This is a genomic window from Kitasatospora sp. NPDC097691 (assembly GCF_040302665.1).
Lineage (GTDB): Bacteria > Actinomycetota > Actinomycetes > Streptomycetales > Streptomycetaceae > Kitasatospora.
The window spans coordinates 57,672-98,545 of sequence record NZ_JBEORY010000027.1 but is presented as its reverse complement, the minus strand read 5'-3'; the positions used below and the strand labels follow the sequence as shown (position 1 = coordinate 98,545).

Genomic DNA, 40,874 nt, shown 5'->3' with positions numbered 1-40,874 from the left:
TCGTCGTCCCGCACACCCGCACCATGGCCGACCTGTTCGAACTGCTCGACGTCATCGTCGCCGACGACCCGGACACCCGCGGCGACCTGTGGCGCGCCCAGCCCTGGGTGCCGATCCCCGCGCCGTCCCGGGTGCGCCCTGCGTCGTACCCTGCGCTGGCCCCCGCGGACGCGGCAGAGGCCCGCTCCACGCTCGCCGGAAAGCGCGTCGGCGTCCCCCGGATGTACATCAACGCCGACCCCGACGCCGGCACCAACCCCGACGGCGGCATCGGCGGATCGACCGGGCAGCGGATCGACACGCGCGCCTCGGTCATCGACCTGTGGGAGGCCGCCCGCCGCGACCTGGAGGCCGCCGGGGCCGAGGTTGTCGAGGTCGACTTCCCCGTCGTGACCAACTACGAATCCGACCGCCCCGGCGCGCCCTCCCTCCTCACCCGGGGCCTCGTCAGCCGCGAGTTCCTCGCCCATGAGTACCTCGACCTGTCGGCTTGGTCCTGGGACGACTTCCTGCGCGCCAACGGGGACCCCGCGCTCGCGAGCCTCGCCGACGTCGACGGCGCACGGATCTGGCCCAAGCACCCCGGCGAACTCCCGGACCGCTACGCCGGCTTCGACGACGTGCTCGCCGACTACCCGCGCCTCGTGCGCGAGCACCCGTACGCGTCGTTCACCGAGATCCCGCACCTGAGGGACGGTCTGCGCGGGCTGGAGGAGACCCGCCGGGTCGACCTGGAGTCGTGGATGGACGAACTGCGCCTGGACGCCGTGGTGTTCCCCGCGGTCGCCGACGTCGGTCCGGCCGACACGGACGTGAACGAGGCCTCCGCCGAGCTCGGCTGGCGCAACGGCGTCTGGGTCGCGAACGGCAACCTCGTGCCGCGCCACCTCGGCATCCCGACCGTGACCGTGCCCATGGGCACCATGACCGACACTGGCATGCCCGTCGGACTGACCTTCGCCGGACGCGCCTACGACGACAACGTGCTCCTCCGGCTCGCCGCCGCCTTCCACGCGACCGGGCACCGCCGCACCGAGCCGCCGCGCACCCCGCGGCTCCCGGCCGTCTGACAGATCACCGGCACACCCGGAGTCAGGCCCCGGGTGTCCTGCGGACGCCGCACGGCTCTCGCAGCTCCCACCGCTCCCACCGCTCTCGCGGCGGACGGTGGGAGCTGCGGCGGCGCTCGGCCTGCGGGCGGTAGCGGTCGCGGTCGTTCGAAAGGCCGATGACCTGCTAATGTTCTTCTCGTCGCGAGGGAGATCCTTCCTCGTCAGGCGTCAGCGGTGCTACCAGAGCACGTCCTACTTTCAGTAGGAAGAGTCCGTGCAACCCGGGCCTGGCGCTCCACAGTCGGACGAGGTCCGGTGCCCCCACGGGTGCCGGGCCTCGTCCGCGTTGTGCCGACCGTTCGCCCGCCCGAGGACGGCGGGCGACGGACGGCGCGTGGCGCGTGGCTACCTGGGACCGAAGGTGTTGAGGAAGACCACGGGCTCCCCGCCGAACCGCCCGGCGGCGTCCAGTTCCAGGAGCGCCGCCAGCGCCTTGGCGGTGTACGTCTGCTCCAGTTCCAGGCCCGCCCCGGACGCCGCCCGGTCGAGCGCCGCCGCCCCCGGTGCGGTGGGGTGCGCGTAGCCGTCGCCGAGCCAGCCGTACTCCGCGACCACGTCCGACGGGCCGGGCTCCACCCGCGGCAGGCGGGCACCCCGATCCCGGAGCAGCGCCAGCGACTTGCGCGCCAGACCGGTGAGCGTCGGCCCGTCCAGCCGGAGGGTGTCGTTGACCACGACGCCCAGCACCCGGGTGCGCAGACCGGCCAGCCGCAACCCCAGCGCCAGACCGGCCGCGGTACCGCCCGAGCCGACCGCCGTCACGATCCACCCGGGCTCCGGCAGCAGGCCGTCCGCCACCTGCCCTGCCAGTTCGAGCGCGCACTCGACGTACCCGAGCGCCCCGAGCGGCGAGGACCCGCCCGCCGGAAGGAAGAAGGGCGGGGTGAAACCGTGCGCGTGCCGGACGAACAGCCACGGTGCGGCGAGGATCAGCCGGGTCCTGCTGTGCAGGAAGTGCAGTGTCGCGCCGCTGGCGCGCAGCCGTCGGAGCTGCGCACGGACGTGGTCGTCGACCGGATGGTCGATCAGTCCGAGGGCGACGTCGAGACCCAGCTCACGGGCGTAGAGGGCGGCTGCGAGGCCCCAGTTGGTGCCGATCCCGCCGACGGTGAGGATCGTCCGGGCTCCCCGACGGCGGGCCTCGGGCAGCAGCCACTCCAGCTTGCGGACCTTGTTCCCGCCCCAACCGCCGTGCCCGTAGCCGCTCTCGTCCTTCAGCCACACCGCGGACCGGCTACCGAGCCCGGCCAACGGGCGCACCGGCGTCGGCGCGTCGCCCAGCGGGAGGTACGGCAGCGACTCGGTCAGCTCCGGCCAGCGCTGGTGCAGCAGGGAACGCGTCATACCGCCGACGGTAGGGCAGCACCGAGCGCTTGCCCAGGGGCAGGGAGGGCCTGCTTCGGCGTCCGGCACCGACGGCGGCCGGTGACGACGGCGGCCGGTGACGACGGCGGTCGGTGACGACCGGGCGGCTACGGCCCGCTTCCGCTCACCCTCCGGCCGTGCGCTGCACCGGCCAGGTGCGGGCGACCGAGGCGGCGAGGGCCGCGCCTTGCCGGTGCCCGGCCCGGGCGGCGGCCGGGCGGCGGGCGTTGGCCGTCAGGTTGCGTCCCATCGCCCGGCGGGCGTCGGCATCCGGGGTGATCAGGGTGACGTGGGTGCCGGCGGCGCGGAGCTCCGCTGCCTGCTGTCGGGCACTGGGGTGCGGCCCGACGGCGGTGGGCACGGGCGAGACGGCCAGCACCTGCCGGTGTCCGGCGGCCAGTTGAAGGTTGCCGGTGGAGCGGGTGCCGCCGTCGATCCACCGCCGCCCGAGGGCGGCTGCGGGCGGCCAGACCAGGGGGACCGCACAGCTGGCGGCGACCGCGTCCGCGAGGTCGAGTCCGGAGCCCGCGTCGAAGGCCTCGACGCCGCCGGTCTCCGCGTCCACGGCGGTGACCCGCAGCAGCTGCGCGGGCCAGGCGGTGGCCTCGCGCAGCAGGGTGCGAACGGTGTCGTGCAGGTCGTGGGCGGGGGCCGGGCGCGCGTTCAGGGCGGCGCGTCCGAGACGCCGGACGGAGCGGTCCGGGTTGCGGGTGGCGAGGGCCGCCCAGAGGAAGCGCAGGGTCTGCGCGGCGGTGACGCCCATCTCGACCCGGTCGAGGTCGGCCAGTTGACGTTCGTACAGCTCGCGCGCGGGTTCGCCGCTCGCGAGGCGGGCGCCGAAGACGGCTCCCGCCGAGGTGCCGATGACGGTGTCGGCAGCCGTCAGGTCGATCCCGCCGTCAGCCAGGCCCGCGAGGACGCCGGTCAGCCACGCACCGCCGACCGGTCCGCCGCCGCCCAGTACCAGTGCCGTCCCGCTCATGGCGCTCCTCTCCCCGGCCACCCGACCCACCCGACCCACCCGACCACAATAAATGGGGAACACTCCCCGCTTCTCCCTCGGGTGAGGGTACACCGGTCGAGGGCGACACGGCACGGGCCGTACGGCGCATCCGGGAAGGGCACGGGCGGGCAGGGCACGGGCGGGCACGCCCCCCGGCCGTACCCACAGCCTGGCCGGCCGCTGGACCCCGCTACGGTCTGTCAGGGAAGGCCAGGCTGTTCCCCCGGACGAGCCTACGCACAGTCACCGACATTGATGCGTGGTCGAACCGGGAATAGTCTGGGAGGACCGAGGGCCGGCGGTTGCCGCAAGGTTCGGCACCCCCCGACCGTCGCCGGTCGGATGCTGGGGGCACCCCATGCGAGATCAGTCGGCGCGGGCCCTGGCCCTGTGTTCCCCGGGGCACGGCCACCTGCACCTCTTCGTCGGCGCGCGGAACGGCGTCGTGCGGCACCGGACGTTCGACGGCACATGGAGCGCGTGGCGCAATCTCGGCAGTCCCTGGTCCTCGCCCGTACCCGGGTTCGGGCGGTTGGCCGCGACGGCGGTCGAGGGCGGCGCGGTCGAGGTCTTCGCCCTCAGCGCCGACGGCGACCTCCGACGCCTGCGCCTGCACGGCGAGGACCGGGGCGAGGAGCGGCCGGAGTGGACGTCATGCGGCCTGCTCCCCCACGGTGTACTCCCCCGCGGCTTCGCCGCGACCGGCTTCACCGTCGTGGCGACGGAGAGCGGCGACATCCGCCTCCTCCTGAGGACGGACGCAGCGGACCGGGAGATCGTGCACTGGCGTCCGGCCGGCCGGCCGATCGTGCTCCCCACCGGCGGCCGGGCCTCCGGACTGGTGGCCGCGGTGGCGGGGGCCGCGCAGGGAGTGCTCCTGGTCGCGGACACCCGAGAAGGGCGGCTGGTCCGCGGCCACTTCGCGGTCACCGAACCACCGACGGACGGACCACCCACCGACGAAGCCCCGACCTGGGAGGACCTCGGGGAGCTGCCCGACGGACCCGACCGGTCCCTCACCTGCATCGCCGCGACGGAGCACGACGTCTTCCTCGGCGGCGACCGCGGCCTGTGGCACTCCGCCCTGGACCCGTGGCTCGGCTGGGAGCACCTCGGCGGCGACCTCTCCGCCCACGACACCGACCGCCCCTTACTGGCCGCCGTCGGGTCCGGGGGCGGCCGGGTCGACGTGCTCGCCGTCTGGGCCGGGGTCGCCCTCATGCACCGGCGGTTCGACACCGCGTGGTCCGCCTGGCACCTGCTCGACCTGCCGACCGCGGCCCCGAGCACGACACCGAGCGCGGCCCCGAGCGCATCGCCGAGCAGCTACGCCGTGCTGCGCCCGGACGACCTCGTCACCCTGACCCTCCGGAGCCGGCACCTGCACGAGCAGACCCGGCCCGACGGCACGGTCCAGCTGGTGGCCGACGCGGGCGCGGGCGGCGGACGCCTGATCGTGGAGGTGCCGCCGCAGCACCTGGCCGAGACCTTGGCGGAGTCCGGTCTGCCGCCCCAGGGCTACCTCGCGGGACCGTCCACCCTGTGCTTCGCCGTCGGCGCGGACCCGGTCGTCCTCACCGTGGAGGGTCTGCTCGACGCGATGGACCACCTCCCCCTGGTCACCACCGCCGCCTCGGCGGGGGACGAGGTGACCCGGCTCGAACTCCCCTGGCGCCTCGTCCTCGCCCTGCAGCAGCAGCCGCGCTGCACCCACCGCAGCCTGCCCGCCACGGGCGCCGGCGGCGGCACCGAGCTCTGGCACAGCCGGGTCCACGACACGGACGGCCGGCTGACGGCGCGCCCGGTCCGCGCCGTCCCCGGCGGTACGAACCTGGGGACGCCCCTGGACGCCTGGCTGGACCAGATCGTCGCGGCCGCGGCCCAGAACCCGGGCGTCCCGGTGGCGGTCGACCGGCTGATCCTGAGCACCTACGGTGCCCGGTTCTCCGCCTCCGCCCACTGGCCCCATCTGGAGTGGGCCCACGACGCCGCGCTGGGCCGGGACTTCCACGTCAAGGTCGCGGCCACCGGCGCACTGTTCCCGTTCGGCCACCGGGCGGTCTACGTGGAGGTGACCGACCGGCGGTTCGACGGCACCGATCCCGCCGTGGCCGCGCTGCACCGGCAGAGCTTCCTGATCGTCACCGAGCCCGTCCGCGACGACTACGGCATCGGCGCGGGCGGCGGGCACGAGCGGCGGTTCCCCTTCCAGCGGGTGGCGATCGACCCCGGACAGGCCTCGGAGCTGGACGACGCGTCCTGGATCCCACTGGGCTCGGCGCCCGGCGACCCGAGGTGCTTCTGGCCGAGGCGCAGCGGTGTGCCCGTGGTCTTCACCCTCCGGGCCGGCGCGGGGCAGCGGGAGGTGGAGCTGCACCTGCCGCTGCTGTTCGTCGAGGACGCGGCGGCCGACGCCGCGCACGCCGCGGCCCTCGACGGGATCTACGGCGGCGGCGCCGGCACGGGCGCCTTCGCGGGCCCGGGGCGGCCGGTCTCGGGCGTCGGCAGCCGGATCCCGCTCGCGATGGTGTCGCCGACCCAGGCGGCGCCGGGCGCGGTGCAGGAAGTGCAGTCGATGACCTTCGGCGGGCTCGGAGCGGGGCACCCCGCCGGCGGCGTGGGCTTCTACCCGCAGGTGACCCAGCTGACGGTGGGACTGCCGGCGGCCCGCCAGCTGCTGGGCCCGTTTCCGACACTGCCCGCGACGCTCGCGAAGGCGCTCGTCAACACCCCGCCGGGCCAACCACCGGCGGACGCGCTGCTGGACCTGGTGACCCCGAGGGCGCTCGACTTCGGTGCCGCCGGGGCCCGCGCGGGGTCGCTGGCCGCCCCCGACATGACCGTGACGCAGATCTCGCGCACGCTGGGACCGGCCGTCGGTGACACGCTCCCGACGGATCCCGCGAAGCTGTTCGCCCCGGACGCGACGCTGTTCGGCGTCGTCCCGCTGCGCGACCTGATCTCCGTCGTCAAGGACCAGCCGAAGCTGCTGTGGCTGGGCGAGGGGACCGACACCCCGTCCGCGAAGCTCACCTGGCAGCAGCCGCTGGACAAGGCCGTCGCGCCGTTCTACCCGAGCGCCGGGTCGTCGGTGCGCATCGAGGCGCTGGCCCGACTGGTCGGCGGGAAGCCGCAGATGCACGCGACCGGGGAGATCGACAAGTTCGAGCTGGTGATCCCCGCGAAGGGCCCGGGCGCGCTCGTCACGCTCACCTTCGCGTCCGTCGTCTTCACCGCCGATGCCGGCCGGAGCCTGCACCTCGACGTCACCCTGTCGAACGTCGAGCTCGACGGGACGCTGAAGTTCCTGCGCACCCTGCAGGACCTGATCCCGCAGGCGGGGCGCGGCGGCCCGCGGATCGACGTGTCGGCCGCGGCGATCACGGCCTCGTACACCCTCGCCGTCCCGACCGCCGGCCTGATGGTGTTCAGTCTGCAGAACCTCACCATCCGGATCGCGGTCACGCTGTCGCTGACGAACCGGCCCATCGCCGTGGACTTCGCCTTCGGCACCCGGGAACGGCCGTTCCTGGTCACGGTCTCCGGCTTCGGCGGCGGCGGGTACCTGGAACTCGGGCTCGGCGCCGGGGCCCCGGACAGCGGCCTGCAGCGGCTGACCGGCGGGATCGAGTTCGGGGCCGCCGTCGTCATGGACTTCACCATCGCGTCGGCGGAGGTGCACGTCTTCGGCGGCGTCGTCTTCGCCAAGAACGGCCACGACACCGAGATCACCGGCTATCTGCGGATCGGCGGCAGCGTCTCCGTGCTGGGGCTGATCAGCGTCTCGATCGAGCTGACGCTCAGCCTGACGTACGAGACCACGACCAACGTGCTGAGCGGCTCGGCCAGGCTCGTCATCACGGTGGACCTGACGTTCTTCTCCAAGACCGTGACGCTGGAGTGCCACAAGAGCTTCGGCGGCTCCTCCCACCTCGCGGCCGCCGCGGCCCACGCCGATCCGGCCCTGGCGGCCGGCCCGGACCCGTCCTCGGTGGAGGCGGCGCTCGGGCCGCAGGGGCAGTCGTTCCCCTGGCAGACGTACTGCCAGGCGTTCGCAGGGGAGTAGCCCATGTCGACCGGCCTGGAGCGGCAGTTCGTCTGGACGGTGATCCCGGCCGGCCGGGTGAGACCGGCGGCCGACGGATCCCAGCCGACGGCGGTGTTCTCGGTGCTGCTGACGCCGCGTCTGATCGGCCCGGGAGCCGGGCGGCTCACGGTGGCGGACTTCGGGATGCAGCGCTGGCCGGAGCGGTTCGCCGCCCTGCACTTCGACGTCTTCCGCGCCGGGACGGCCGTCCCGGCGTCGCCGGTCCCGTACACGGCGCTGGACGGGACGATCGTCCGGTTCACGCCCGCCGAGCAACTCGCCGCCTGGCAGGCGCTGTTCGCCGGCGGCATGCTGGTCGAGCCCTACCAGGCCGCCTTCTACGACGGACGGGACACCAGGGCGTTCCCGACCGGCGAGGCCGGCGCGGAGGTCCGCGGCATCTACACCGCCACCGCCCGGGCCCACGCCGCGCACCAGGGAACCGTGCCGGAGAACGATGCCCGGCTCCGGGCCGCCCTGCGGGAGATCACCGACCAGTGGCAGACCGGTCTGCTGCCGCCCGGGGCCGGGCCGGCACGCGCCGCCGAGGACCGGCCGGCCCTCGCCCGGGCGTACGCCTTCTACCGGCGCAGCGAGGCTGAGTTCAGTCCGCCGGAACGCTTCGCGGCGCCGCCCGAACGCGAGTTCCACGACACCGTCGCGCACCTCGCCGACCACCCCGTCGTGCTGCGCGCGCTCGGCCTGCTGACGGACCTCGGCGTCGCGGCCTCGCAGCTGGGCGGGTCCGCCCCGGCCGAGTTGCGGGTGGTGCCGCGGTGGCCGAGCCCGGACCCGAACCCGCCGCCGGGCTGGACCGGTGCCGCCCAGACCGATCTGTCGCCGCGCACGGCGTACACGCTGAACGGGACGCGCTTCCTGCCGGCCTCCGTCGACGGGGCGACCTCCACCGGCTTCAGCCAGGGGATGCTCCCCCTGGCCGGAGCCAGCATCGGGACCGGCGGCGGGAGCGGCGGGACCGGCGCCGCGCCCGCCGGGAACGCCCGCTTCGAGGTCGTGCCCTTCGACGTGGACGGCGCAGCCCTGCGCCTGGTGAGCGCCGCCCGCTCGGACGCGGCGTCCGCGACGCCGTCCGTCGCCGACCCCACCCCGCCCGGCGCGCTGCCCGCCCTGCACTCGATGGGGTTCGCGCTCGTCGACCGGAGCCGGGAGACGGAGCACGGCAAGCAGCTCCAGCGGGCACGGCAGCGCGCGACGCCCTCCGGCCTGCTCGCGTCCGCCCTGCCGGCGGACTCCCTCCTGGGCGGCTACCGGCTCGACGTGTACGACGGCACCAGCAGGACGTGGCACTCGCTGTGCCGCCGCCGGGTGCACTACACCGTCGGCGGCGTGCCGCTCGGGCCGGCCACAACGGCCGGGCTGCCGGACGAGGGGTACCTCAGGCCCGGCGGGGCGGCCACCGGCGTCGGCCCGGCCGACGTGCTGTACCTCCACCAGACGGTGGCCCGCTGGGACGGCTGGAGCCTGGTGGCCCAGCGGCCCGAGCGGATCGTGACCACCGGGGACACCCAGCCGGTGGCCGTCACCCCGGCCCTCGACGCGACCGTGGCGTGCGACCTCGGCTCGCTGCCGCGGCTGCGCTTCGGCCGCGCCTACCGGCTGCGGGTCAGGCTCGCCGACCTGGCCGGGGGCGGCCTGCGCGCCGAGGAGGTCGGCACCGTCGAGGAGCAGAGCGACGATCTCGTCTACCGGCGCTTCGAGCCGCTGCCACCGCCGGAACTCGTGCCCACCCGGGCGTTCGACGACGGCGACGGCCAGGACCGCATGGTCATCCGCAGCGACCGCGGCGTGTCGGTGGCCGACTACGCCGCCCACCACGGGTACCGCGCCCACGACCTGCGTCACCTCCTGCCCCCGAAGTGCTCGCTCGCCCTGGCCCTGCAGTACGAGGGCGCCTTCGACCAGGCCCTCGGCCCCACCGCGTCCGCCGCCGACGTGGCCCGGCTCTTCGAGACCGCCAAGCGGGCGGACCGCGAGCTCACCGACGTGCCGGGAGCGCAGACCGTCGGCACCGACCCGGCATCCGGCGCTCCGTCACCGTACGTCACCCTCCCCGAGACGGACGCGGTACTGCCCTGGCTGGCCGACCCGAGCGGGGCCTTCATCGCCATGAACGCGCGGCCCCGGCCGACGGGCCCCAACGGGCAGCCCGGGCCGATCGTCCCGTCCGACCGGTCGGTGCTCGCCGTCTGGCAGGGCGACTGGCCCGACCGCCAGACCGCGACCGTGAAGCTGGAGGCCGCCGCGAGCGGCTGCACGGTGCGGAACCTGGACCGCCGCCACCTCTCGGTCGGGCTCGGCCCCGCGGAACAGGTGACCTTCGACATCCCGTCCTGCATGCCGTACGAGCACGTCGACTACCTCGGCATCGCGCTCTGGCTGGGCGTCGACCCGCAGAACCCGGCGACCTTCCAGGACGTCGTCCACGGGAAGAACCGCCTGATCACCCCGCCGCGGACGGTCACCATGGTCCACGCGGTGCAGCGGCCGCTGACCGACCCGGGCGGGCAGCTGACCGTCCAGCGCAAGCCCGGCGACAACGACGCCGTCCTCGGCACGGACGGCCTCGCGATCGACATCCCCAGTACCGGGCGGATCGACCTCCACGCCGAGTGGTCCGACCACGACGACACGCCGCCCACCCCGCCCGCCGTGCACAAGCGGACGGCGCACGTCGGCTCGTACGAGGTCCAGCACCTGCCGCCGAAGGACGCGCTCCCGCTGATCCGCCAGGAGTTCGGCGACACCCGCCACCGCCGGGTGAGCTACACCGTCACGGCCGTGTCGCGCTTCGAGGACTGCTTCGGGCGCGCGCTCGCCGCCGACCCCGGCGCCTGCCTCGCCACCGGAGCGCTCGCGGACACCGACGTGCCGAGCTCGGCCCGGCCCCCCGCCCCCCGACTCCTCTACGGCATGCCGACGTTCCGCTGGACCCGGACGGTCGACGGACAGCGCTCGCTCACCCGGCTGCGCCGCGGCGGCGGCCTACGGGTCTACCTCGAACGCCCCTGGTTCGTGACGGGCGACGACGAGGTGCTGGCCCTGCTCGCCTACCCCACCGCGCCGGCCCCCGCCGAGGCCCTGCGCTACGTCGGGGTCGCCGGACGCGACCCGATCCGCACCACCGGGGCGCCGCCCGGCACGCTCACCCGCGCCCAGGTCAACGCACCGCAGTGGGCGCAGGTGACGCTCCCCGAACTGCAGCGACTGCTGGACGCCGGGCTGTACCAGGTCGAGTTCGACGACCAGGCGGACCGCTGGTACGCCGACCTCGACCTGGCACCGGTGGTCTCCTCGTCCTACTTCCCGTTCGTCCGGCTCGCCCTGGCCCGCTACCAGCCGCACACCGTCACCGACGTGCCGGCCGTGTCGCAGGTGGCCCTGACCGATCCCGTCCAACTGCCGCCCGACCGGCGGCTGACGGTCACCCGGAGCCCGGGGCAGGTGACCGTGGTCCTGGACGGCCTCGGCCCCGGTGGCGCGGGGAACGCCATCCGGACCGAACTCCAGGTCCTGGACGCCGGCGTGCCGGCGACGGCCGACATCGCGGGCTGGTCCACCGTCCTCACGACCACCGCCGTCCTCGGCCACACGGCCGCCATCAGCATCCCCGACACCGGGACACGGCCCCAGCGCCTGGTCGTCCGGGAGTTCGAGACCCAGCCCGTCCCGGCGAGCGGCGACGGGACGGGACGACCGGTGTTCCTCGACATCGTTCCGCTCGGCACCTGGTGAGCGCGCCAGGGGCCCCGACCCGACAGCGAGCACGCCCGACAACACACAGCCCCACAATCACAGAGCCCGACAGCCAGAGAAGGCGATCACGGTGGTATTCCAGATGTTTCCCGGCATCGGCCAGATCAGGCTCGCGAAGCAGGCCACCACCGGCCTGGTCGCCTTCGACGTGGATCCGACGGTGTCCCCCTGGTTCCTGCAGGTGGTGGCCGTCGGACCGAGCTGCCAGCCACTGCGCGGCAGGGCGCCGGACATCGAACTCCGGGCCGGCCAGGGGCTGATCACGGCCGTGCCGCAGCAACCCGCCAAGGCGGCCGTCCCCGACGAGACCGGCAAGACCGTCGCGACCGCGTCCTGGACCCGGGACGCCACCGACGTCTTCACGGTACAGCTGGAGATCGACGACCCCGGCGTCGCCGCCTGGAACCTCCGGATCACCAACAACGACCCGCAGGAGCTCGGCTTCGTCTGGACCTCGGCCCCGTCCGACGCGGAAGGCCGGCAGCCCCGGATCCAGATGGCCACCTCGCTGGACGTGAACGTCCTGGAGACGACGGCCGACCAGGTGGTGCCGGTCGCGAACATCGGGCCGGGCACCCTGACTTTCGGCGGGTCGGCCGACATGGACATGGGCGCCGGATTCGTCCTGCACAGCTTCCCCGCCGGCCTGCCCACCAACACCTGCGGCCAGATCGTGATCAGGATCGCCTCCGGCGGCCAGTTCGCCGTACCCTCCCAGACCGCGCACTTCACCCTGGACTGCAACGACACCGTGGCCGGGGAGAAGACCCTCCAGCTCACGCGCGAGCAGAAGAAGGTGGGGAAGGAGGGGAAGGAGTTCAAGGACAAGGAGAAGGACGTCAAGGACAAGGAGCACAAGGACCACGTCGGCAAGGAGCTGGAGACGCACGTGCCGGCGCCACCCGGTCGGGGGTTCGGCGCAGGGTCCGGTCAGGGATCCGAACACTTCATCCCCGCCGACCAGCGGCCCGACCTCGCGGACAGCGCCCTCGGGAACGAGGACCCCGAGACCGGCCCGGGCAGGAGGTAGGCCCGCATGTGGCTGGTGCTCTGCGACCCCGCCGACCGGGCGGCGCTCTGGGCCCACGAGGGACTGCGCAAACGCGGACTGGAGCCGCTGGAACTGCTCTCCCCGCAGGCCCTGCTCGGCTCCACCCGGTCGGTGCACCGCGTCGGCCGGCACGGCGCGAGCTTCGAGGTCGTCCTGCCGGACGGCCGTCTCCTCGACAGCCGGGAGGTCTCGGGCGTGCTCAACCGGGTGGCCGCCGCGCCCTTCGGGCTCCTGCCGTTCGACACGCACACCGATGCCCGGTACGCCCAGGAGGAGTTGAGCGCGCTCCTGCTCAGCCTGCTCACCTGCCTCGCTCCCGTCGCGGTCAACCGGCCCTGTGCGACCGGCCTGTGCGGAGCCTGGCGCTCGGCGGCGGAGTGGACGGTACTCGCGGCGAGGGCGGGGCTGCCGGTGCCGCCGGCGCGGATCTCCAGCAGCCCCGACCGTGAGCCGGACGGCGACCCGACCGGTTCCGACGGTGTCCTGGTGCTCGGCGAGCACGTCTTCGGCCCGCCCTCGGCCAAGCAGGAGGAGGACGCTGAGGACGGGGAAGACGCGGAGGCCTGCGTACGCCTCGCACGGCTCGCCGGCACCGACCTGCTCGGGCTCGACCTGCACCGGGACGGCGGGCACCGGCTGGTCTTCCGCGGCGCGAGCCCGCTGCCCGACCTCCGCTCCGGCGGCGACCCGTTCCTCGACCGCCTGCTCGACCATCTCACCGGCCTTCCCGAGGCGGCCCGATGATCGCCGTCTGCGGCATCGCGAGCGAGTCGCCGATCGCCCGGGTCACCACCGAACTCGACGACCTGGGCCTGCCCTACACCGTGCTCCACCAACGGCACTTCCTGGAGCTGCCGTTCGAGCTGGAGGCCACCGGCGTGGGCGTCCGGGGACGGCTGACGACGGACGGCGGACCCGTCGACTGCGCCGAGGTCACCGGCATCTACGCCCGGCTGATGGACTGGCGCCGGCTGCCCGAAGCCCTCCACGCGGACGAGGACGTCCTGCGCCGGTGCCAGGCCTGGCACGACGCGTTGAGCACCTGGATCGAAGTCGCTCCCGGCCGTGTGATGAACCGGGCGGCCGCATCGGCCTCGAACGTCTCCAAACCCCACCAGGCCCAACTGATCCGCCGGGCCGGCTTCCGGGTGCCGGAGACCCTGGTCACCAACGACCCCGAGCTGGTCCACGACTTCAGGGCGCGCCACGGCGAGCTGGTCTACAAGTCGATCAGCTGCCAGCGGTCCGTCGTCCACGCCCTCGACCGGGCGGCCATCGGCCGACTGCCCCTCATCCGCTCCTGCCCGGTCCAGTTCCAGCAGCGCGTCCGCGGCACCGACATCCGCGTGCACACCGTGGCCGCCGAGGTGTTCGCCACCCGCATCACCACCGATCGGGTGGACTACCGCTACGCCCACCACGATGGCGGCCGCGCCGAACTCTCCCCCTGGCAGCCACCCGACGCCCTGGCCGACCGGTGCCTGCACCTGGCCGAGGACCTCGGCCTGGCCCTGGCCGGCATCGACCTGATGCTCACCGACGACGGCGACGTCTACTGCTTCGAGGTCAACCCCAGCCCGGCCTTCACCTACTTCGAGTCCCACACCGGCCAACCGATCGCCCGTGCCATCGCCCGCTCCCTCGCCCCCCGCTGACGCCCGAGCACCCGCACGCACTCGGGCTCGGCGGAGCGGGGCTCGGCGGGCCACCTGAACGCCGCGCTCGCGAGGCGTCGCCCCCGTGCCTCTGCTAGAACCAAGCTGTCGGAAGGGGGAGCCGGCACGGGAGCACCGGAGCACGAAAGGTCTGGTGGGTCATGCCGCTCACACTCAATCTGGAGGTGCGCTGGCCGAAGGGACGGCGGGTCCTCGTTCGGTGCCGCGGCATCCCCCTGGTAGCGGTTCGCGCGGATGAGGTCATTGTCGGGTCCTCGGCCATGGAGAACCAGGACGTCGTTTCCCTGGACGCCTTCCACCAGTACCTGAAGGCTGCCACCCAGTCGGCGCCCGATGCGGCGGTGGTGGAGGTCGTCGGATTCCAGCCCACGCTCCTCAGGCTGCTCGACCTGCTGGACATCGAAGGGCCACCACCGGATCCCATCACGGTCGAGCTGGTCTGACAGATGGCCGACGCGACACCTCGCCCCGCTCAGGCCACCCCCGTTCCCTCGCCGCCCGTGTTCGTGGACGAGGCGGTCGCCGCCGCCGAGGGCACGCGTACCACCGCCCGTTGGATCGCCTCATCGCTGGGTGCCATTCCGAGTCTGGCCGTTCTCGCGTCCGTGGTCCGCGCGCCGGGCGACGCCGGGTTCGATCCGCTCAAGCTCACGCTCGGCGTGGCGCTGGCCGCGATCGGCGCCCTCGTCGGGGTCCTCGGATTCGCGCGCGTGCTCGCGCCCGTCCCCCTTGAGGACGCCGATATCCGCACGCTCGATGTGAAGCGGATCCCTGGTCAGCCCTACGCGACGTTCGCGGAGCTGGACCGCGATTTGAATCTGCTGCGCAACAACCTCGCCGATAAGGAGGTCGAGGCCGCGGAGTCCCGCAGCGCGGCCACGGCCGCCGAATCGGACGCCCAGCACGCGGAGGCCGCGGCAGCGGCGACCGGAGCGGCGGCCACTGGCAGGGCCCACCGGCAGGGCGCCGACAAGGCCCGCGCCGACGCCGTCCTCAAGCGGACCCTGGCCACGGAACAGGCACGGAAAGCCGACGCCGACGCCGTCTGGCTGACCGTGCTCACGAACCAGGTGTCAGCGCGGGACAGCATCCGGCGTGACGCCTACCGGCTGAAGGCGACCGACGAGGTGGGCAGCCGGTACCACCAGGCCCTGATAGCAGCGATCGCCTCGGTGGCCGCGATCGCCGCAGGGGTGACGTTGCTCGGGCTGGCACCCGAGCCCAAGGAGACCGTGCAGCTTCCCGCCCTGGTGACCTTGACCCTGGACGAGGCCGGGCAGAATGCGCTGGGCTGCACCGCGCGTTCGCTCCAGGCCCTGCGAACCGGCGGCAGCGCCTCCGCCCCGACCGTGATCACGCTGCCGACACCCAATTGCCCGGCCCGGACGGTCGTCTTCACGACCGTGCCGCCCCAGCGCCTGGGGACCGTGTCCGTCGTCGGCACGGACGAGAGGCCCTGACGATGGACGAACGGGGACCATGGCCCACCCCCACCTCCACCCGCGAGATCCGTTCCGTGAGCTGGGGACTGGGGCCCATCCTGGTCGTGACGCTCGCGACCGGTGCCTATCTCTGGGGAAGCGGGTACGACCTCGTTTCCTCGACTGCCTTGTCCGGCAGCCAGTCGGATGCCCGCTCAGCGGCGGCGTGGCTGGCCTTGATCGCGCTCCTTCTCCTGGGCACCCATCCCTGCCTGCGCCTCGCCATCGGTCTGTTGCGGGGGAGGTGGTGGCCGGACCGACTCGCCTGGCGGGCCACCCGCCAGCAGCGGCGGGATCGCGACCGGATCATCCGCCGCAACTGGGTCCCCGTCCACATCGCATCGCCCACTGCACTTGCCGACGAAGCCTTTGCGGTGATTGTCGAAATCCTGCAGGCGAACGGTCTGCGCCCGCCCGCCCTTCCGAGAGAGCGGCTGGCCTCACACTTCGCCCGAGCTTCAGGGATCCTTCACGAATGGCCGCCCGACTGGGCGAAGCTTGAATGGGTTCCGTACCGTGTCGCCAGGGACGTCGTCGACCATTTGGCCGAGACGCCGGGCGGGCTGGGAGAGGGAGCGAGTCACCGCGTCAACATGTCGTTCCTCGAAGAGGACCTTAGACGAGCGCTCAATGAGTTCCTGACGACCAGAATCCCAGTCGCAGGTACCGCTGCCCTCAGCTTTCCACTGTCAGGCGAACTGCTACCGACAGCGCTCGGCAACGCCGAGGCCGCCGTGGCCGATCGCGTACACCGCCGCTACGGGCTGGACCTGGGCCTGGCCTGGCCCCGCATCGCCGCACTGCCGTCGGAGGCCGAGCAGCGCCGGCTAGCCGACGCGCAGCGGCGAGCGGACACGACAACCGCACTGGCCGCCGGTTGGCTCCTGGCAGCCGTGGGACTGGTGCTGACGATCTCCGCGTCACTGGCCCGGGGGCTCTTGTCGGTGGTTCTCCTCGTGGCGGTCCTGGGAACGCTGGCCTTCTTCCGCACGTCCTACCGCCAAGCCGTCGTGCGCACGGTCGCCCACGGCCGGTTGGTGGAGGCCGTGGTCGACCTAAAGCGCCTCCCGATGCTCGACGCCCTCGGCTGGCGGCGGCCCAGGAGTCCCGAGGACGAGCGCGCGCTCTTCTCCGCACTCTCCGCCGCCCTGGCGGGTGGACCCGCGGAGGCGCGGTTCCAGCGCTATTGCGGAACGACGACTCGCAGTGAGCCCGGAGCGGAGTGGAGCGCCGCCCTGGCCGAAACCATCGACGGTCTCGGCCGCGAGCTCCCCGAGGCCGTGACCGCGTCGGTCCTGGGTGGCGTGGAGCGCGGGCTGTCCGACACACTCGAACCCGCGGTGGAGCGGACCCTCCAACGGACCCTGGCCGGACCGGAACTGGACAACTTCGACGGTCACCTGTCGGTCATGCTGGTGCGGGACGGGGTGGTCCCGGTGGAGATCGACGACACCCTCCGAGCGCTCCTTGACCGCGATCGGCCGTACGAGCTGGTCGTCGCCGTCGGTCACCTCCCGACCGCGGACGCCACTACCGCCCCCGTACGCATCCGCGGGGGCAACGACCGTCACACGGTCGAGTTCGGGGTGTCCGTCGACAGCAACGTCCCCGCGCTCCGCCAGGGCGAGCGGAGCATCGTGGTGCGGCCGGACAGTGACGACAAGGTTCGCTTCCCGGTCGGGGTCGGCCACACCGTGGCGGAGTCGGCGTGGCTGTGGGTCCGTGTCACCCAGCACGGCCGGACCATCCAGAATCTTGTGATCACCCTGGTCGCCATGGATCAGCGGTCATGATCTCCAGCCGACCGCTCGCCGTGTTCGACATGGAGTCCACCCGCAGAAACGTCGTCCTCACGATCGGCGGTTGCGACCTCGACCTGGGCCCCCGCGCCCGTCTGACCGCAGCCCGGGAGAAGGTCGACTTCATCCTCGCGCGGTTCCGGGAGGGGCTCAGCTACCCGACCCCCACGCTCGCCGAACTGAGCCGGGGGATAGCTCAGCTCGACGACGCGATGGGGCAGATCGCCTACTTGCTGGTCGACGACAACGTCGGACTCCTCGACGAGGTCAGAACACGGCTCGTCAGCGCCTGGCCGCAATGGCAGGTGCCGACCGATGTGATCCCGCTGATCGAGATCCGAGGCCACGACGAGGACTTTCCGTTCGAACTGCTCCCACTCTTCGATGCCAGGCCCGTACCGGCCTTCGTCAACTACGCCGAGGCCGAGGACACCCTGCGGCGATTCCTGGGGTTCGGTGCGGTGGTCCGCCGCACCAGGGGTGAAACCGCCGAGGTGGAAGACCTCCGGGCAAGCCCGCGACTACCCGTACAACTGCTGAGCCACAGCGGAGTTCACACGGAGGCCGACACGGAATCCCTGGAAGGGCACGACGGAGTCGACATCGAGGGCCCCTGGCCCGGGCCCGGGATCCCGCTCGAAACCGTCGTGGAACGCCTGGTGGACGCCCTCTACGACCCCGGCACAGCCCTTGACGGCGGCTCGCGCTCCTCGCCAGTCCAGATCCAGCACTTCTCCTGCCACTGCACGACCGACAACCGGACGGACGAGGGTTTCACCCTGATCCTCGGTGGCTCGGGCGATCACGAACGCAGGATCTCACTCGGCAGGATCCGACAGGGATTCCGGCAACGAGCGCAGCAGCGGGGGCCCCTTGGCGGGGCCCGTTCGCTGGTCATCGCCAATGCCTGCGGGTCTGCGAAAATCGACAAGACGACCCGCCGGTCCTTTCCGCACTGGTTCCTCAGGAACCGGCACCGCGGCTTCATCGGCACCGAAACGGATGTCCCAGAGGAAGTCGCCGTCGCTTTCTCCGTACGCCTCTACGAGGCCCTCCTCGACCAGAAACCGCTCGGCGAGGCCGTCGTGCTCGCCCGGCGGCGGCTGTTCACCGACCGCAGCAATCCACTCGGCCTGCTGTACGTCCTCTACGGCGACCCTTTCCTGAGGATCCGGTAGCGCACGCCTGGCACCGGCGGCGGGCCCAGCCCGCGGATCAGGGCTCACGAGAAACACCGTGGCCTGCCGGGTCGCACGTGGGAGGCGGTCACGGGCCGGCCTCCTCGTGCTCCTCGGCGGCCGGGTTCCGCTGGGCGGGGACGCCGGTGCGCTCGTTCTGCAGGTCCCACAACTCCCTGAACCGGCCGCCCTCGTCGGCCACCAGCGCGGCGAACGTGCCCTCCTGGAGGACCTTGCCGTCCTCCAGGACGACGATCCGGTCGGCGACGGCCACGTTGGTGAGCCGGTGCGTGACCAGGACGACCGCCCGCTCCCTCGCGACGGCGCGCAGGTTCCGGAAGATCCGGTGCTCGGCCCGCGGGTCCAGCGCCGCGGTGGGCTCGTCCAGGACGAGCAGCCCGGCCTCGCGGTGGAAGGCCCGGGCGATGGCCAGGCGTTGCCACTGGCCGCCGGACAGCTCCTCGCCGCCCATCCACTCCACCGCCAGCAGGGTGGACAGTCCGCGGCGGAGCTTGGCGACGACGTCGGCCGCCCCGGAGGCTTCGGCGGCGCGCATCACCGCCTCATCGCCGTCGCGGGCCGGCTGGCCCAGCGTGATGTTCTCCCGGCAGGTCAGCGGCCAGCGCGCGTAGTCCTGGGGCACGACGGCGACCTGGCTCCACAGGGCGTGGGGATCGAAGTCGCGGGTGTCGCGGCCGTCCCACCGTACGGATCCGCTGTCGGGCAGGTAGAGCCCTGCCAGGAGTTTCGAGAGTGTGGTCTTGCCGGAGCCGTTCTCGCCGACCAGGGCGAGGATCTCACCGCGGTCGACGTGCAGGCTCACCCCGTCCAGTGCCTTGCGCTCGGAGGCGGGGTAGGCGTAGCCGAGGTCTTCCACCGTGATCCGGTCCGGCGCCGCCGGTGTTCCGGTGCCGCGTTTCGGCCGGTGGCCGCCGGCGGTGTCCAGGAAGCTCGACCAGTCGTCCAGGTACATGCCGGTGCGGAACAGGTCCGCGCCGTAGCCGACGATGCCGCGCAGGCTCGTGCTGACCGCGCCGAGCGCGAACACCGCCGCGCCGCCGCGCGGCAGGCTCATCCGGCCCGTGCTGACCAGCCACAGCATCGCCGCCCACACCAGCGCGGTGCCGAGGCCGGACGCGGCGGCCCCGATCACCGACACCCGGGCGCTCTGCATCGCCGCCCGCCGCGACGTGGCGTCGAGTCGCCGGCCGACCTGCTCGTACTTGTCGAGCAGGAAGCCGCCCATGGTGTCGGAGCGGACCTGGTCGGCATTGCGCTTGAGGTGGATGTACCAGCGCAGGTTCGCCATGATCCGGCGGTCGCCGATCGCCGCCCGGTTGGCCAGGAACTGCACGCGGGCGGCGTGCACCGAGGCGATCCCCTGGGGCAGCGCGGCCAGCACCAGCAGGGGGAGGAGCGCCGGGTGGAGCACGGTCAGCACACCGGCCGCACCGATGAGGGACGCGAGGGAGGCGAGCAGGTTCTGCGCCTCCCCGACGATGTCGACGCACACCTCGGCGCCGCGGTCGGCGGCCTCCAGTTCGTCGTTGTAGCCCGCGTGGTCGTAGGCGGTCAGCTCGGCGGCGACCGTGGCCCGCAGCACCGCGGCCTCCGCCTCCCGGGAGATGCGCGGCGACAGGTGGACGGTGATGGTCTGGATGGTGATGCCGAGCAGCGAACGGGCGCCGGCCGCCGTCGCGATCAGGAGGATCGACGGCGCGGCATGGGCGAGCTTGTCACCGACCTGGCCCGGGCCGAACAGCGCCGAGATCGTGCCGGTGGTCGCGAGCAGGCCGGCCGCGCCGAGCACGGCGGACACGGCCTGGCAGGCCAGGAACAGCGCGACGGAGGGGCGGTCGATGCGCCAGCCGAGGCGGAAGGCGCGGATGACGAGCGCCGGCAGGCGGCGGGCCATCGCGCTGACGCTGATCGCCTCGATCGCCGCGATGCGGCGGCCGTCGGCGAGCCACTGCAGTTCCTCGTCGGCGGCCTCGGCCGACGTCGTCGCGGCGCTCATGCGGGCGCCTCCTCGTGCGGCACGTGGGCTTCCGGGGCGGGGTGACGGGCCACAGATCCTCCAGACGCAGAGCGGGCAGAGCAGGCGGAGCGGGCAGAGCGGTGCGCGGACGTGCGGACGTGCGGAAGCGCCGTACCAGGCCCGAGGAAAGCTGCAAATAGCCTTGTTCCCAGGCGAGTTGGCCGCGACGTTTCGGGTCAGCGGCGTCCGATGATGGTGCTGTTCGAATGCGGCGTTCAAGCGGATTACCTCCGGGCGATCCCGGGTCGAACAGGTACTTTTCGGGCACGCGCGGGCCCGGTCGAGGGCAGCCGCCGGCGGTCGCGGACACGCCCGGCGGGTACGGCGGAGCCCAGTGCGCAGGCGGCGAGCGCCCGTTCGAGAGCCTCGACGCAGTCGGGTTCGAGGCGGTGGCGCATGCCTCGGCGGGCGAGGACGTCGCGCAGTGCGCGGCCGTCGCCCGATTCACCCGATCGACTGGCCTGCTGCCGGATCGCGGCCCGTCCGACACTCGGCCAAACGCCCGGCGGACCGCCTGGAGCCCGGCTCTCTCGCGGCGAGGGTCGGCAAAGTGTCTCCAAAGTACGGGTCCCGTTCCTCCCAAAGCCCAGACCAGCGCCGTGAGACAGCTGTGGGACGGCTCCGGCCGCGTCCCATCGGGCGTTCGACGGGTTTACCTGCGCCTACGGTTGACGACGCGTCGGTCATGCGATCCGGCGCCCGCACACCGCACGACAAGCACGTGAAGCACGAGAAGTTGGGAAACGCACCATGAAGCTGAACACCAAGGCGGCCCTGCGCAGGGGCGCGGCCACCGTCTCCGCCGCTCTCCTGCTGGTCGGCGTCGGCGCCACGGCGGCGAGCGCTCAGCCCGGCGCGCGCTACGTCCGCTACGGCGACCGCGGCTCGGCCGTGACCTGCGTCCAGCTCGCGCTCAACCACTGGACCTCCAACCGCCCCGGCATGCCCCACCCCGAGATGGCCCTGGACGTGGACGGGCAGTTCGGTGGCGAGACCCTGCGGGTGCTGAAGGCCTACCAGATTGCCCAGAGCCTCGACCCCGACGGTGTCGTCGGCCCCCAGACCGGCGACCTGCTCTACTGGGCCCACCTCCACCTGAGCGACCCGTACTGCTACTCGGTCCTGCCGACCAAGCCCTGACCCACCCGGCCACCGGTCGTGAGTCGCCCTTGACCTCGGCGCACCGGGGAAAAGGGACGGGGCCCGTACCGCCTGCGCGGTACGGGCCCCGTTTTCCCTGCGGGTCGAAGAATTCGAACGGCGGGAGAATCAGAGCGCGACGGGGCGGATGTTCTCCGCCTGAAGGCCCTTCTGGCCCTGGGTGACGTCGAACTCGACCTTCTGGCCCTCGATCAGCTCGCGGAAGCCCGAGGCATTGATGTTCGAGTAGTGCGCGAACACGTCAGCGCCGCCGTCCTCCTGCTGGATGAAGCCGAAGCCCTTTTCCCCGTTGAACCACTTCACGGTTCCGAAAGCCATAACAATTCTCCTTCGAAGGCGCCATAGACCCGCACTGCGCGGGCTATCCGTCGCCGCACTGATGACCCGCCGGGACCTCGGAAAAAAAATACGCCTGCGGTGGGAACCAGCAGGCGCACACAGAGTTCATGGGAACCAAAACTGCAACTTCTACGACCGTAGCAGGCTCCGGGCCGAAACGGCGATTTCCGCACCACATTTCTTCGGCGCGACGAAGCCTCTGCCGGATTTCCGGTGCCGAAAATGGCACCCCACCCCGTAGCGGCTCGCCTACACAGGTGCGCCGCGGTGGTCGAAGCCGATCACCAGTGCTCGCAGGCCGGCGTCGAACCATCGCTGGTAGTAGTCGAGCGCTTCAGGGTCCTGCCCCGCATCGCGGCTGCCGCCGGCATCGGCGACGGCGTCGACAGCGCCTTCCACATCGGCGGCCCCCGGGCGTGCTCCCACCTGGGCCAGGGCGTGGCCCAGCGTGAAGACCCCGACGGACTGGATCCGGATCAGCGCCTCGTCCTGGTCGACGCCGGCGGCGGCGAAGCCCTCCAGCAGCACGGCCAGGACCGGGACGGCCGTCTCGGGGTCGACCGGGTGCGTGGCCAGGAGTGGCACCGCGTTCGGGTGCGCAAGCAGCATGCGGCGGTAGGCGACCGCGAACCGGGTCAGCGCCCCGGTCCAGGTCGGTCCGGCGTCCAGATCGGCGAGCGCGGTGGCGAACAGGTGGTTGACCACCGCGGACAGGATGGCATCACGACCGGGGAGGTGCCGGTACAGCGACATCGCGGCCACCCCGAGGTGCGCGCCGATCCGTCGCATCGTCAGCGCCTCCAGCCCCTCGCGGTCGAGCAGGTCGACGGCCGCGGCCGTGATCTGCTCGACACTGATCTGGGCGGGGCGGCCTCCGCGGCCGGGTCGTGATGCCTGGTTCATGTCCTCAGAGTGACAGACTCACCCGGTCAGCGTGACGGCCAGGGTGCTCCCCGTCATGGCCAGGCTCAGGACGCCGACCACCATGTGCTGGACGTCGGGCACCACCGCGCGCCCCTGCGTGGGCAGGACCTTCAGCGTGCGGGCGTAGTCCCGGGCGTAGGACTCCCGTTGCGCCGCCGAGCTGATCCCGGCGTACGGCAGCCACCAGCTGGCCACGTGACCGACCAGGACCAGCAGGCACAGCACCAGGGCGGCGATCCGCGAGACCGGGTGGTCCAGGGCGACGCCGCCGGCGATGAGCAGCGGGATCGGGTAGTTGACTGCCGCGTCGCCGAGGCGTTCCCGGCGGTTGTCGCTTCTCAGGTCGTTGAGCGGGAACAGCGGCACCCACTCGGTCAGTACCAGCCAGGCCAGCCAGACGAGCGGCATGGTGATGGCGATCGTGCGCATGGAGCATCCCCCTGTGGGTCATGGGCGTTCACGTTTGAGTACGGCGTAAGCTTACGCCGTACTCAAACGCGCCGTCACACCCCGCCCCCCATCACCCCGGCCGCGACCCGGATCCGCGCGCGACTTCCGTGACGAATCGGTGCTCCAACACCTGTGCGCTGCTTGAGAGTTGTGGCACCGGATCGACGGGATCGCGGACTCGGGGTGACCACCGGCGACTCACCCCGGGCCCAAGCGCGACCGCCGGGAGGACCCGAGGCCCGAGCAACGGAGAAGCGGCGGCAACCGAGCCCGGGTCCTTCATCAGAGCGATGCCAACGCCGCCGGACCGACCCGGGATGCCCGTTCGGTGGTGTGGGGTTGCGCAGAGGGGTCAGTCAGCCCGTAGGCCGCCGTGTCAGTCGTGGCCTTCCAGGGCGAGCGCTACGGCGGCGGCCGGGTCGTTCGCCACGACGGGGCCGGGGACGGCGTCGCCATGGGCATCGGCGATCTGCCAACCCCCCAGAACCACCACCGGCTTGACGCCCTGCCGTACGGCCATCGCCACTTCGGAGAGCGTCCCCCACGACCCGCCGACGACGATGACCGCATCCGCGGAACCGACCAGAACGCTGTTCCGGGCCTGACCCATGCCGGTGGCGACGGCAACCGTCAGGTGGGGCGAGGCCCCGGACCGGTCCGCACCCGACAGGATGCCGATGACGAGGCCACCCGCCTCTGCCGCTCCCTGCGCGGCGGCAGCCATGACACCGCCGTAGCCCCCGCAGAGCACGACCGCACCCGAGTGCGCCAACCGGGCACCGACCTCCCGGGCCGCCGCCGCCTCGGCCGCGCTGCACTGCGCGGGCCCACACACCGCCACCTGGATCATCACCGCTCCTTCCGCAACCGTCGGCAGGCCGCCAGTACACACCGCAACAGCGGCCCGGGCCCCGCGGCAGTGCCGGTCGGCGTGTACGGCCGCCGGGCCTCCGGGACGGTCGGGCGTACACCCGTCAGCCGCCGACCGGCGGAGTACGCGGCCGCGGACGTGGTCGTGACGGCGTCCACGGCCGTGAGCGCGGTCAGACGGACAGTGCCCCGGGGAACACCCCGTGCCCGACGCCGGGCGCCGTCAGCGCGAACCAGCCGTGGCCGGTGATCGGGGTGTCGGCGTCGATGTCCTCCGGGTCGACGGCGAGGGTGGCCGCCACCGCCTGGGCGTCCGACTCCAGCGACGCGTTGGGCTCGTACAGGCCCGGCTCCCACAGCGGGTCCGCGGTCTGCGGTTCCTCCCACGGGAGCGGCTCGCCGGTCCAGGCCGGCTCGCGGTACGTCAAGTAGGAGCGGACGATGCCGCGGCCGCGCTCGGCGACGGCCCACGTGTGTTCGTCCTCGTAGCCGTCCCGGCCGAAGTACAGCGCCCGACCGCAGCGTTCGGCGAGCCGCTCCAGCACGCCGGTGTCCGCGCAGTTCACGGCGATCCTGCCGAACAGCAGCCGCCAGCCGGCGACTTCGGGTGTGACGAACACCCGGTGCACCGTCAGTGCGGCGCCGTCCGGGCCCGGCACGACCGCCTCGTCGTGGACCCGGCCGGACTGGCCCATCGCCAGGGTGGCCGGTATCCGGTCGTGCAGCCCCAGCACCTCGAACGCACCCTCGTACGTCTCGCCCGGCAGCGCGATCCAGTGGTAGTCCCAGTCCGGGTCCGGGCGCAGGTCGGCGATCAGCTTGATCCGCACCAGGCGTTCCAGCGACGACCGGTCACGCACCGTCAGCCGGTCGCAGGCGCCGAGCACGGCGAGGGCGTGCAGGGCGTGGCGCCGCAGCCTCCCCGGGCCCGCCGCCCGGACGGCCAGCAGCTCCGGGACGACTCCTTCCCCCATCGCCCGCACGGCCTGCTCCGCCGAGGACGACTCCCGCCGGTCGCCGAGCAGCGGCAGGACGGCCCGTACGGCGGGCGCGGCGGCCGGCCCGAGGCCCGCCAGGGCGTAGAGCGCTGCGCCGCGCACCCGGGGCTGCGGGTGCTGCAGGAGGCCGGTCAGCTCGTCCAGACAGCGCGCGTCGAACATCCTGAGGACGGCGATGAGTTCGTGCGCCGTCGACGGCGGGTCGCTCTTCGTCAGCACCGCGACCGCCGCCCGGCAGGCCTCGGGCCCGATGCCGCACAGCACCTGCCCCACGGCCTCCCGCCCGGCCCGGTCGAACCCGGGCAGCGCGGCCAGCAGCGCCGGAACCACCGCCCCGCCTGCCGCCACCAGCAGCGCGACCGCCTCCGCCCCCTCGCCCGCCCCGCGTCCGAGCCGCCCGACCAGCTCGTCCAGCCCGACCAGCTCGTCCAGCCCGACCAGTTCGTCCGGACTGGCCAGCCTGGCCAGTCCGTTCACCGCGTCCACCTGCTGCTCCGTGCCCATGCCGAGAGGTTAGGCGACCCCACCGACACCGGGCGGGGACGGGCCGGCGGGCGAGCACGGCACTCAGCCGGGCATGTCGAAGATGTCGAGGATGTCGAGGACGGCTGGTCAGCTCCGTCCCGGGGGTGTGAGCGGCTACCGTGGCCGTGCCGCGAAGGAGGCTCAGCATGACGATCCGCCGTATGGACAACGTCCTCATCGTCGTCGACGACCTTGAGGCCGTCATCGCGTTCTTCGTCGAACTCGGCCTGGAGCTGGAGGGCCAGGGGCCGCTCGACTGGCGCGGGGCAGAGCGAGTCATCGGGCTCGATGACGTCCGCCAGGACATCGCCATGCTGCGGGTTCCGGACGGCCCCGGGCGGGTGGAGCTGGCGAAGTTCCACCGGCCGGAGGCCATCACCCCCGAGCCGAGGGACGCGCCGGCGAACACGCTCGGCCTTCGTCGCATCATGTTCGCCGTCGACGACATCGAGGAGGTCGTCGCCCGGCTGCTCGCCCACGGCGCCGAACTCGTCGGCGAGATCGTGCAGTACGAGAACGTCTACCGGCTCTGCTACGTCCGCGGCCCCGAGGGCATCGTCGTCGGGCTCGCCGAGGAGCTCGACTGACGGCCGCGCGTCCTCGGGGGAGGGGGCCCGGCGGCGTTCAGAGGGTCTGGACGAGGCCGCCGTCGATGACGAAGTCGCTCCCGGTGACGTTGCCCGTCCGGTCGCTGGCCAGCAGCAGGACGAGGTCGGCCACCTCCTGCGGGAGGCTGAAGCGGCCGGTCGCGGACTGTGCGACGGCGGTCCGGGCGACGTCCTCCGGCTTTCCGCCCGCCGCTTTCGCGACCGTCGCGGCGACGCCGTCGTCGCCGAGCCACAGCTGCGTGGACACCGGCCCGGGACTGACCGTGTTGACGCGCACGCCCTGCGGCCCGACCTCCTTGGAGAGCGCCTTGCAGAAGTTGGTGAGCGCCGCCTTGGCCGCGCAGTAGTCGATGATCGTCGGGTCGGGCAGGAACGCATTGACCGAGCTCACGGTCACGATCGAGGCGGTGCCACGATCGATCAGGTGAGGCAGGGCAGCCCGGGTGGTGCGGACTGCGGCGAGGAGGTTGACCGTCAGCCCCCGGATCCAGTCGTCGTCGGTGACGGACAGGAAGCCCGCCAGTCGAGGGCGTACCGCGCCGACGTTGTTGACGAGGATGTCCAGTCCACCGAACCGGGAGACCGCACGCTCGACCGCGGAGGCCGGGCCGTCCGCGGTCGTGAGATCGACCGACACGGGATGCACCTGCGGGGCGAGGTCCGTCAGGGCACTCGCGGTGCTGCGCGCCACCGCGACCACGTTCACGCCTTCGGCGGCCAGGGCCTGCGTCACTGCGAGACCGATTCCCTTGCTGGCCCCGGTGACGAGGGCGACCTTGCCCGAGAGACGCAGGTCCATCGGAGACTCCTTGGTGGTACGGGAGAGCGGACGGCGGTGCTGCGGTGCTGCGGTGCTGCTCCGTCAGGGCGTGGGCACAGCCGAGGGCCGGTCGCGGGTCACTGCCTCACTGCGTCACTGCCTCACTGCGTCACTGGCTCTTGCGCGAGGTGCAGGACTGCTCGACGGCGGCCTTGATCCGGAGGCCGAAGGCGGGAGCGTCCTTGCGGGCGGCGCTGAGTGCCAGGCCGAGCAGGAGCTTGCCGAGTCCGTGGCCTTCGAGCACGTTGAAGATCCGGACACGGGTACGGCCGTCCGGCAGCGCTTCGAGGTCGTAGCCGCCCTCGGCCGTGATGAGGTTCTTGCTCTGTTCACTCCAGCGGATCGTGCGAGGCGCGTCCAGAGTGGTGATGCGGAACCGGCGGGAGGTCTTCATCCCGGCATCCTTCACGGTGCTCTGGAAGATCGTTCCGACCGCGGTCGGGCCGTCCGGAGTCTTGGTGATCCCCAGGACCCGGGGGCTGAACTCGGGGTCGTGGCGACCGTCGGCGAGGTAGGCGAAGACCTCCTCCACGGGGCAGTCGACCTCGACAGCGGCCTCGAACTGTCCGGACATGGCGGCTCCTCGCGGGGTTCCGACGGTTGCTTCGCAGCCAGGATTCCAGAGGGCCCCGGCCCCCGCCTCCCGGGCGCGGTCCGGCCGTCTCCCCGGCGGCGGAGTGTCAGTGGCGCCCGTTAGCGTCGGAGTCGGCGGAAGTGACACGTGGGCGGCAACCCGCAGGAGGAGGACGACGATGGCGACCTTCACGCTCGTTCCCGGTGCCGACGGCCGGGCCTGGTTCTGGCACCGGCTGGTGCCCGAACTGCGGGCCCGGGGGCACGACGTGATCACGATGGACCTGCCGAGCGACGAATCCGCAGGTCTGGAGGAGACCGCGCAGGCCGTCGTCTCGGCGGTGGAGCAGCGTGCCGACCTCAGCGGGCCGCTGGTGCTGGTGGCGCAGTCGCTCGGGGGGTTCTCGGCTCCGCTGGTGTGCGGGCGGCTGTCGGTGCCGGTCGCCGAGCTGGTGCTGCTCAACGCCATGGTGCCGATGCCCGGGGAGACCGCCGGGCAATGGTGGGAGAACACCGGCCAGGCCGAGGCCCGGTCCGACCACGCGGCCGCCGGCGGGCGTGGCGCCGATCCCGAGTTCGACCTGCGGGCCGACTTCTTCCACGACGTCCCGGCCGAGGTCACCGAGGAGGCGTTCGCCCTGGGCGCCTCGCAGCCGCCCGCCGCGCTGTTCGCACAGCCGTGGCCACTGACGCACTGGCCGGACGTGCCGACCCGGTTCCTCCAGGGGCGGGACGACCGCTTCTTCCCCCTGGAGTTCCAGCGCAGGATCGTCCGTGAGCGGCTGGGCCTGGCGATCGAGGAGATCCCCGGCGGCCACCTGGCCGCGCTCAGCCGCCCCCGCGAACTGGCGGACGCGCTGCTGCGCGCGGAGCCCGCGGGGCCCGCGTAGCGGCGGCGTCGGCGCGCTCGCCGCCCGGCGGACCGACGTCAGGACGGTCGGTCCGGGGACGGCGTTGCGAGGCCCCGGGGTCGTCCGTCCGGGGTGGTGAATTCCGATTCCGTCGTGGCGATGAGTTTTCGGGCCGTGGCGGGTCTATCTCTTTGACGGAGACAATCGACGCACGTACGGGAGTCGGCCATGGGCCTCATCGACATCGAGCTGTTCACCACCCTCGACCTCGTCGGGCAGGCGCCCGGCGGCCCCGACGAGGACCCGGTGGGGTTCCCGTTCGGCGGCTGGCAGGCGCCCCTGATCGACGAGACCACCGGCGCGCAGATCCTCGCCGCGTACGAGGACACGGACGCCCTGTTGCTCGGCCGGCGGACGTACGACATCTTCGCCGCCTACTGGCCGCACCAGGAGGGCGGACCGGACAACCCGATCGCCGAGTTGTTCAACCGCGTCCCGAAGTACGTGGCCTCCCGCGGCAAGCCCGACCTGCCCTGGGCCGGCTCCACGCAGCTCGGCCCCGACCTGCCGGCCGCGGTGCGCGAGATCCGCGACCGGCACGAGCACGTGAAGGTCGTCGGCAGCCTCGACCTCGTGCAGACCCTGCTGCGCGAGAAGCTCTTCGACCGCCTCGACCTCTGGGTCCACCCGATCATGCTCGGCGTCGGAAAGAAGGTGTTCGACGGCGGCACGGTACCCACCAACGTCTCCCTCCTCCAGCCCCCCGCAGCCGGCCCGCAGGGCACCGTGTACCTGCGCTACGGACTCGCCGACGGCACACCCCGCACCGGCGACATGAGCGCACCCGACCGCGGCCTCGGACACGAGGGCTGAGGCCCCGCGCCCGGGGCCCTGGGCACGGGGCCGGACCCGTGCCCAGGGCCCTGCGCGCCGTCAGCGGTGGGCCAGGACCGCGAGGTCTGCGCCGAAGGCGACCACCAGCCGCCCGTCCGGGGCCACCGCCAGTCCACGGACACCGGCGGGGAACGCGTACGCGCCGATCTGCCGTCCCGTGGTGGCGTCCCACAGCAGCGCGGTTCCGTCGTCCCCTCCCGCGGCGACGACGGGGCGGCCGTCCAGCATCCCCGCTGTCCCCGCCCGCACCCTGCCGGTCAGTCCCGCGAAGGGCGGGCCGATCCGTTCACCCGTGGCCATGTCCCACAGGTGGACGGGTTCGCCCGCAGGCCCGGTCAGGATGACGTGGCGGCCTTCGAGCGATTCCAGGGCCAGGGCACAACTCTGCTGCGGCTGCACTCCGATCCATGCACTCGCGGCCAGGTCCCACACACGTCCTTGCCAGGTCACGGCGACGAAACGGTCCTCCACCGCAGCGAAGAAGTCGATGAACGAGCTGGAGTACTCCCGCGTCGACCGTCCCGGCAGCTCCTCCCGCGTGGTGAGCTCCCGGATCCGCACCGTCTTGCTCCGGTCGCGCGTGAGGAGGGCGGGCCGTCCTTCCACCGTCCCCACCGTCACCAGGTCGACGGCGGCAGTGTGGCCGGCCAGCGGCTCCCCGAGCTGTTCCCCGCCGTCGAGGTCCCAGATCCGCACCTGTTCGTCCGCGCCGCCGGTGACGACGACGCAACGGCCGTCCACGACGGCCGTGGTGACCTGGTGCACGGGCCCCGCATGACCGGCCGGCCTGCTGCCGGCCTTGCTCTCGCCCTTCTCGTCCCGTTCGCCGTCGAGGTCCCAGACCCGTACCGATCCGTCGTCGCCTCCGGTGACGGCGAGGTGACGACCCTTCAGCACCGCGGTCGCCGCCGCCCGCACCGTCCCCGCGTGGCCGATCAGCGGCAGGCGCAGGTGGCTGGAGCTGGACAGGTCCCACACCTGGACCGGCCCGCCGCCGACTGCGACGAGGGCGGCGGGGCGGCCCCGGAGCACACTCACGGCCGCCGCCTCCACGAACCCCGGACCGGGACCACCCACCGGCTCGCCCGTTGCCAGGTCCCAGACGCAGGTCTCGAAGGCGTTGGCGCTGACGGCCAGCGCGGACTCGAACGCCGGGTCCGTTGCCAGGATGTGCGTCCTGGCGTTGAGTTCCATGGTGATGCAGTGGCGCCCGCCCCTGTCGGAGTCGGCATCGCTATCGGTATCGGCGTCGGCGTCGGCGTCGGACGCCGGTTCCGCGGCGGCGCGGGACTCCCCGGCGTGATCGCGCCCGGTGCCGAACTCCCGTCCGGTGAGCAGGTCCCACCGCCGGACGGCGCCCTCGTCGTGGCCGGTGACGGCGACGGGACGGCCGTCCACCACCGCCGTCGCCAGCGCACCCACGGTGCCGGTGCGTATGGTCAGCAGCTCACCGCTGCGGGAGCCGTCGGCCGGGTCCCACACCCGCACCGTGCCGTCGACGCTGCCGCCGACCACGACCGGCCGGCCCTCGAGCGGTACGGTGGCGAGCGAGCTGACCCAGGAGTCGTCACCCCGGTGCAGGACGACCGGCGCTCCTCCGCCCGCTCCCCCGACGAGCTCCCACACCCGGACCGACCCTCCGGAATGCGCGGTGACGGCGACGGGACGGCCGTCCAGCACCGCCGTCGCCAGAGCCCGCACCGCGCCGCCGCCATCGGTTGCGGCCGTGCCGAGCTTCCGGCCCGTGGCCAGGTCCCACCAGTGCAGCGTGCCGTCCTCGCAGCCGGCGACAGCGAGCGCACGGTCCGCCACGACCACGGTCGCCACCACACCCACCGCGGCGGGCGCGGGCAACGCGAACCGCAGCCGGGAGTCCAGGCCGCTCCCGGTCGCCCACTGCACGGTCCACGGATCACCGGAGTCCCCGCCGACCGCCACCGCGGCGATGCTTCGCGCCAACTCCCGGTGCCCGTACCGGGCGGCGTCCAGCGCCAGCACCTGCCGTCGCCGTTGCGCACCGGATTCACGGTGCAGATGCCCCGACGCCCGGTACACGGCGGCCGCCACCGCCTCCTCCCGCCCGACGGCGCCGTCCAGTGCCGCCACGACCTGCTCCGGGTCGCCGTTCACCAGCCACTCCGGATCGGCCAACCGCCCACCCACGGACACAACGTCACGACCCGGACCGTCACCCGGGAACTCACCGGTCATGACCGGCAGCCTAACCACATCCGCCCCGGCCGGTCCGCCGAACAGGCAGGCCGAGCGACCGCCCCGGGGCTCCGGCCAAACCCGGTGACACGCGCGCGCCGTACGGGGAGACTGGCGACGGACAGGCACGAGCAGACGAAGGCCGGAGGGCACAGCGTGGCACTGGCGAAGAAGGGTTCCCGCCGCATCGACGTCGACGGCGTCGAGTACCGCTGGCGGGTGAGCCGGAAGCACTGGTGCTGCGACTACGACGTCGGCACCTTGGGCTACGTGGTGGAGGACGCGACCGCTCCCGGGACGACGCTCGTCGTGGAGACCGGTCGGCGGGCCGTCCTCGAACCGAACCTGGTGCCGGCCGAGGTCGTCCTGCCGCGCGAGGTCGCCGCAGGCATTCGGGCCGCACTGTCGACCGGCTGGACGCCCGGCGCCAGCGGTTCGCCGTTCAAGCTGCACCACTCCGCTGTCTGACCGGGCCGTAGGGGGTCCTCGGCCTCCGGCTCAATCGAGCAGCGCGGTCGCCTCGACCTCGACCAGCACGTCCGGCTCGAAGAGGTACTCGACACCGATGAGGGAGGACGGAGGCATCGGCACGGGCAGGCCGATCTCCTCGGCGACGGCCTCCAGCCCGGCCGTCAACTCGCCGATCCGCTCCGGGCTCCAGCGGGTCACGTAGAAGGTCAGCCGCAACACGTCCGCGAACGAGGCGCCGGCCGCGGCCAGTCCGATCGCGGTGTTCCGCAGCGCGTGGGCGACCTGTCCGGCGAGGTCGCCGGGCGCCACCGGCGTCCCGTCGGCCAGGCGGGCGACCTGCCCGCTGACGTGGACGTGCCGGGTGCCGGTCCCCACGGCGACGTGGTGGTACGGGGTGGGCTGCAGCATGCCCTGCGGGGTGAAGTGCCGGACGGCCATGGCGGTATCTCCTGTTCGTGGAAGGCTCGTTGAAGGTCCGCCGTGGACGCCCCCACCGCGATATTCAGAAGATATGTAGTATCCGAAGGGCACTTCAACGAGACCAGGTTTCGCCGTGGATACCCCGCACGTCCCCACCACCGCGCATGCCGCCGCGACCGCGGACGGGTTCCGCAGCGACGCCCCGCACCGTGTGCTGCTCGGCCAGGTGCTCGACAGGTGGTCGCTCAGCGTGCTCGACCGGTTGTGCGAACGCCCGCGCCGCTTCAACGAGTTGCGCCGCGCGATCCCGGCGGTCACACAGAAGTCCCTCACCGCGACACTGCGTCGACTGGAACGCAACGGCGTGATCGAGCGCGAGGTGACCGCCACCCGCCCGGTGGCGGTCACCTACCGGATCACCCCGCTCGGCAAGACCCTGCGCCGGCCGGTCGACGCCCTGCTGGCCTGGGCCGAGGACCACCTGCCCGCCGTCGAGCACGCCCGCCGCGCCTTCGACGAACGGGAGGACACCGGCGTCTGAGCCCCGCCCGTCACGACGCGGGCCGGGCCGTCACTGCGGCCGCAGGTTCAGCACGAGGTCGCGTGGGAGGCCGTGGGTGTCGTGGAGGTAGTGGAAGTCCTCCTCGGTCAGCGGGCCGCGGAAGCGGGGGCGGGCCAGCACCTGGCGGCCGCGCTCCAGGAGGCGGCCGAACCGGCGCTCCTCGTCGAGCAGCACCCGGCGTACGAGGTCCGGGTCCCCTTCCTGGCGGAAGTGGTCGAGGGTGTGCCGGATCAGCTCGCCGGGCAGGTCGACGAGACCGCGCTGCGGGTCGTCGCGGCGCAGGACGGTGAGCACCCGTCGGACGAGCCGGCGCAGCACGTAGCCGCGGCCGGTGTTGGACGGGAGCACGCCGTCGCCGATCACCACGACGGCCGAGCGCAGGTGGTCGCAGACCAGGCGCAGTGACGGTTCGTCCAGCTGCCACAGGGGCGGCACGGTCCGGCGCCAGGGGTCGAAGACGTCGCAGTCGAAGACCGAGCGCCGGCCCTGCAGCAGCGAGGCCAGCCGTTCCAGCCCGAGTCCGGTGTCGATGTTGCGTTGCGGGAGGGGAACGAGGGAGCCGTCGTCGAGCCGTCGGTGACGCATCATCACGTGGTTCCAGACCTCCACCCAGCGGTCGTCACCGGTGGGTGTCGACTCGGGCGGGGTGTCGCCGGTCCACAGGAAGATCTCCGAGTCGGGGCCGCACGGGCCGGTCGGCCCGTTGGACCACCAGTTGTCCTCGACGGTGAGTTCCACCGGCACCCCGTGCTCCTGCCACAGCTCCAGGGAGGCGGTGTCGGGGCCCGTACGGTCGTCGCCGCCGAAGACCGTGGCGTGGATCAGCCCGGGGTCGATGCCGAAGCCCTCGGTGAGCAGTCCGTAGCCCCAGTCGAGGCTCTGCGGGCCCTCGTAGTCGCCGAGCGACCAGGTGCCGAGCATCTCGAAGACGGTCAGGTGGGTGGTGTCGCCGACCCCGTCGAGGTCGGTGGTGCGCAGGCAGCGCTGCACGTTGACGAGCCGCCGGCCCAGGGGGTGCGGGTGTCCTTCCAGGTACGGGGTGAGCGGGTGCATGCCCGAGGTGGTGAACAGCACGGGGTCGCCGGGCGGTGGCAGCAGGGTCGAGCCGGTGATCCGGTGGTGGCCGCGGTCCTCGAAGTACTCGACGAACGTGCGGACGATCTGGTCGGTGTGCACGGGGTGGCTCCTTCGCGTGTGCCGGGAGGCAACCGGACGACCGGTCCACGCGATCTTCGGAGCCGAGGAGGACAACACCTCCGGGCCACCGCCGGCGGACCGTTTCCGGTCGCCGGGGGAACGTGACGTCAGGCGGCGGCAACCGGCGAGCTGGTCGCTCGCGCGGTAGCCGTGGTGGTGTCGGGGCCGCTGACGTTCATGGGGCCGAGGGTAACGCGGGGGGCGCGCGCGGCGCACCCGGTTTTCCGCCCGGGCGTCCAGGCGGTGGGCGGGGGCGGCGCCGCGCACCGGCGCTCCGTCAGCCGGCCTGCTGCCGCTGGAGGCCGTCGAGGACGAGGTCGAGTCCGAAGGTGAACTCGTCGCCGTAGGCGTACCCGGGGCGCAGCACGTGGGCGGTCGCGATCTCGGTCAGGTACGGGTACTCGTCGGCGTCGAATCCGCCCAGGATGGACTCCGCGACCTCGGCGGTCTCCTCCGGGGTGTCGAAGGGCAGGGACTTCTCCTGCAGGGCGAACCCGTAGACGTAGCTGTCGAGGACGGAGACGGCGTGGGCGGTCAGGGCGAGGGAGAACCCGCCCCGGCGCAGGCAGCCGAGCACGGCGTCGTGGTGGCGCAGGGTGGCCGGGCCCGGTGTGGCGCGCGACTCCATCAGCCCGATGGCCCAGCGGTGGCGGGACAGCGCGAGGCGGACGGAGATCGCCCGCTGCCGCATCGCCCGGCGCCAGTCGTCGCCGGGCACGGGCAGCTCGACCTCATCGAAGACCAGGTCGACCATGCCGTCGAGCAGGTCCTCCTTGTTGGCCACGTGGTTGTAGAGGGACATCGCCTCGACCCCGACGGCCTGGCCGAGCTTGCGCATGGAGAGCGTCTCCAGGCCGCCGGCGTCGGCCAGTTCGACGGCCGCTTCCAGCACCCGCCGTCGGGTGAGCGTCTCGCGGGCCCGCTGCGGGGTGGGGGCGGTACGTCGGGTCACGGTGGGTGGTCACGTCCTCTCGCGGTCTTCCAGCGTTGACGAGCTTACGCCGTAAGTGCTGTACTTACGGCGTAAGTAGATGCTTACGCCGTAAGTATCCGGGAGCGGGACCAGGAGCGGTGACGATGCGGATGCGGAACACGGGCGAGCCGAGCGGGACCACCGACGGGATCACCCACGGGACCACCGACGGGCCCGGGACGATGGCAGCCGTCGTCCATGAGCGCTACGGCGTCCGGCCGGAGGACGTGCTGCGCATGGGCCGGCTCCCCCGGCCGGGCGTCGGCGCCGGCGGGGTACTCGTCCGGGTGCGCGCCTCCAGCGTGGACCGGGGCACCTGGCACATGATGGCCGGCCTGCCTTACGCGGTCCGGCCCGTGAGCGGACTGCGCAGGCCGAAGCTCCCCAATCCCGGCCGCAACATCGCCGGGGTCGTCGAGGCGGTCGGCCGCGAGGTGACCGGGTTCGCGCCCGGCGACGAGGTCTACGGCACGGCCCCCACCGCGTTCGCCGAGTACGCCGTCGCCCGCCCCGACCGGATCGCCCCCAAGCCCGCCGGACTCACCTTCGAGGAGGCGGCGACGGTACCCGTCAGCGCGCTCACCGCGCTCCGGGCGGTACGCGACAAGGGCGAGGTCCGGGAGGGCCGGCGGGTCCTGATCACCGGCGCCGCCGGCGGCGTGGGCACCTTCGCCGTCCAGCTCGCCCACGGCCTGGGCGCCTCGGTCACGGCGGTCGCGAGCACCGCCAAGCTCGACGCCGTACAGGCGCTGGGCGCCGACCACGTGATCGACTACACCCGCGAGGACTTCCTCGCCGGCCCGGCGCGCTACGACACCATCATCGACATCGCGGGCAACCGCACCCTGCGGGACCTGCGCCGCTCCCTCACGCCCCGCGGCAGGCTGGTCATCACGGGTGGCGAGACGAACGGCCGCTGGCTCGGCGGCACCGACCGCCAGCTCCGCGCCCAGCTGCTGTCCCCGTTCACCGGCCAGCACCTGGGCACCTTCATCGCCTCCGAACACGCGGACGGGCTGCGCGAGTTGACCGCACTCATCGACGCGGGCACGCTCCGCCCCGTCGTGGACCGGGTCTACCCGCTCGCCGAGGCCGCCGCGGCCGTCCGGCACCTCCTCGACGGCCGTGCCACCGGCAAGCTGGCGCTCTCCCTGCCCGCCGAGTGACCTCCGGTGCCGTCGGGCGGGCGCCACAGCAGGGCCCGCCCCGAGGTCAGTACTCGTTCTTGATGACGAAGAACGATCCGCGGATGGTGCCGGCCAGCTTGGACTTCTGACGTGCGAACTTGAACCGCGAAGCGAGCTCCTCCGGGACCTCCATCCCGTCCGAGAGCTTGAACCCGACCGCCCGCTTCTTGGTGTCGTCGACGGTGTACATCACGTTGATCGACAGACCGCTCTCGTAGAAGACGTAGGCCATGCGGATGTTCTCGACCTGGAAGGCCGTGGCCTCCAGGGGCCGGGACGAGATGACGATCTCGCGCTCCTCCCGGAGGATCCGGTGCACCCAGTCGACGATCTCGGTGGCGTCGGCCGCGGGCTCCACCGTGAAGACGTGGTCGTACTTGTTCTTGAAGTAGCGGGCCTCGTTGGCCCGCAGACCGGCGAGCGCGGCCGCGACGGGCGACGACTCCAGGCCGACGGTCGACACGGTTTCGAAATCCACGGCGTAGGTCATGGCGGAATCTTTCTCGGTGACGCTGACGGCGGACGGCTGACGGGCTGACGGGCTGACGGGCTGACGGCACCTCGGGCTGCCGGATGCCGGATGCCGGATGCCGGTGATCCTATGCGGCGCCGGCGGGACAGCGCGGGAACCGGAACGGGCGCCGACGGAATCCGCCCCCACGTGCACCCCGGGTAGCCGGTCGGGCCGGGTTGAGTACCCGTACTCAGGCCGGGCGGCCGAGCCCCGCCGGAGCATGGGGGGCATGCAACCAGCAGCCATACCGAGGATCGGCATCACCGCCGTCGGCTCCCACCTGCCGAGCCGTCGGCTCACCTCCCGGCAGCTCCAGGACGAGGTCACCTCCGGCGGGCAACTCGCCCTTCCGGAGGGGATGTTCGAGAAGGCGACCGGCATCCGCACCCGGCACTTCGCCGCCGACGACGAGTACGCCTCCACCCTCGCCGTCGGCGCGGCACGGCGGGCACTCGCCGCTCGCGGGCTGCACCCGCAGGAGGTGGACCTGCTGCTGTTCGCCTCCGCCACCCGGGACGTCTGCGAGCCCGCCACCGCTCACATCGTGCAGGCCGAACTCGGCACGCGCGCACACGCGTTGGACGTCAGCAACGCCTGCAACAGCTTCCTCAACGGGATCGACCTGGCCCGCGCGATGATCCTGGCCGGGCGGGCCCGGCGGGCCCTGGTGGTCACCGGGGAGACACCCAGCCGGGCGATGCGCCGCGCGCCGGCCTCCGCGCCGGAGGTCCGGGACGGCTTCGCCGGCTACACCTTCGGGGACGCCGGGGCGGCCGTCGTCGTCGAGGCCGTGGAGCGCGGCGGCATCCTGGAGGTCGACACCTCCACCGCCTCCGAGCACTGGGAGGCGGGCGGCATCCCGGGCGGCGGCTCCCGGCACCCGCGCGGCGACGAGTACAGCTACTTCCGGGGCGGCGGCAAGGAGCTGCGCGGCGTCTTCGAGGAGATCGGCCCCGCCGTCCTGGCCCGGCTCGCCGCCCGTACCGGCCTCGGCTGGGACGACTACGCCCGCGTCCTGGTGCACCAGGTGACGGTCCCGTACCTGGAGCGTTTCGTCGAGCTGACCGGGGTGCCGGACCGGAAGCTGGTGCGCACCGTACCGGAGCTGGGCAACATCGCCAGTGCCACGCTGGGCGTCCAACTCGACCGGATACAGGGCACGTTGGCGCCCGGCGACAAGGTCCTGATGATCGGTCTCGGCGGCGGCGTCAGCCTGATGACCATGATCTGGGAGGCATCGTGACGACCGACCTGTGGGTGGTGGTCCCCGCCTACCAGGAGGCGGCCCGGATCGGAGGCGTACTGCGCGCCCTCGCCGCCCAGCGCGACCGCGACTTCACCCTGCTCGTCGTCGACAACGGCTCCACCGACGGCACCGTCGCCGCCGTCCGCGACTTCGCGGCCCGCGCGCCGTTCCCGGTCGAGGTGGTGGTCGAGCCGGAGAAGGGCGTCGGCTCGGCGGTGGACACCGCCTTCCGCCACGCCATCGCCCGCCGCGCCACCCTGCTCGCCCGCACCGACGCCGACTGCCTGCCCGAACCCGGCTGGACGGCCGCGGCCCGGGCCGGCCTGCTCGCCTCCGGCGGGCTGGTCTGCGGCCGGGTCACCGCCCGCCGCGACGAGCACGGGCCCGCCGGGCGCGCGGTGTTCCTGGTCCTGGTCGCGCTCGGCGCCTTCTTCGGCCGGATCCGGCCCGCCCACCGCCGCCGGCACGGCTACCTGACCCCGTACCGGATGCACGCGGGCAACAACATGGCGGTCACCGCCGAGCTGTACCTGGCCGTCGGCGGCATGCCCCGCCGGCCCTCCCCCACCGACCGGGCGTTCCTCAACACCGTCCGCCGCCACACCACGGCGGTGGTGCGCCGCCGCGACATGGTGGTGCAGAACTCCACCCGACGGATCCGCGCGTACGGCGTGCTGGGCACCGCCCGCTGGTACCTGGAGCGCGGCGCCGGACCGCGCCCCGTCGACGTGCGCTGAGCGGGCGGGCGGGCGTCGGCTCGCCGCTCCCGCGCCGCTCCTGCCGCCCGGGTGCCGACCCAGCGCCCACCACGTGCCACCCACGTGCCGACCCCGCGCCGACCCCGCGCCGCTCCCGTGTACCGAAAGCAGGCCCCGCCGTGCTCGACCGCCTCGCCCGCGCCCTGCGCACCGACCATCCCGACCGACCCGCCGTCCTGCGCCACACCCGCACCGGCGCCGTACGCCCGCTGATCCGCCGCGGTGACCTCGCCGACCTGGCCGACGGCTACGCCGCCGCGCTGCACGCCCGCGGTCTGGGCCCCGGCACCACCCTCGGCGTCGCCGTCCGCCCCGGGCCGCGCGCACTGGCCGTCATGCTCGCCGCGCACCGGCTGGGCCTGCGCATCGCCGTCCTCGACCCGACCTCCGGGCCCGACGTGCTCACCGCCCGGCTCGCCCTGGCCCGCCCCGACCTCGTCCTCGCCGACGCGGCCGCCCAGGCGGTGGCCGGCTGGGCCGGACCCTTCGCCCGCCGCGCCGACCTCGCACTGCCCCGCCTCACCACGCTCGGGCCGGTCGCCACCCTGGGCCGCCGCCTGCCCGGCTGCGCCCCGCGCCTGCGCCCGGCCGGTGCCGCCCCGCCCACCACAGCCGGGCCGGGCCCGGACGGCAGCCGTGGCGACGCGGTGATCGTCTTCACCTCCGGCACCACCGCCCGCCCGCGCGCCGTCGTGCACACCCGCGAGGGCCTGGCCGCCGGGCTGCGCACCGTCGCCGACCTGGTCGCCCCGCGCGCCGGCACGGTCGTCCTCGGCGGGACCTTCTTCGTCCTCGTCCCGGCGCTCGCCGCCGGGGCCGCCGTCGTCCTGCCCGCCCGCAGCCCCGTCGCGCTCGCCCGCCAGCTCGCCCGGCTCGCCCCCGCCGACACCTACCTCACCCCGCCGCAGCTGCGCGCCGCCCTCGCCGCCGGGGCCCGCTGCACCGGCCGGGTCTGGACGGGATCCGCCCCCGCCGACGCCGGCCTGCTGCGCCGCGTCAAGGAGTCCGGCGCCCACCAGGCCTGGAGCGTCTACGCGTTGACCGAGCTGTTCCCCGCCGCCGCGGTCGAGGAGGCCGAGAAGAGCGCCCGCGAGGGCGACGGCGACCTCGTCGGCGCCCCGCTGCCCGGCGTCCGCGCCCGCCTCGCCGACGACGGTGAACTGCTGCTCACCGGCCCCGGCGCCCGCCACCGCTACCTCGGCGAGGAACCCGAGACCTGGGTGCGCACCGGCGACCGCGCCGCACTCGACCCGGACGGCCGCATCGTGCTCGCCGGACGGCTCAAGGACATGGTGCTGCGCCGCGCGGAGAACATCTACCCCGGCCTGTACGAACCGGCGCTGCACGTTCCGGGCGTCGAACTCGCCGTCCTGGTCGGCGTTCCGGCCGAGGACGGGGACGAGCGGCTGGTCGCCCTCGTCCAGCCGACCCCGGGGGCCGACCCGCGGCGGCTGCGCACCGCCCTGCGCGGCCCGCTCGACCGCATGGGCTCGGCCCGCCCCGACGCCGTCCTGTTCGGCACCGTCCCGCTCTCCGGCCGCTCCCGCAAACCGGACCGGACCGCCGCATCCGCCCACTGCGCCGAGGAACTGAACCGATGAGCCGATCGGCCGACCGCACGACCGCCCTCACCGGGCCCGCGTCCACCGAGCTCCCGGACACTGCCGCCCCGGACGCCGCCCCGGACGCCGCCTCGGACGCCGCCGCCGCGGACACCGCGGCCCCGGCCGCCCTGGCCGCCCGGTCCCGCCTGGCCCG

36 protein-coding genes (1 of these 36 only partly in view) are annotated in these 40,874 nt (G+C 73.3%); 21 read left to right on the top strand and 15 right to left on the bottom strand.

Features of this window, described 5'->3' with window-relative positions; all coding sequences use genetic code 11:
* On the top strand, positions 1–1,070 hold a 1,070-nt coding region (locus ABTY56_RS20610), incomplete at its 5' end, for an amidase (RefSeq protein ID WP_350630381.1).
* Between the two features lie 387 nt (positions 1,071–1,457).
* On the opposite strand, the gene ABTY56_RS20605 is transcribed toward ABTY56_RS20610, so the two are convergent.
* Positions 1,458–2,456, bottom strand: coding sequence for a 1-aminocyclopropane-1-carboxylate deaminase/D-cysteine desulfhydrase (locus ABTY56_RS20605; RefSeq protein ID WP_350630380.1), 999 nt, complete (start codon positions 2,454–2,456; stop codon positions 1,458–1,460).
* Between the two features lie 145 nt (positions 2,457–2,601).
* Positions 2,602–3,459, bottom strand: a complete 858-nt coding sequence (locus ABTY56_RS20600; RefSeq protein WP_350630379.1) for a patatin-like phospholipase family protein — start codon at positions 3,457–3,459, stop codon at positions 2,602–2,604.
* A gap of 379 nt (positions 3,460–3,838) precedes the next feature.
* Here ABTY56_RS20600 and ABTY56_RS20595 point away from each other — a divergent pair, with 379 nt between their 5' ends.
* From ABTY56_RS20595 to ABTY56_RS20555, 9 genes are all read left to right on the top strand, one after another.
* A complete protein-coding gene (locus ABTY56_RS20595) occupies positions 3,839–7,546 on the top strand; it encodes a hypothetical protein (RefSeq protein WP_350630378.1) in 3,708 nt (1,235 codons plus the stop codon).
* Between the two features lie 3 nt (positions 7,547–7,549).
* On the top strand, positions 7,550–11,320 hold the full coding sequence (locus ABTY56_RS20590) for a hypothetical protein (RefSeq protein ID WP_350630377.1): 3,771 nt from the start codon (positions 7,550–7,552) through the stop codon (positions 11,318–11,320).
* A gap of 91 nt (positions 11,321–11,411) precedes the next feature.
* Positions 11,412–12,371 carry a hypothetical protein gene (locus ABTY56_RS20585; protein WP_350630376.1) on the top strand — a complete coding sequence of 320 codons (960 nt, stop codon included), beginning with the start codon at positions 11,412–11,414 and terminating at the stop codon, positions 12,369–12,371.
* Between the two features lie 6 nt (positions 12,372–12,377).
* Complete coding sequence (locus ABTY56_RS20580) at positions 12,378–13,136, top strand: hypothetical protein (protein ID WP_350630375.1); 759 nt, start codon at positions 12,378–12,380, stop codon at positions 13,134–13,136.
* Positions 13,133–14,047: an MvdC/MvdD family ATP grasp protein gene (locus tag ABTY56_RS20575; RefSeq protein ID WP_350630374.1), complete on the top strand. Its 915-nt coding sequence runs from the start codon at positions 13,133–13,135 to the stop codon at positions 14,045–14,047. Before ABTY56_RS20580 ends, ABTY56_RS20575 begins: the two co-directional genes overlap by 4 nt.
* Before the next feature lie 161 nt (positions 14,048–14,208).
* On the top strand, positions 14,209–14,511 hold the full coding sequence (locus ABTY56_RS20570) for a hypothetical protein (protein ID WP_350630373.1): 303 nt from the start codon (positions 14,209–14,211) through the stop codon (positions 14,509–14,511).
* A 57-nt stretch (positions 14,512–14,568) separates the two neighbouring features.
* The gene (locus ABTY56_RS20565) at positions 14,569–15,528 is read left to right on the top strand and encodes a hypothetical protein (protein ID WP_350630372.1); all 960 of its coding nucleotides are present in this window, start codon (positions 14,569–14,571) and stop codon (positions 15,526–15,528) included.
* A gap of 86 nt (positions 15,529–15,614) precedes the next feature.
* Positions 15,615–17,342 (top strand): hypothetical protein, encoded by a 1,728-nt coding sequence (locus ABTY56_RS20560; RefSeq protein ID WP_350630371.1) that lies wholly within the window; start codon positions 15,615–15,617, stop codon positions 17,340–17,342.
* On the top strand, positions 17,339–18,526 hold the full coding sequence (locus ABTY56_RS20555) for a CHAT domain-containing protein (protein WP_350630370.1): 1,188 nt from the start codon (positions 17,339–17,341) through the stop codon (positions 18,524–18,526). The genes ABTY56_RS20560 and ABTY56_RS20555 overlap by 4 nt, the downstream gene beginning before the upstream one ends.
* 88 nt (positions 18,527–18,614) lie before the next feature.
* On the opposite strand, the gene ABTY56_RS20550 is transcribed toward ABTY56_RS20555, so the two are convergent.
* Positions 18,615–20,543 carry an ABC transporter ATP-binding protein gene (locus ABTY56_RS20550; RefSeq protein WP_350630369.1) on the bottom strand — a complete coding sequence of 643 codons (1,929 nt, stop codon included), beginning with the start codon at positions 20,541–20,543 and terminating at the stop codon, positions 18,615–18,617.
* 771 nt (positions 20,544–21,314) lie between these two features.
* Here ABTY56_RS20550 and ABTY56_RS20545 point away from each other — a divergent pair.
* A complete protein-coding gene (locus ABTY56_RS20545; protein ID WP_350630368.1) occupies positions 21,315–21,704 on the top strand; it encodes a peptidoglycan-binding domain-containing protein in 390 nt (129 codons plus the stop codon).
* Between the two features lie 129 nt (positions 21,705–21,833).
* Here the strand turns inward: ABTY56_RS20545 and ABTY56_RS20540 are convergent, their stop codons facing one another.
* From ABTY56_RS20540 to ABTY56_RS20520, 5 genes are all read right to left on the bottom strand, one after another.
* Positions 21,834–22,043, bottom strand: a complete 210-nt coding sequence (locus ABTY56_RS20540; RefSeq protein ID WP_350630367.1) for a cold-shock protein — start codon at positions 22,041–22,043, stop codon at positions 21,834–21,836.
* Between the two features lie 270 nt (positions 22,044–22,313).
* Complete coding sequence (locus ABTY56_RS20535; protein ID WP_350630366.1) at positions 22,314–22,967, bottom strand: TetR/AcrR family transcriptional regulator; 654 nt, start codon at positions 22,965–22,967, stop codon at positions 22,314–22,316.
* A gap of 18 nt (positions 22,968–22,985) precedes the next feature.
* Positions 22,986–23,417 carry a hypothetical protein gene (locus ABTY56_RS20530; RefSeq protein WP_350630365.1) on the bottom strand — a complete coding sequence of 144 codons (432 nt, stop codon included), beginning with the start codon at positions 23,415–23,417 and terminating at the stop codon, positions 22,986–22,988.
* A gap of 397 nt (positions 23,418–23,814) precedes the next feature.
* Positions 23,815–24,288 (bottom strand): TIGR00725 family protein, encoded by a 474-nt coding sequence (locus ABTY56_RS20525; RefSeq protein WP_350630364.1) that lies wholly within the window; start codon positions 24,286–24,288, stop codon positions 23,815–23,817.
* Positions 24,289–24,481: 193 nt separating this feature from the next.
* A complete protein-coding gene (locus ABTY56_RS20520) occupies positions 24,482–25,810 on the bottom strand; it encodes a HEAT repeat domain-containing protein (RefSeq protein WP_350630363.1) in 1,329 nt (442 codons plus the stop codon).
* 167 nt (positions 25,811–25,977) lie between these two features.
* Here ABTY56_RS20520 and ABTY56_RS20515 point away from each other — a divergent pair, with 167 nt between their 5' ends.
* The gene (locus tag ABTY56_RS20515; RefSeq protein WP_350630362.1) at positions 25,978–26,418 is read left to right on the top strand and encodes a VOC family protein; all 441 of its coding nucleotides are present in this window, start codon (positions 25,978–25,980) and stop codon (positions 26,416–26,418) included.
* 37 nt (positions 26,419–26,455) lie between these two features.
* Here ABTY56_RS20515 and ABTY56_RS20510 read toward each other — a convergent pair whose 3' ends face one another.
* Positions 26,456–27,238 carry an oxidoreductase gene (locus ABTY56_RS20510; protein WP_350630361.1) on the bottom strand — a complete coding sequence of 261 codons (783 nt, stop codon included), beginning with the start codon at positions 27,236–27,238 and terminating at the stop codon, positions 26,456–26,458.
* 130 nt (positions 27,239–27,368) lie between these two features.
* Positions 27,369–27,833 (bottom strand): SRPBCC family protein, encoded by a 465-nt coding sequence (locus ABTY56_RS20505; RefSeq protein ID WP_350630360.1) that lies wholly within the window; start codon positions 27,831–27,833, stop codon positions 27,369–27,371.
* A 178-nt stretch (positions 27,834–28,011) separates the two neighbouring features.
* Here ABTY56_RS20505 and ABTY56_RS20500 point away from each other — a divergent pair, with 178 nt between their 5' ends.
* Positions 28,012–28,722 carry an alpha/beta fold hydrolase gene (locus tag ABTY56_RS20500; protein WP_350630359.1) on the top strand — a complete coding sequence of 237 codons (711 nt, stop codon included), beginning with the start codon at positions 28,012–28,014 and terminating at the stop codon, positions 28,720–28,722.
* A 189-nt stretch (positions 28,723–28,911) separates the two neighbouring features.
* Complete coding sequence (locus tag ABTY56_RS20495; protein WP_350630358.1) at positions 28,912–29,556, top strand: dihydrofolate reductase family protein; 645 nt, start codon at positions 28,912–28,914, stop codon at positions 29,554–29,556.
* Positions 29,557–29,616: 60 nt separating this feature from the next.
* On the opposite strand, the gene ABTY56_RS20490 is transcribed toward ABTY56_RS20495, so the two are convergent.
* Complete coding sequence (locus ABTY56_RS20490; RefSeq protein WP_350630357.1) at positions 29,617–31,728, bottom strand: WD40 repeat domain-containing protein; 2,112 nt, start codon at positions 31,726–31,728, stop codon at positions 29,617–29,619.
* Positions 31,729–31,944: 216 nt separating this feature from the next.
* Here ABTY56_RS20490 and ABTY56_RS20485 point away from each other — a divergent pair, with 216 nt between their 5' ends.
* On the top strand, positions 31,945–32,256 hold the full coding sequence (locus tag ABTY56_RS20485) for a hypothetical protein (protein ID WP_350630356.1): 312 nt from the start codon (positions 31,945–31,947) through the stop codon (positions 32,254–32,256).
* Between the two features lie 30 nt (positions 32,257–32,286).
* Here ABTY56_RS20485 and ABTY56_RS20480 read toward each other — a convergent pair whose 3' ends face one another.
* A complete protein-coding gene (locus tag ABTY56_RS20480; RefSeq protein WP_350630355.1) occupies positions 32,287–32,697 on the bottom strand; it encodes a RidA family protein in 411 nt (136 codons plus the stop codon).
* A 115-nt stretch (positions 32,698–32,812) separates the two neighbouring features.
* On the opposite strand from ABTY56_RS20480, the gene ABTY56_RS20475 reads away from it, so the two are divergent.
* Positions 32,813–33,220 (top strand): winged helix-turn-helix transcriptional regulator, encoded by a 408-nt coding sequence (locus ABTY56_RS20475; RefSeq protein WP_502893152.1) that lies wholly within the window; start codon positions 32,813–32,815, stop codon positions 33,218–33,220.
* Between the two features lie 30 nt (positions 33,221–33,250).
* Here ABTY56_RS20475 and ABTY56_RS20470 read toward each other — a convergent pair whose 3' ends face one another.
* Both ABTY56_RS20470 and ABTY56_RS20465 read right to left on the bottom strand, forming a co-directional pair.
* The gene (locus ABTY56_RS20470; protein WP_350630354.1) at positions 33,251–34,417 is read right to left on the bottom strand and encodes an alanine--tRNA ligase-related protein; all 1,167 of its coding nucleotides are present in this window, start codon (positions 34,415–34,417) and stop codon (positions 33,251–33,253) included.
* 298 nt (positions 34,418–34,715) lie between these two features.
* On the bottom strand, positions 34,716–35,390 hold the full coding sequence (locus tag ABTY56_RS20465) for a TetR/AcrR family transcriptional regulator (protein WP_350630353.1): 675 nt from the start codon (positions 35,388–35,390) through the stop codon (positions 34,716–34,718).
* A gap of 125 nt (positions 35,391–35,515) precedes the next feature.
* Here ABTY56_RS20465 and ABTY56_RS20460 point away from each other — a divergent pair, with 125 nt between their 5' ends.
* On the top strand, positions 35,516–36,577 hold the full coding sequence (locus tag ABTY56_RS20460) for an NAD(P)-dependent alcohol dehydrogenase (RefSeq protein ID WP_350630352.1): 1,062 nt from the start codon (positions 35,516–35,518) through the stop codon (positions 36,575–36,577).
* A 46-nt stretch (positions 36,578–36,623) separates the two neighbouring features.
* Here the strand turns inward: ABTY56_RS20460 and ABTY56_RS20455 are convergent, their stop codons facing one another.
* Positions 36,624–37,088, bottom strand: a complete 465-nt coding sequence (locus ABTY56_RS20455; RefSeq protein ID WP_350630351.1) for a DUF8821 family protein — start codon at positions 37,086–37,088, stop codon at positions 36,624–36,626.
* 253 nt (positions 37,089–37,341) lie between these two features.
* Between ABTY56_RS20455 and ABTY56_RS20450 the strand changes: the two genes are divergently transcribed.
* The 4 genes from ABTY56_RS20450 to ABTY56_RS20435 form a co-directional block, all read left to right on the top strand.
* A complete protein-coding gene (locus ABTY56_RS20450; protein ID WP_350630350.1) occupies positions 37,342–38,355 on the top strand; it encodes a 3-oxoacyl-ACP synthase III family protein in 1,014 nt (337 codons plus the stop codon).
* Positions 38,352–39,095 (top strand): glycosyltransferase family 2 protein, encoded by a 744-nt coding sequence (locus ABTY56_RS20445; protein WP_350630349.1) that lies wholly within the window; start codon positions 38,352–38,354, stop codon positions 39,093–39,095. Before ABTY56_RS20450 ends, ABTY56_RS20445 begins: the two co-directional genes overlap by 4 nt.
* 140 nt (positions 39,096–39,235) lie before the next feature.
* Positions 39,236–40,717 (top strand): class I adenylate-forming enzyme family protein, encoded by a 1,482-nt coding sequence (locus tag ABTY56_RS20440; protein WP_350630348.1) that lies wholly within the window; start codon positions 39,236–39,238, stop codon positions 40,715–40,717.
* Positions 40,714–40,874, top strand: the start of a protein-coding gene (locus tag ABTY56_RS20435) for a cytochrome P450 family protein (RefSeq protein ID WP_350630347.1). It continues 1,033 nt past the right edge of the window; only the first 161 of its 1,194 coding nucleotides appear in the window; it begins with the start codon at positions 40,714–40,716; its stop codon lies off the right edge, out of view. The genes ABTY56_RS20440 and ABTY56_RS20435 overlap by 4 nt, the downstream gene beginning before the upstream one ends.

Excerpts from the sequence above, each read along its gene's own strand:
- ABTY56_RS20590 (WP_350630377.1), top strand. The coding sequence starts at position 7,550 with ATGTCGACCGGCCTGGAGCGGCAGTTCGTCTGGACGGTGATCCCGGCC.
- ABTY56_RS20505 (WP_350630360.1), bottom strand. The coding sequence starts at position 27,833 with ATGTCCGGACAGTTCGAGGCCGCTGTCGAGGTCGACTGCCCCGTGGAG.
- ABTY56_RS20575 (WP_350630374.1), top strand. The coding sequence starts at position 13,133 with ATGATCGCCGTCTGCGGCATCGCGAGCGAGTCGCCGATCGCCCGGGTC.
- ABTY56_RS20530 (WP_350630365.1), bottom strand. The coding sequence starts at position 23,417 with ATGCGCACGATCGCCATCACCATGCCGCTCGTCTGGCTGGCCTGGCTG.
- ABTY56_RS20580 (WP_350630375.1), top strand. The coding sequence starts at position 12,378 with ATGTGGCTGGTGCTCTGCGACCCCGCCGACCGGGCGGCGCTCTGGGCC.
- ABTY56_RS20540 (WP_350630367.1), bottom strand. The coding sequence starts at position 22,043 with ATGGCTTTCGGAACCGTGAAGTGGTTCAACGGGGAAAAGGGCTTCGGC.
- ABTY56_RS20570 (WP_350630373.1), top strand. The coding sequence starts at position 14,209 with ATGCCGCTCACACTCAATCTGGAGGTGCGCTGGCCGAAGGGACGGCGG.
- ABTY56_RS20450 (WP_350630350.1), top strand. The coding sequence starts at position 37,342 with ATGCAACCAGCAGCCATACCGAGGATCGGCATCACCGCCGTCGGCTCC.
- ABTY56_RS20525 (WP_350630364.1), bottom strand. The coding sequence starts at position 24,288 with ATGATCCAGGTGGCGGTGTGTGGGCCCGCGCAGTGCAGCGCGGCCGAG.
- ABTY56_RS20510 (WP_350630361.1), bottom strand. The coding sequence starts at position 27,238 with ATGGACCTGCGTCTCTCGGGCAAGGTCGCCCTCGTCACCGGGGCCAGC.
- ABTY56_RS20555 (WP_350630370.1), top strand. The coding sequence starts at position 17,339 with ATGATCTCCAGCCGACCGCTCGCCGTGTTCGACATGGAGTCCACCCGC.
- ABTY56_RS20600 (WP_350630379.1), bottom strand. The coding sequence starts at position 3,459 with ATGAGCGGGACGGCACTGGTACTGGGCGGCGGCGGACCGGTCGGCGGT.
- ABTY56_RS20495 (WP_350630358.1), top strand. The coding sequence starts at position 28,912 with ATGGGCCTCATCGACATCGAGCTGTTCACCACCCTCGACCTCGTCGGG.
- ABTY56_RS20535 (WP_350630366.1), bottom strand. The coding sequence starts at position 22,967 with ATGAACCAGGCATCACGACCCGGCCGCGGAGGCCGCCCCGCCCAGATC.
- ABTY56_RS20480 (WP_350630355.1), bottom strand. The coding sequence starts at position 32,697 with ATGGCCGTCCGGCACTTCACCCCGCAGGGCATGCTGCAGCCCACCCCG.
- ABTY56_RS20595 (WP_350630378.1), top strand. The coding sequence starts at position 3,839 with ATGCGAGATCAGTCGGCGCGGGCCCTGGCCCTGTGTTCCCCGGGGCAC.
- ABTY56_RS20500 (WP_350630359.1), top strand. The coding sequence starts at position 28,012 with ATGGCGACCTTCACGCTCGTTCCCGGTGCCGACGGCCGGGCCTGGTTC.
- ABTY56_RS20545 (WP_350630368.1), top strand. The coding sequence starts at position 21,315 with ATGAAGCTGAACACCAAGGCGGCCCTGCGCAGGGGCGCGGCCACCGTC.
- ABTY56_RS20550 (WP_350630369.1), bottom strand. The coding sequence starts at position 20,543 with ATGAGCGCCGCGACGACGTCGGCCGAGGCCGCCGACGAGGAACTGCAG.
- ABTY56_RS20605 (WP_350630380.1), bottom strand. The coding sequence starts at position 2,456 with ATGACGCGTTCCCTGCTGCACCAGCGCTGGCCGGAGCTGACCGAGTCG.
- ABTY56_RS20520 (WP_350630363.1), bottom strand. The coding sequence starts at position 25,810 with ATGGGCACGGAGCAGCAGGTGGACGCGGTGAACGGACTGGCCAGGCTG.
- ABTY56_RS20455 (WP_350630351.1), bottom strand. The coding sequence starts at position 37,088 with ATGACCTACGCCGTGGATTTCGAAACCGTGTCGACCGTCGGCCTGGAG.
- ABTY56_RS20460 (WP_350630352.1), top strand. The coding sequence starts at position 35,516 with ATGCGGATGCGGAACACGGGCGAGCCGAGCGGGACCACCGACGGGATC.
- ABTY56_RS20515 (WP_350630362.1), top strand. The coding sequence starts at position 25,978 with ATGACGATCCGCCGTATGGACAACGTCCTCATCGTCGTCGACGACCTT.